General features: G+C 68.6%; 59 protein-coding genes (1 of these 59 running past the window's edge). 32 read left to right on the forward strand and 27 right to left on the reverse strand.

Annotated features, from left to right (window positions below):
• The first annotated feature begins 29 nt into the window (after positions 1-29).
• Both K3G64_RS14480 and K3G64_RS14485 read left to right on the forward strand, forming a co-directional pair.
• Positions 30-566: a DoxX family protein gene (locus tag K3G64_RS14480; protein WP_238885238.1), complete on the forward strand. Its 537-nt coding sequence runs from the start codon at positions 30-32 to the stop codon at positions 564-566.
• 64 nt (positions 567-630) lie between these two features.
• On the forward strand, positions 631-2,373 hold the full coding sequence (locus K3G64_RS14485; protein ID WP_238885239.1) for a DUF3556 domain-containing protein: 1,743 nt from the start codon (positions 631-633) through the stop codon (positions 2,371-2,373).
• A 6-nt stretch (positions 2,374-2,379) separates the two neighbouring features.
• On the opposite strand, the gene K3G64_RS14490 is transcribed toward K3G64_RS14485, so the two are convergent.
• Entirely contained in the window at positions 2,380-3,171 is a 792-nt protein-coding gene (locus K3G64_RS14490; protein ID WP_238885240.1) for a FadR/GntR family transcriptional regulator, read from the reverse strand.
• A gap of 176 nt (positions 3,172-3,347) precedes the next feature.
• Between K3G64_RS14490 and K3G64_RS14495 the strand changes: the two genes are divergently transcribed.
• From K3G64_RS14495 to K3G64_RS14505, 3 genes are read left to right on the forward strand one after another with little or no spacing between them, the layout of a single operon-like run.
• Positions 3,348-4,493: a thiolase family protein gene (locus K3G64_RS14495; RefSeq protein ID WP_238885241.1), complete on the forward strand. Its 1,146-nt coding sequence runs from the start codon at positions 3,348-3,350 to the stop codon at positions 4,491-4,493.
• A 9-nt stretch (positions 4,494-4,502) separates the two neighbouring features.
• Positions 4,503-5,333, forward strand: a complete 831-nt coding sequence (locus tag K3G64_RS14500) for a crotonase/enoyl-CoA hydratase family protein (RefSeq protein ID WP_238885242.1) — start codon at positions 4,503-4,505, stop codon at positions 5,331-5,333.
• Between the two features lie 27 nt (positions 5,334-5,360).
• On the forward strand, positions 5,361-6,503 hold the full coding sequence (locus K3G64_RS14505) for an acyl-CoA dehydrogenase family protein (protein WP_238885243.1): 1,143 nt from the start codon (positions 5,361-5,363) through the stop codon (positions 6,501-6,503).
• Between the two features lie 20 nt (positions 6,504-6,523).
• Here the strand turns inward: K3G64_RS14505 and K3G64_RS14510 are convergent, their stop codons facing one another.
• Positions 6,524-7,258, reverse strand: coding sequence for a fasciclin domain-containing protein (locus K3G64_RS14510; RefSeq protein WP_370646942.1), 735 nt, complete (start codon positions 7,256-7,258; stop codon positions 6,524-6,526).
• A gap of 222 nt (positions 7,259-7,480) precedes the next feature.
• Here K3G64_RS14510 and K3G64_RS14515 point away from each other — a divergent pair, with 222 nt between their 5' ends.
• The 3 genes from K3G64_RS14515 (at position 7,481) to K3G64_RS14525 (ending at position 9,943) form a co-directional block, all read left to right on the forward strand.
• The gene (locus K3G64_RS14515) at positions 7,481-8,014 is read left to right on the forward strand and encodes a gamma carbonic anhydrase family protein (protein WP_238885246.1); all 534 of its coding nucleotides are present in this window, start codon (positions 7,481-7,483) and stop codon (positions 8,012-8,014) included.
• 64 nt (positions 8,015-8,078) lie between these two features.
• A complete protein-coding gene (locus K3G64_RS14520) occupies positions 8,079-9,227 on the forward strand; it encodes an NAD(P)H-binding protein (RefSeq protein ID WP_238885248.1) in 1,149 nt (382 codons plus the stop codon).
• Positions 9,224-9,943 carry a CPBP family intramembrane glutamic endopeptidase gene (locus K3G64_RS14525; protein WP_238885250.1) on the forward strand — a complete coding sequence of 240 codons (720 nt, stop codon included), beginning with the start codon at positions 9,224-9,226 and terminating at the stop codon, positions 9,941-9,943. The genes K3G64_RS14520 and K3G64_RS14525 overlap by 4 nt, the downstream gene beginning before the upstream one ends.
• 8 nt (positions 9,944-9,951) lie before the next feature.
• On the opposite strand, the gene tet(V) is transcribed toward K3G64_RS14525, so the two are convergent.
• Together tet(V) and K3G64_RS14535 are read right to left on the reverse strand one after the other, a co-directional pair.
• A complete protein-coding gene (gene tet(V) / locus K3G64_RS14530; protein ID WP_238885252.1) occupies positions 9,952-11,232 on the reverse strand; it encodes a tetracycline efflux MFS transporter Tet(V) in 1,281 nt (426 codons plus the stop codon).
• Positions 11,233-11,291: 59 nt separating this feature from the next.
• Positions 11,292-12,110: an enoyl-CoA hydratase gene (locus K3G64_RS14535; protein WP_238885254.1), complete on the reverse strand. Its 819-nt coding sequence runs from the start codon at positions 12,108-12,110 to the stop codon at positions 11,292-11,294.
• 88 nt (positions 12,111-12,198) lie between these two features.
• Between K3G64_RS14535 and K3G64_RS14540 the strand changes: the two genes are divergently transcribed.
• The 3 genes from K3G64_RS14540 to K3G64_RS14550 all read left to right on the forward strand — a co-directional run bounded on the left by K3G64_RS14540 (position 12,199) and on the right by K3G64_RS14550 (position 15,174).
• Positions 12,199-13,302 (forward strand): CaiB/BaiF CoA transferase family protein, encoded by a 1,104-nt coding sequence (locus K3G64_RS14540; protein ID WP_238885256.1) that lies wholly within the window; start codon positions 12,199-12,201, stop codon positions 13,300-13,302.
• Between the two features lie 19 nt (positions 13,303-13,321).
• Positions 13,322-14,074 carry a 3-hydroxyacyl-CoA dehydrogenase gene (locus K3G64_RS14545; RefSeq protein ID WP_238885257.1) on the forward strand — a complete coding sequence of 251 codons (753 nt, stop codon included), beginning with the start codon at positions 13,322-13,324 and terminating at the stop codon, positions 14,072-14,074.
• 101 nt (positions 14,075-14,175) lie between these two features.
• The gene (locus K3G64_RS14550) at positions 14,176-15,174 is read left to right on the forward strand and encodes an NAD(P)H-dependent flavin oxidoreductase (protein ID WP_238885258.1); all 999 of its coding nucleotides are present in this window, start codon (positions 14,176-14,178) and stop codon (positions 15,172-15,174) included.
• Between the two features lie 87 nt (positions 15,175-15,261).
• On the opposite strand, the gene K3G64_RS25540 is transcribed toward K3G64_RS14550, so the two are convergent.
• Entirely contained in the window at positions 15,262-15,393 is a 132-nt protein-coding gene (locus K3G64_RS25540; protein WP_255727761.1) for a hypothetical protein, read from the reverse strand.
• A gap of 148 nt (positions 15,394-15,541) precedes the next feature.
• Here K3G64_RS25540 and K3G64_RS14555 point away from each other — a divergent pair, with 148 nt between their 5' ends.
• The gene (locus K3G64_RS14555; protein ID WP_238885259.1) at positions 15,542-16,054 is read left to right on the forward strand and encodes a TetR/AcrR family transcriptional regulator; all 513 of its coding nucleotides are present in this window, start codon (positions 15,542-15,544) and stop codon (positions 16,052-16,054) included.
• 1 nt (position 16,055) lies between these two features.
• Positions 16,056-16,409, forward strand: coding sequence for a hypothetical protein (locus tag K3G64_RS14560; protein ID WP_238885260.1), 354 nt, complete (start codon positions 16,056-16,058; stop codon positions 16,407-16,409).
• A gap of 10 nt (positions 16,410-16,419) precedes the next feature.
• Here K3G64_RS14560 and K3G64_RS14565 read toward each other — a convergent pair whose 3' ends face one another.
• On the reverse strand, positions 16,420-16,959 hold the full coding sequence (locus K3G64_RS14565; protein ID WP_238885262.1) for a DoxX family protein: 540 nt from the start codon (positions 16,957-16,959) through the stop codon (positions 16,420-16,422).
• A 157-nt stretch (positions 16,960-17,116) separates the two neighbouring features.
• Between K3G64_RS14565 and K3G64_RS14570 the strand changes: the two genes are divergently transcribed.
• Genes K3G64_RS14570 through K3G64_RS14580 form a run of 3 tightly spaced genes read left to right on the forward strand, consistent with a single transcriptional unit; the run spans position 17,117 to position 20,704 of the window.
• The gene (locus tag K3G64_RS14570) at positions 17,117-19,402 is read left to right on the forward strand and encodes an MMPL family transporter (RefSeq protein WP_238885264.1); all 2,286 of its coding nucleotides are present in this window, start codon (positions 17,117-17,119) and stop codon (positions 19,400-19,402) included.
• Positions 19,399-20,091 carry a TetR/AcrR family transcriptional regulator gene (locus K3G64_RS14575; RefSeq protein WP_238885266.1) on the forward strand — a complete coding sequence of 231 codons (693 nt, stop codon included), beginning with the start codon at positions 19,399-19,401 and terminating at the stop codon, positions 20,089-20,091. The genes K3G64_RS14570 and K3G64_RS14575 overlap by 4 nt, the downstream gene beginning before the upstream one ends.
• Positions 20,072-20,704 (forward strand): class I SAM-dependent methyltransferase, encoded by a 633-nt coding sequence (locus K3G64_RS14580; protein WP_238885268.1) that lies wholly within the window; start codon positions 20,072-20,074, stop codon positions 20,702-20,704. The genes K3G64_RS14575 and K3G64_RS14580 overlap by 20 nt, the downstream gene beginning before the upstream one ends.
• On the opposite strand, the gene K3G64_RS14585 is transcribed toward K3G64_RS14580, so the two are convergent.
• The gene (locus tag K3G64_RS14585; protein ID WP_238885270.1) at positions 20,701-21,414 is read right to left on the reverse strand and encodes an NAD-dependent deacylase; all 714 of its coding nucleotides are present in this window, start codon (positions 21,412-21,414) and stop codon (positions 20,701-20,703) included. The genes K3G64_RS14580 and K3G64_RS14585 overlap by 4 nt on opposite strands.
• 36 nt (positions 21,415-21,450) lie before the next feature.
• On the opposite strand from K3G64_RS14585, the gene K3G64_RS14590 reads away from it, so the two are divergent.
• On the forward strand, positions 21,451-21,816 hold the full coding sequence (locus K3G64_RS14590; RefSeq protein WP_238885272.1) for a GntR family transcriptional regulator: 366 nt from the start codon (positions 21,451-21,453) through the stop codon (positions 21,814-21,816).
• Positions 21,817-21,821: 5 nt separating this feature from the next.
• Here K3G64_RS14590 and K3G64_RS14595 read toward each other — a convergent pair whose 3' ends face one another.
• The 3 genes from K3G64_RS14595 to K3G64_RS14605 all read right to left on the reverse strand — a co-directional run bounded on the left by K3G64_RS14595 (position 21,822) and on the right by K3G64_RS14605 (position 24,054).
• Positions 21,822-22,598 (reverse strand): class I SAM-dependent methyltransferase, encoded by a 777-nt coding sequence (locus K3G64_RS14595; RefSeq protein WP_238950663.1) that lies wholly within the window; start codon positions 22,596-22,598, stop codon positions 21,822-21,824.
• 98 nt (positions 22,599-22,696) lie between these two features.
• Positions 22,697-23,218, reverse strand: coding sequence for a DUF1697 domain-containing protein (locus K3G64_RS14600; RefSeq protein ID WP_238885274.1), 522 nt, complete (start codon positions 23,216-23,218; stop codon positions 22,697-22,699).
• Positions 23,215-24,054 (reverse strand): class I SAM-dependent methyltransferase, encoded by an 840-nt coding sequence (locus tag K3G64_RS14605; protein ID WP_238885276.1) that lies wholly within the window; start codon positions 24,052-24,054, stop codon positions 23,215-23,217. The genes K3G64_RS14600 and K3G64_RS14605 overlap by 4 nt, the downstream gene beginning before the upstream one ends.
• A 30-nt stretch (positions 24,055-24,084) precedes the next feature.
• On the opposite strand from K3G64_RS14605, the gene K3G64_RS14610 reads away from it, so the two are divergent.
• Both K3G64_RS14610 and K3G64_RS14615 read left to right on the forward strand, forming a co-directional pair.
• On the forward strand, positions 24,085-24,528 hold the full coding sequence (locus tag K3G64_RS14610; RefSeq protein ID WP_238885278.1) for a PPOX class F420-dependent oxidoreductase: 444 nt from the start codon (positions 24,085-24,087) through the stop codon (positions 24,526-24,528).
• Positions 24,529-24,568: 40 nt separating this feature from the next.
• Complete coding sequence (locus K3G64_RS14615) at positions 24,569-24,736, forward strand: DUF5302 domain-containing protein (RefSeq protein WP_238885280.1); 168 nt, start codon at positions 24,569-24,571, stop codon at positions 24,734-24,736.
• Here the strand turns inward: K3G64_RS14615 and K3G64_RS14620 are convergent.
• From K3G64_RS14620 to K3G64_RS14650, 7 genes are all read right to left on the reverse strand, one after another.
• A complete protein-coding gene (locus K3G64_RS14620) occupies positions 24,733-25,857 on the reverse strand; it encodes an MFS transporter (protein ID WP_238950665.1) in 1,125 nt (374 codons plus the stop codon). The two genes, K3G64_RS14615 and K3G64_RS14620, sit on opposite strands and share 4 nt — an antisense overlap.
• Before the next feature lie 135 nt (positions 25,858-25,992).
• A complete protein-coding gene (locus K3G64_RS14625) occupies positions 25,993-27,621 on the reverse strand; it encodes a solute symporter family protein (RefSeq protein ID WP_238885282.1) in 1,629 nt (542 codons plus the stop codon).
• Positions 27,618-27,974, reverse strand: a complete 357-nt coding sequence (locus K3G64_RS14630; RefSeq protein WP_238885284.1) for a DUF485 domain-containing protein — start codon at positions 27,972-27,974, stop codon at positions 27,618-27,620. The genes K3G64_RS14625 and K3G64_RS14630 overlap by 4 nt, the downstream gene beginning before the upstream one ends.
• Before the next feature lie 149 nt (positions 27,975-28,123).
• Complete coding sequence (locus tag K3G64_RS14635; RefSeq protein WP_238885285.1) at positions 28,124-29,878, reverse strand: sodium/solute symporter; 1,755 nt, start codon at positions 29,876-29,878, stop codon at positions 28,124-28,126.
• Positions 29,875-30,249 carry a hypothetical protein gene (locus K3G64_RS14640; protein ID WP_238885287.1) on the reverse strand — a complete coding sequence of 125 codons (375 nt, stop codon included), beginning with the start codon at positions 30,247-30,249 and terminating at the stop codon, positions 29,875-29,877. The genes K3G64_RS14635 and K3G64_RS14640 overlap by 4 nt, the downstream gene beginning before the upstream one ends.
• Complete coding sequence (locus K3G64_RS14645; RefSeq protein ID WP_238885288.1) at positions 30,242-31,063, reverse strand: LytR/AlgR family response regulator transcription factor; 822 nt, start codon at positions 31,061-31,063, stop codon at positions 30,242-30,244. The genes K3G64_RS14640 and K3G64_RS14645 overlap by 8 nt, the downstream gene beginning before the upstream one ends.
• Positions 31,064-31,082: 19 nt before the next feature.
• Positions 31,083-32,300, reverse strand: a complete 1,218-nt coding sequence (locus K3G64_RS14650; protein ID WP_238885290.1) for a sensor histidine kinase — start codon at positions 32,298-32,300, stop codon at positions 31,083-31,085.
• Between the two features lie 26 nt (positions 32,301-32,326).
• On the opposite strand from K3G64_RS14650, the gene K3G64_RS14655 reads away from it, so the two are divergent.
• Positions 32,327-32,905 (forward strand): HhH-GPD-type base excision DNA repair protein, encoded by a 579-nt coding sequence (locus K3G64_RS14655; protein WP_238885292.1) that lies wholly within the window; start codon positions 32,327-32,329, stop codon positions 32,903-32,905.
• 2 nt (positions 32,906-32,907) lie between these two features.
• On the opposite strand, the gene K3G64_RS14660 is transcribed toward K3G64_RS14655, so the two are convergent.
• Complete coding sequence (locus K3G64_RS14660; protein WP_238885294.1) at positions 32,908-33,285, reverse strand: recombinase family protein; 378 nt, start codon at positions 33,283-33,285, stop codon at positions 32,908-32,910.
• A gap of 90 nt (positions 33,286-33,375) precedes the next feature.
• On the reverse strand, positions 33,376-34,035 hold the full coding sequence (locus tag K3G64_RS14665; RefSeq protein WP_238885296.1) for a nitroreductase family protein: 660 nt from the start codon (positions 34,033-34,035) through the stop codon (positions 33,376-33,378).
• A gap of 47 nt (positions 34,036-34,082) precedes the next feature.
• Here K3G64_RS14665 and K3G64_RS14670 point away from each other — a divergent pair, with 47 nt between their 5' ends.
• A complete protein-coding gene (locus K3G64_RS14670) occupies positions 34,083-34,229 on the forward strand; it encodes a DUF1059 domain-containing protein (protein ID WP_238885298.1) in 147 nt (48 codons plus the stop codon).
• A gap of 16 nt (positions 34,230-34,245) precedes the next feature.
• Here the strand turns inward: K3G64_RS14670 and K3G64_RS14675 are convergent, their stop codons facing one another.
• Together K3G64_RS14675 and K3G64_RS14680 are read right to left on the reverse strand one after the other, a co-directional pair.
• A complete protein-coding gene (locus K3G64_RS14675) occupies positions 34,246-35,232 on the reverse strand; it encodes an Rv1157c family protein (RefSeq protein WP_238885300.1) in 987 nt (328 codons plus the stop codon).
• Between the two features lie 53 nt (positions 35,233-35,285).
• Positions 35,286-35,840 (reverse strand): hypothetical protein, encoded by a 555-nt coding sequence (locus K3G64_RS14680; RefSeq protein WP_238885301.1) that lies wholly within the window; start codon positions 35,838-35,840, stop codon positions 35,286-35,288.
• 138 nt (positions 35,841-35,978) lie between these two features.
• Between K3G64_RS14680 and K3G64_RS14685 the strand changes: the two genes are divergently transcribed.
• Positions 35,979-37,187 carry a mannosyltransferase gene (locus K3G64_RS14685; protein ID WP_238950667.1) on the forward strand — a complete coding sequence of 403 codons (1,209 nt, stop codon included), beginning with the start codon at positions 35,979-35,981 and terminating at the stop codon, positions 37,185-37,187.
• Here the strand turns inward: K3G64_RS14685 and K3G64_RS14690 are convergent.
• On the reverse strand, positions 37,165-37,449 hold the full coding sequence (locus K3G64_RS14690) for a 4a-hydroxytetrahydrobiopterin dehydratase (RefSeq protein ID WP_238885302.1): 285 nt from the start codon (positions 37,447-37,449) through the stop codon (positions 37,165-37,167). The two genes, K3G64_RS14685 and K3G64_RS14690, sit on opposite strands and share 23 nt — an antisense overlap.
• 27 nt (positions 37,450-37,476) lie before the next feature.
• Between K3G64_RS14690 and K3G64_RS14695 the strand changes: the two genes are divergently transcribed.
• Complete coding sequence (locus tag K3G64_RS14695; RefSeq protein ID WP_305071258.1) at positions 37,477-37,908, forward strand: (deoxy)nucleoside triphosphate pyrophosphohydrolase; 432 nt, start codon at positions 37,477-37,479, stop codon at positions 37,906-37,908.
• Positions 37,905-38,330 (forward strand): hypothetical protein, encoded by a 426-nt coding sequence (locus K3G64_RS14700; RefSeq protein WP_238885303.1) that lies wholly within the window; start codon positions 37,905-37,907, stop codon positions 38,328-38,330. The genes K3G64_RS14695 and K3G64_RS14700 overlap by 4 nt, the downstream gene beginning before the upstream one ends.
• Positions 38,331-38,335: 5 nt before the next feature.
• Here K3G64_RS14700 and K3G64_RS14705 read toward each other — a convergent pair whose 3' ends face one another.
• Together K3G64_RS14705 and K3G64_RS14710 are read right to left on the reverse strand one after the other, a co-directional pair.
• On the reverse strand, positions 38,336-39,322 hold the full coding sequence (locus K3G64_RS14705) for an L-lactate dehydrogenase (RefSeq protein WP_238885304.1): 987 nt from the start codon (positions 39,320-39,322) through the stop codon (positions 38,336-38,338).
• A gap of 49 nt (positions 39,323-39,371) precedes the next feature.
• Positions 39,372-39,539, reverse strand: coding sequence for a hypothetical protein (locus tag K3G64_RS14710; RefSeq protein ID WP_238885306.1), 168 nt, complete (start codon positions 39,537-39,539; stop codon positions 39,372-39,374).
• Between the two features lie 55 nt (positions 39,540-39,594).
• On the opposite strand from K3G64_RS14710, the gene typA reads away from it, so the two are divergent.
• Both typA and K3G64_RS14720 read left to right on the forward strand, forming a co-directional pair.
• Complete coding sequence (gene typA, locus K3G64_RS14715; RefSeq protein ID WP_238885308.1) at positions 39,595-41,499, forward strand: translational GTPase TypA; 1,905 nt, start codon at positions 39,595-39,597, stop codon at positions 41,497-41,499.
• Positions 41,500-41,591: 92 nt separating this feature from the next.
• A complete protein-coding gene (locus K3G64_RS14720) occupies positions 41,592-43,400 on the forward strand; it encodes an ABC transporter family substrate-binding protein (RefSeq protein ID WP_238950671.1) in 1,809 nt (602 codons plus the stop codon).
• On the opposite strand, the gene K3G64_RS14725 is transcribed toward K3G64_RS14720, so the two are convergent.
• Positions 43,384-44,628, reverse strand: a complete 1,245-nt coding sequence (locus K3G64_RS14725) for a chloride channel protein (protein WP_238885310.1) — start codon at positions 44,626-44,628, stop codon at positions 43,384-43,386. The two genes, K3G64_RS14720 and K3G64_RS14725, sit on opposite strands and share 17 nt — an antisense overlap.
• 39 nt (positions 44,629-44,667) lie before the next feature.
• Here K3G64_RS14725 and mshB point away from each other — a divergent pair, with 39 nt between their 5' ends.
• Both mshB and K3G64_RS14735 read left to right on the forward strand, forming a co-directional pair.
• Complete coding sequence (mshB, locus tag K3G64_RS14730) at positions 44,668-45,561, forward strand: N-acetyl-1-D-myo-inositol-2-amino-2-deoxy-alpha-D-glucopyranoside deacetylase (protein ID WP_238885312.1); 894 nt, start codon at positions 44,668-44,670, stop codon at positions 45,559-45,561.
• 116 nt (positions 45,562-45,677) lie between these two features.
• Complete coding sequence (locus K3G64_RS14735; protein ID WP_370646943.1) at positions 45,678-46,100, forward strand: hypothetical protein; 423 nt, start codon at positions 45,678-45,680, stop codon at positions 46,098-46,100.
• 3 nt (positions 46,101-46,103) lie between these two features.
• Here K3G64_RS14735 and K3G64_RS14740 read toward each other — a convergent pair whose 3' ends face one another.
• Complete coding sequence (locus tag K3G64_RS14740) at positions 46,104-47,147, reverse strand: hypothetical protein (protein ID WP_238885313.1); 1,044 nt, start codon at positions 47,145-47,147, stop codon at positions 46,104-46,106.
• A gap of 219 nt (positions 47,148-47,366) precedes the next feature.
• Between K3G64_RS14740 and K3G64_RS14745 the strand changes: the two genes are divergently transcribed.
• The 3 genes from K3G64_RS14745 (at position 47,367) to dapC (ending at position 51,966) form a co-directional block, all read left to right on the forward strand.
• Complete coding sequence (locus K3G64_RS14745; RefSeq protein WP_238885315.1) at positions 47,367-49,946, forward strand: bifunctional FO biosynthesis protein CofGH; 2,580 nt, start codon at positions 47,367-47,369, stop codon at positions 49,944-49,946.
• A 578-nt stretch (positions 49,947-50,524) separates the two neighbouring features.
• Complete coding sequence (gene fdxA, locus K3G64_RS14750; protein WP_238885317.1) at positions 50,525-50,848, forward strand: ferredoxin; 324 nt, start codon at positions 50,525-50,527, stop codon at positions 50,846-50,848.
• Positions 50,845-51,966 (forward strand): succinyldiaminopimelate transaminase, encoded by a 1,122-nt coding sequence (gene dapC, locus K3G64_RS14755; RefSeq protein ID WP_305071292.1) that lies wholly within the window; start codon positions 50,845-50,847, stop codon positions 51,964-51,966. The genes fdxA and dapC overlap by 4 nt, the downstream gene beginning before the upstream one ends.
• On the opposite strand, the gene K3G64_RS14760 is transcribed toward dapC, so the two are convergent.
• Positions 51,961-53,532 (reverse strand): PucR family transcriptional regulator, encoded by a 1,572-nt coding sequence (locus K3G64_RS14760; protein ID WP_238885319.1) that lies wholly within the window; start codon positions 53,530-53,532, stop codon positions 51,961-51,963. The genes dapC and K3G64_RS14760 overlap by 6 nt on opposite strands.
• A gap of 82 nt (positions 53,533-53,614) precedes the next feature.
• Between K3G64_RS14760 and pruA the strand changes: the two genes are divergently transcribed.
• A protein-coding gene (gene pruA / locus K3G64_RS14765) for an L-glutamate gamma-semialdehyde dehydrogenase (protein ID WP_238885321.1) crosses the window boundary here: on the forward strand, positions 53,615-55,087 show its 5' portion. 150 nt of this gene lie beyond the right edge of the window; the window shows 1,473 of its 1,623 coding nt (coding positions 1-1,473); the start codon lies at positions 53,615-53,617; its stop codon lies beyond the right edge, outside the window.

The raw sequence follows: 55,087 nt of genomic DNA on the forward strand, positions 1-55,087 counted from the left end.
GACTTAACACATGGCCTAAGTTTTGTTGCATGACTGCCTACGGCTCCGCTGCTGACACAGCCCTGCTGATTCTGCGTGTCGTCCTCGGTCTGACCATGGCCGCGCACGGCTACAACAAGTTCTTCGGCGGTGGCCGCATCCCGGGCACCGCGGGGTGGTTCGAGAGCATCGGCATGAAACCCGGCGTGTTCCACGCCCGCGTCGCCGCGACCACCGAGATGGCCGCCGGCATCGGGTTGGCGGTCGGGCTGCTGACACCGGTCCCGGCGGCCGGCTTCGTGGCGCTCATGCTGACGGCGGCATGGACCGTGCACCGAAAGAACGGGTTCTTCATCGTCAAGGAGGGCTGGGAGTACAACCTGGTCCTCGCGGTGGCCGCAGTGGGCATCGCGACCCTGGGAGCGGGCAAGTACAGCCTGGACTACCTCTTCTTCGGTGACACCGGCTTCGCCGACTTCCTGCACGGGTGGTGGGGTCTGCTGATCTCGCTGGGACTCGGCCTCGTCGGCGGCATCGGCCAGCTGCTCATCTTCTACCGTCCGCCCGCCAAGGCCGAGACCTCGTAGTCGAGGTCGCCGGCCGCGCCGAACGGCTTCACGCTAGCTAGAACACGTTCTAGTCTTTGACGTTATGGGGTTTCTGAAGCAAGACGCGCCCGTCGTCGACTTCGAGGAATGGAGCAAGGGCACCCGGGCGGAGAAGATCGTGCCGATGGCGCGGCACTGGGCCGAGGTGGGGTTCGGGACGCCCGTGGTGCTGCACCTGTTCTATGTCGTCAAGATCCTGCTCTACATCCTGGGCGCGTGGCTGGTGGTACTGACCACGACCGGGATCGACGGGTTCACCAACGTCGCCTCCTGGTACAACGAGCCGATCGTGTTCGAGAAGGTCGTGCTCTACACGATGCTCTTCGAGGTCGTCGGGCTCGGCTGCGGCTTCGGCCCGCTGAACAACCGGTTCTTCCCGCCGATGGGTTCGATCCTGTACTGGTTGCGGCCCAAGACGATCCGGCTGCCCCCATGGCCGACGCGCATCCCGCTGACCAAGGGGGACACCCGCACACCGGTTGACGCACTGCTCTACGCCGCGCTGCTGGTGCTGCTGGTCGTCGCGCTGTTCTCCGACGGTACCGGGCCGATCCCCGAACTCGGCACGACGGTGGGGGTGCTGCCGGTCTGGCAGATCGGGGCGATCCTGGGCGTGCTGGCCGTGCTCGGGCTGCGCGACAAGGTGATCTTCCTGGCCGCTCGCGGCGAGGTGTACGCCTCGCTGGCGGCGTGCTTCCTGTTCGCCGGGCCCGACATCGTCGTCGCGGCCAAGCTCGTGTGTCTGGTGATCTGGTTGGGCGCTGCCACCTCGAAGCTCAACAAGCACTTCCCGTTCGTCATCTCCACGATGATGAGCAACAACCCGGTGTTCCGGCCGCGGTGGATCAAACGCAGGTTCTTCGAGCACTTCCCCGACGACCTGCGGCCCGGGCGGCTGTCGCGGTGGCTGGCGCACTTCAGCACCGCGATCGAAGGCCTGGTGCCGCTGGTGCTGTTCTTCTCGGGCGGCGGTTGGCCGACCTACATCGCGGCGTTGGTGATGCTGGTGTTCCACTTCGGGATCCTGTCGTCGATCCCGATGGGTGTGCCGCTGGAGTGGAACGTGTTCATGATGTTCGCGGTGCTGGCGCTGTTCGTCGGGCACGCCGACGTCGGCCTGGCCGAGCTGCAAAGCCCGTGGCCGATCCTGTTGTTCGCCGTCGTCGCGGGCACCGTGGTGATGGGAAACCTGTTCCCGCGTAAGGTGTCGTTCCTGCCTGGAATGCGTTACTACGCGGGCAATTGGGACACCGGCCTGTGGTGCATCAAGCCGTCGGCGTCGGCCAAGATCGAGCAGAACGTCGTCTCGATCGCCAGCATGCCGCAGGCACAGATGGAGCGCTACTACGGCAGCCCGGAGACTGCCCAGATGTATCTCTACATGGGATATGCGTTCCGCGCCTTCAACACCCACGGCCGTGCCATGTTCACCCTCGCCCACCGCGCCATGGCCGGCTGCAACGAGGACGACTATGTGCTCACCGACGGCGAACGCATCTGCAGCACTGCTATCGGCTGGAACTTCGGCGACGGCCACATGCACAACGAACAGCTGATCGAGGCGCTACAGCAGCGCTGCGCGTTCGAACCCGGTGAGGTGCGCGTGGTGCTGATCGACGGGCAGCCCATTCATCGGCAGCGCCAGGAATATCGTCTTGTCGACGCCGCCACCGGCGAATTCGAGAGGGGCTACATCCACGTCGCCGACATGGTCACCCGCCAACCTTGGGACGACACCGTGCCGGTGCACGTGACATGGCAGAAAGACAGCGCCGACGCCCGGTGAGCCCGGTCAGCCCATGACGTCGCGCACTTTGACGTCCTCGAGGCCCTGCAACAACAGGTCGCGCGCCGTGTCGAGGTGTCTGCGCCAGTGCGCTTCGGCCGCCGCGCCGTCGCCGGATCGCAGCAGCTGCATCAGCTTTCGATACGACCGCATCAGCTTGTCGAAATCGGTCTTGGACACCGGGCGCCGTTCCTTGAACAGAAAGGCGTTGTGCCGCACCGTGATCTCTTGGAGCATGCCAGCGATGATGCCGAGGGTGGCATTGCCGGACAGTTCCACGACGCGCAGGTGGAAGCCGCCCGTCGTCTCGGCCAGGGTGTCGTTCTTCCAACCGGAAGGCACATGCTCTTCGAGCATCTTGTCCAGCTCGTCGAACGCCTCGGCCGATCCCGACTCGGCCAGCAGCCGAACCGCCATCGGCTCGATACCGGCCCGCGCGGTCATCAGGTCGGCGATCGTCGCGCCGGACAACTCCAGAAGTAGGCCGGCCGGGCGGGCGACGATCTCCGGGCCGGGTACCCGGACGCGCGCGCCGGTACGCGAACCGCGGCGCACTTCGACCAGGCGTTCGGATTCCAGCACCCGCACCGCCTCGCGCAGTGTCGGTCTGCTGACGCCGAAGTGGGCCATCAGCTCGGCCTCGTTCGGCAGGAAGTCGCCGTCCTTGAGTTGGCCGTCGACCACCATGCGGCGCAAGGTGCCCGCAACCAGCTCGGCGGTCTTCGGTGACCGGACCGCCCTGCTCGCGCCGACGGCATCGGGGCCGATCATCGGCGCCAACGGCGTGCTACGGGTCACCACATCTCCTGCTAGCGTCGGCTGGCCGGGACGGACAGCTGTGCAACTCAGTAAACCATGTGGTGTGCCCGCGCCGCGGCAGCAGCGTCGCCGCCCCGCCTACCAACCAGTAGGTTGACCTAGTAAACTTTGTTCATCTACCTTCGGGAAAACACGACTTTCAAAGGAGAAGCGTCATGGCTGAAGCCGTCATCGTCGAGGCCGTCCGGTCACCGGTCGGCAAGCGCAACGGCGGGTTGTCGGGCGTCCACCCGGCCGAACTGTCCGCGCAGGTGCTCAACGGCCTCGTGCAGCGCGCCGGCGTCGACCCGGTGCTGGTCGACGACGTCATCTGGGGTTGCGTCATGCAGGCCGGCGAGCAGGCCCTCGACATCGGCCGTACCGCCCTGTTGGCGGCAGGCTGGCCGGAGAGCGTGCCGGGTGTGACCGTCGACCGCCAGTGCGGCTCGAGCCAGCAGTCCATCCACTTCGCCGCGGCCGGCGTGGTCGCCGGGCACTACGACGTGGTGGTCGCCGGTGGCGTCGAGTCGATGTCTCGCACGCCGATGGGCGCGTCGCTGGCCAACGGCGGCAACCCTTACCCGGAGAGCTTCAAGCAGCGCTACGACCGGACTCCGAACCAGGGCATCGGCGCGGAGATGATCGCCGAGCAGTGGGGCTTTGACCGCACTATGGTCGACGAGTACTCCCTCGGCTCACACGACAAAGCCGCCGCCGCGCAGGACTCCGGCGCCTTCGACGACCAGATCGTCGCCATCAAGGATCAGGACGGCAATCCGGTTCTCAAGGACGAGGGCATCCGTCGCGGCACCACCATGGAGAAGATGGCCACGCTCAAGCCCGCCTTCCGCGAGGACGGCGTGATCCACGCAGGCAACTCGTCCCAGATCTCCGACGGCTCGGCGGCCATCCTGTTCATGTCCGCCGAGAAGGCCAAGGAACTGGGTCTCAAGCCGATCGCCAAGGTGCACACCGCCACCCTGGCCGGCGCCGACCCGGTGATCATGCTGACCGCCCCGATTCCCGCCACCCAGAAGGCGCTCAAGAAGTCCGGCCTGAAACTCGAGGACATCGGCGTCTTCGAGGTGAACGAGGCCTTCGCGCCGGTGCCGATGGCGTGGCTCAAGGACATCGGCGCCGACGAGAAGAAGCTGAATCCCAACGGCGGCGCCATCGCCCTTGGTCACCCGCTCGGTGGCTCCGGCGCCCGCATCATGACCACGATGCTGCATCATATGCGCGACAAGGGGATTCAGTACGGCCTGCAGACGATGTGTGAGGGTGGCGGCCAGGCGAACGCCACCATCATCGAGCTGCTGTGACGGTCTGAAGTGTCCGACTCCTCATCGATCGTCGTCGGACGTGACGCGAGCGCCCCCGCCGCTCTCACCGAGCGGCGGGGCAGGAATGGTGACGTGCTGCTCATCACCCTCAACCGGCCCGAGGCCCGCAACGCGGTCAATTCCGCGGTGAGCACAGCGGTCGGGGACGCGCTGCAACAGGCGCAGGACGATGCGGATGTGCGCGCCGTCGTGCTCACCGGTGCTGGCGAATCTTTCTGTGCGGGAGCCGACCTCAAGGCCATCTCGCGGCGGGAGAACCTGTTCCACGCCGAACACCGCGAGTGGGGCTTCGCCGGATACGTGCACCACTACATCGACAAGCCGACCATCGCCGCCGTCAACGGCACCGCGTTGGGCGGCGGCACCGAACTGGCGCTGGCCAGCGATCTGGTGGTTGCCGAGGAGCGCGCGAAATTCGGTCTGCCGGAAGTCAAGCGCGGCCTGATCGCGGCCGCCGGCGGCGTCTTCCGCATCGTCGACCACCTGCCCCGCAAGGTCGCGATGGAGATGCTGTTCACCGGGGAGCCGATGCCGGCCGCCGACGCCCTCAAGTGGGGCCTGATCAATCACGTGGTGCCCGACGGCACCGCCGTCGACGCGGCGCTCGCGCTCGCCGAACGGATCACGTGCAATGCCCCGCTGGCCGTCTGGGCGAGCAAGCGGGTCGCCATGGGCGTCGACGAGGGAGTGATCGTCGGGGACGAACCGGGTTGGGCGCGCACCGTGCGCGAGGTCGTCGCCGTCATGCGATCCGAGGACGCCAAGGAAGGGCCGCTGGCCTTCGCCGAGAAGCGTGAGCCGATTTGGCGGGCCAAGTAAGCGAAGTAGGAGAGGCACCGAGAAAATATGAAGCGAACCATCTATGAGGCCGAGCACGAAGCCTTTCGCGACACCGTTCGCGGTTACATCGACAGCGAACTCATCCCCAACGCCGAGAAGTGGGAAGCTGATCGCCTCGTCGACCGGTCGGCCTACGTGGCTGCGGGCAAGCACGGGCTCATCGGGTTCAACATGCCCGAGGAGTTCGGCGGCGGCGGCGTCGACGACTTCCGGTTCAACGCGATCATCGACGAGGAGATCGCCAAGGCCGGCGTCCCGGCCCCCGCGCTGAGCCTGCACAACGACGTCGTCGGCCCGTACTTCAAGGAACTGGCCAACGACGAGCAGCGGCAGCGCTGGCTGCCCGGCATCACCAGCGGTGAGCTCATCATCGCGATCGCGATGACCGAACCCGGCGCCGGTAGCGACCTCGCGGGCATCCGCACCTCCGCGGTCCGCGACGGTGACGACTGGATCGTCAACGGCTCCAAGACATTCATCTCCTCGGGCATCAACTGCGACCTGTGCGTGGTGGTCTGCCGCACCGATCCCGAAGCCGGTCACAAGGGCTTCACGCTGCTCGTGGTGGAGCGCGACATGGCCGGCTTCACCCGGGGGCGCAAGCTCGACAAGATGGGCCTGCACGCCCAGGACACCTCCGAGCTGCACTTCGAGAACGTCCGCGTGCCCAACGCCAACGTCCTGGGCAAGGAGGGCCGCGGCTTCTACCACCTGATGCAGAATCTCCCCTCCGAACGTCTCGGCATCGCCATCTCGGCGATCGCGGGCGCACGCGAAACCTGGCGCCAGACACTGCAGTACGCCAAGGATCGCAAGGCGTTCGGCCAGCCCATCGGCAGCTTCCAGCACAACCGCTTCCTGCTGGCCGAGATGGACACCCAGCTCGAGATCACCGAGACCTACATCGACCGCTGCCTGCAGGGCGTCGTCGATGGTGAGCTGACTGCCGTCGAGGCCGCCAAGGCGAAGTGGTGGGCCACCGAGGTCGCCAAGAAGGTCGTCGACAACTGTGTGCAGCTGCACGGCGGCTACGGCTACATGATGGAGTACCGGGTCGCCCGCGACTACGTCGACGGACGCATCCAGACGATCTTCGGTGGCACGACCGAGATCATGAAGGAGATCATCGGCCGCGACCTCGGCCTGTAGGGCCTATAGAACCGCGCGCCTCAGGCGGGGGCTTCGGCTGGCAGCTCGGCCGGTGCCGGTTCCGTCGTCGCCTCCGTCGTGGTGGTCGTGGTGGTCGTGCTGGTCGAGGTCGCCGACGGGGTGACCGGCGTCGGCGGGGTGCTCGGGTCGAGGACCGTGTCGATCAGGTAGATCCGCGCGTTGGCGGTCTGGATGCCGCCGCACAGCACCTTGGCGGTGTCGTTGACGGTGATGTCGTCGCCCTCACCGGTGACCTTGATGTCGGCGCCCTGCTGCGTGGGTCGCTGGCCCTCGACGTCGTTGGGACCCAGGATGCCGAGGAACACGTGGTAGTAGTCGAGGTCCGTCAGCGCGGCCGGATCGGCCTTCAGCGCGTCGAGTTGGGCGGGCGGCAGCGCGGCGAACGCTTCGTTGGTCGGCGCGAACACCACGTACGGGCCGTTCTCGAGCACCGGAAGCACGTTGACCGCGGGGTTCAGGCCGCCCGAGATCGCCGAGTAGAAGGTGCTCGCCTCGGGGATGGTCTGCAGCGCCTGGCCGAGCGGCATGGTGGCCAGGTTCTTCCAGGTCGGAATCGCCTCCTTGAAGGCGTCGCACTCGGGGCCCTGCGGATCGGGGATCTCGACGGCCTCCTCGGTCGTCGGCTCGGTGGTGGGCTCGGCGGGCTGCGCATAGGCGGTCACGGCGAGCGGGATCGACACGGCGATCGCCGCGGCCCCGGCGAGCGCGCCGATGGCTTTGCTGGTGCGAGTCATCACGTAGGTTCCTCCGCTAGTCAGGTCGCCTGGCATGTTAGAGGCACAGATCGCCGATCGGCAAAGTCACGACCCGTGGACCACCCGCCGCAGCGTCACTGACCTGCACTTTGCGAACCTACGCACACACGTCGGCGCGCAGGCCGACCAGGGCGAACCGCGGCGTCTGGGTCACTCCCGGTCACGTGCCCCTGGGCCGGGCGGCGGCAGCGAGTGAATACGATGTCGCGCATGCCTGAACCGCTGATCCTGTCCATTCGCGGACGCTCCCCGCAGGTGCACGCCGAGGCCTGGGTGGCGCCGAACGCCAGCGTGATCGGCCAGGTGAGGCTCGCCGCGCGGGTCAGCGTCTGGTACAGCGCAACGTTGCGTGCCGAGGCCGAACCGATCGAGATCGGGTACGGCACCAACGTTCAGGACGGCGTCACCATCCACGTCGACCCCGAGTTCCCGATCAGCATCGGCGCGGAGGTCAGCATCGGGCACAACGCAGTGCTGCACGGCTGCACCGTTGAAGACGGGGTCCTAATCGGGATGGGCGCCGTGGTCCTCAACGGCGCGACGATCGGCGAGGGGTCGCTCGTCGCGGCGGGCGCGGTGGTGCCGCAGGGCTTCGTCGTTCCGCCGCGATCCCTGGTCGCCGGGGTGCCCGGCAAGATCCGCCGCGAGCTCAGCGACGCCGAGGTCTCGGGCAACCGGCACAACGCACAGGTCTACCAACACCTCATCGAGCTGCACCGCGACGCCACCGGCTGACGCAAATCCTGCGTATCCGATCACGTTTCGGGTCAACGCGGACCGATCGGGGTACAGCCGTACGGTGGAAAACGTGCGAACCCTGGTCACCGGCGCCACCGGGTATGTCGGTTCGCGACTCGTCACCGCCCTGCTCGACGAGGGGCACGACGTTGTCGCGGCGACCCGTGACGTCGGCAAACTGTCCCGTTTCGGCTGGCACAACCGGATCACCGGCGTCACGTTGGACGCCCACGACGAGTCGTCGGCGCGGGCCGCGTTCGCCGATGCGGGACCCGTCGACGTCGTCTACTACCTGGTGCACGGCATCGGCCAGCCGGACTTCCGCGACGCCGACAACCGCGCCGCGGCCACCGTGGCGAACGCCGCGAAGGAGGCCGGCGTGCGCCGCATCGTCTACCTGGGCGGTTTCGTACCCGACGGTGACGACCTCTCCGAGCACCTGACCAGCCGCGCCGAGGTCGCCGAAGCGCTCAACGTCGGCGGCGGTCCCGACGTGGTGTGGCTCGGTGCCGCGATCATCATCGGCGCGGGTTCGACGTCGTTCGAGATGCTGCGCTACGTGGGGGACCGCTTCCTGGTCATTCCCATGCCGTCGTGGTCGGTCCACCCGCTCGACCCGATCTCCGTCTGCGATGTGCTGCACTACCTCGTCGCCGCCGCCGACGCCGACCGCGTGCCCGCCGGTGCCTACGACATCTCCGGACCCGAGACCACGTCCTACGGTGACCTGCTGCGGACCTACGCGCGCATGTCCGGCAAGTGGCGCGCCGAACTGCCGGTCAACGGGATCGACACCGGGCTGGTGTCGCTGGTGACGGGGGTTGTCCTGCCGGTCCCGGGTGGGCTGGCCGGGGATCTCGTTCGATCGCTTGACCATCCGATGGTGGCGTCGGAGAACCGGCTGCGCGAGCTGGTGCCGGACCCACCGGGCGGCTTGATCGGTGTCGAGGAGGCGATAACCCGGACGCTGTCGAGCCGGCGGCGCCGACCCGTCGACACGCTGGCCGACCCGCACCACCTCGCCGACACCGATCCGGTGTGGGCGGGCGGTGACACCCAACGCATCCAACAGGTGGCAGGCGCCTTCACACCGGCGATCGCCAGGCCCGCACTCGGACTCATCGGTGTGGTGCCGGGACCCGTCGCCGGTGCGGTCCGCACCGGGTTGGACACGCTGATGCACTTCGTGCCCGGGGTGAGCTCGGCATGACGCGGTCCGCGACGCGTCCGGGATGGCTGGCCGAAGCCAAGGACATCGTCAACGCGTGTCCCGTTCCCCACCACGAGGCGCCGAGCGTCATCCGGCGCCGACGCGTCATCGTCGCGGTGGTGCTGGTCATCGGCGCTGCGCTGCTTGGCTATTCGCTGACGCTGGAACCGGGCAACAACCTCTTCTACTGGCTGACGCTGGCGCTGGCGGCGGTGTGGGCCCTCGGCGCGTTCGCTTCGGGCCCACTGCATCTCGGGTGCATCCGGTTCCGCGGTCGCAACCAGCGGCCGGTCATCACGGGCACCGTGGTCGGCCTGCTGCTCGGCGCGGTGTTCATCGTCGGCGGGTTGATCGCCCGCGAGATACCGCCGGTGCGCGACTACATCACCCGGGTGCTCGAATACGCCGACTACGGACCCCTGGGGTTGGTCGTGTTCATCACGGTGATCAACGGACTCGCCGAGGAGATGTTCTTCCGCGGTGCCCTGTACACCGCGCTGGGCACGATGCGGCCGATACTGATCTCGACGGTCTTCTACGTGATCGCGACGGCTGTCACCACGGGCAACCCGATGCTGGGCTTCGCCGCGATCATCCTGGGCACGATCTGCGCGTTCGAGCGCCGGGTGACCGGCGGCGTGCTCGCACCGATGCTCACCCACTTCTTCTGGGGGCTGGTGATGGTGCTTGCGTTGCCGCCGCTCTTCGGGGTGTAGCGCTCGGGCTAGTTCAAGGGGTGGGCGAGTTCGTCGCGACGCATCCCGGCCGCCCACACCGCGACCGCGGCCAGCAAGGCCGGAGCGATGCCGGCCACGAGGAAAATCGTCTGCATCGAAACGACTTTCGACAACGGGCCGACGATCGCGAACGACACCGGCATGAATGCCAGCGACACGAAGAAGTCCAGGCTCGACACCCGGCCCAACATCGCCCTTGGGACCCGACGCTGCAGCAGCGTGCCCCAGATGACCATGCCGGCACCGTCGGTGAACCCGATGACGAGCGTCGCCACCGCCATCAACGTGAACGACGAGGTGAACCCGAACACGATCAGTGGGATCGAGCCCAGGCTCCACATCGCCATCATGACCGTCAGATAGCGGCGCGGCAGCCGGACCGATGACACCGCAAGCGCACCGAGCGCGCTGCCCACACCGAAGAACGCCAGGATGAAGCCGTACGTCCGGGCGCCTTCGGCGAAGCGGTCGTCGGCAATGAACGGCAGCAGCACCTCGATCGGCCCGAGCACCACCAACACGAACATGCTGGCGAAGAGCAACGTCCACAGCAGCCACGGCGTGGCGAGCACGAAGACGAACCCCTCGCGCAGGTCCCGCAACACATTCGGGCGCTGCTGGTCGGGTTGTGGCGCAGCGATTCTCGCCGACCGCGTCGCGACAAGCAGCGTGAGGCCGACCGCGAACAGCGCCGCCACCGTCACCGCGCCGAGCGCGGGAAACGTCGCGCCGATGAGCACGCCTGCCACCGCCGGGCCGATCGCGCGCTGGAACACCGGCCGAACGACACCCTCGACGCCGTTGGCGGCCAACAGTTGTTCGGCGGGAAGGACCCTCGGCAGGATAGCGCTGTAGGCGGGAAAGAAGAACGCCGCGGCGGCGCCGAGCGCCGCGGCCCCCACGGCCAGATGCCAAATTTGCAGCGCGCCAAGCAGTCCGAGAACCGCGATCGCCGAAGCGGCGAGCACGTTGACCGTCTCGACGGCGATGATGATCGTGCGTTGGTCGATCCGGTCGGCGGCGATTCCTCCGACCAGCACGAACGCGACCAGGCCTGCGCCGAAGCAGGTGGTGACCAGCGACAGCGACACCGGATCGTTGTTCAGTTCGATGACCTGCAGGGCCAGCACCACCGCGAACATCCCGTCGGCGAAGATCGACAGCGTGACCGCCGTGATCAGCAGGCGGTACGCACGGATCCGAAACGGTGCGAGCACGCGCCAGCCGCCGGCCTCGCGGGCCGGCTCGGTATCGAAATGCGTACTCACTCAACGATGGTCGCCGACGGGTGGTCGGCGAGTCCACCGATTTTCGCGCGGAGAGAACGTCAGTCGGTGAATTTCGCGGGGCGCCGCTGCTGAAAGGCCTTGGCGCCCTCGCGGAAGTCGTCGGCGGCGAGCAGTTCCAACTGGCCCTGCGTCTCGCGCCCGATCGCAGGTTCGAACTCGGTGAGGGTGGCGGCATTGATGGCGTGCTTGGTCTTGCGCAAGGCGACGGCGGGCCCCGACTTGAGCGTGTCGATCACCTTGTCGATCTCGGCGTCGAACTCGTCGGCCGGATACACCGCCGTCACCAGGCCCCAGTCGTAGGCCTCGGCGGCCGGGATGCGCTCGGCGAGCAACGCCATACGTGTCGCACGGATCCGGCCGACCGCGGCGGCGATCAACGCCGAGGCCCCGCCGTCGGGCATCAACCCGATCTTGGTGAACGCCAGCATGAAGAACGCCTTGTCCGAGGCCAGTACGACGTCGGAGGCCAACGCCAGCGACACCCCCACGCCCGCAGCGGGGCCGTGCACGACGGCGACCACGGGCTGCGGCAGGTTCACGATCGCGCGCACCGCGCGGTTGGCGGCGTCGAGCACGTCAGCCGGTGTGCCGTTCGCACCGGGGTTGGCATGGTCCTCCTCGCTGATGCCGGCGCCGGAGGAGAAGCCGCGGCCCGCACCGCCCAACCGCACCACCTTGACCCGTGGGTCGGAGGCCGCCCGGGTGAGCGTCTCGGCAAGCGTCACGAGCATCGGGTACGACAGCGAGTTGAGGCTGTCGGGCCGGTTCAGCGTGATCGAGAGCACGGCGTCGGCGAGGTCGACCGACAGGCTGTCGATGCCGGCGTAGGCGGGTGCACCCGAGTCAAGGGAAGTCATGATCGCACCCTAAAGCGAGTCCACCTGGTTATACAAGTAAGCTATGTCGGCGATCGACAGCGACAGTCGGATGAAGGGCGGAACGACCATGGCGGGACCACTTCACGGACTGCGAGTCATCGAACTCGCCAGCATCGGGCCCGGCCCGCACGCCGCGATGATCCTCGGTGACCTCGGGGCCGACGTCGTTCGCGTCGATCGCCCCGGCAAGCTGGGCGGCATCCCCACCAGCAAGCGGGAGGCCACGCTCCGCAACCGCCGATCGGTCACGGCCGACCTCAAATCCGACGAGGGGCGTGAGCTCGTGCTGCGCCTGGTCGCCAAGGCCGACGTGTTGATCGAAGGCCTGCGGCCCGGGGTGACCGAGCGTCTCGGCCTCGGTCCGGAGGACTGCGCCAAGGTCAACGACCGCCTCATCTACGGCCGTATGACCGGTTGGGGCCAGACCGGCCCAAGACGCCTGCAGGCAGGCCACGACATCAACTACATCTCGCTCAACGGCGTTCTGCATTCGATCGGGCGGGCAGGGGAACGGCCGGTGCCGCCGCTGAACCTCACCGGCGACTTCGGCGGCGGGTCGATGTTCCTGCTCGTCGGCATCCTCTCGGCGCTGTGGGAGCGCCACAGTTCGGGCAAGGGTCAGGTCGTCGACGCCGCGATGGTCGACGGGTCCAGCGTGCTGGCCCAGATGATCTGGGGCTTCCGGCAGGACGGGATGTGGTCCGACGAGCGCGGCGTCAACATCCTCGACGGTGGTGCGCCGTATTACGACACCTACACGTGCTCCGACGGCCGCCACATCGCAGTGGGTTGCATCGAACCGCAGTTCTACGCCGAGTTCCTCAAGGGGCTGGGCCTCGAGGGTGAGGACCTGCCCGACCAGAACGACATGAGCCGCTGGCCCCAACTGCGGGCCCGGCTGGCCGAGGTGATCGCGTCCAAGGACCGCGACCACTGGGCCAAGGTGTTCGAGACCAGCGACGCCTGCGTGACGCCGGTGCTGAGCTTCGGTGAGGTGCAGACCGAACCTCACATCACCGAGCGCGACACCTTCTACCGCGATGAATCGACTGACGGGGACTACCTGCAGCCGATGCCGGCGCCGCGGTTCTCGCGAAGCGAGCCGCCACAGCCGACACCGCCCGGTCAAGCCGGCGCCGACACCGAAGCCGTCCTACGAGACTGGTCCTAGAGAAAGGAACACCTGCAAAGTGGAGATCAAAGACGCCGTAGCCGTCGTCACCGGGGGCGCGTCGGGCCTGGGCCTGGCGACCACCAAGCGACTGCTCGACAGGGGCGCATCCGTCGTCGTCATCGACCTCAAGGGGGAAGACGCCGTCAAAGAACTCGGCGAGCGCGCCCAGTTCGTCGAGGCCAACGTGACCGATCCCGATGCGGTGAGCGCCGCGCTGGACGCGGCCGAGAAGATGGGCCCGTTGCGCATCAACGTCAACTGCGCGGGCATCGGCAACGCAATCAAGACGCTCTCGAAGGACGGGCCGTTCCCCCTCGACGGATTCCGCAAGGTCATCGAGGTCAACCTGGTCGGCACCTTCAACGTGCTGCGGCTGTCGGCGGAGCGGATCGCGCGGCAAGAGCCCCTCGCCGGCGAGCGCGGCGTCATCGTCAACACCGCCTCGGTGGCGGCGTTCGAGGGTCAGATCGGTCAGGCCGCGTACTCGGCGTCCAAGGGCGGCGTGGTCGGCATGACGCTGCCGATCGCGCGCGACCTGAGCCGCGAGTTCATCCGCGTGGTGACCATCGCGCCCGGTCTGTTCAAGACGCCGCTGCTAGGGTCGCTGCCCGAGGAGGCGCAGGCTTCGCTGGGCAAGCAGGTGCCGCACCCGGCGCGACTCGGCGATCCCGACGAATACGGCGCGCTGGCCGTGCACATCGTGGAGAACCCGATGCTCAACGGTGAGGTCATCCGCTTGGACGGCGCGATCCGGATGGCGCCCCGATGAGCGCTTGCGCGAAGAGAAGAGGGCCCCGATGAGCGCTTGCGCGAAGAGAAGAGGGCCCCGATGAGCGCTTGCGCGAAGAGAAGAGGGCGGAGGTAAGCGCCATGACGATCACCACGAAGTTCACCGAGACGTTCGGGGTCGAGCACCCCGTCGTGCAGGGCGGTATGCAGTGGGTGGGTCGCGCGGAACTCGTCGCGGCGGTCGCCAACGCGGGCGCGCTCGGCTTCATCACCGCACTCACCCAGCCGACGCCTGCCGACCTGGCCAGGGAGATAGCCAAGTGCCGCGAGCTCACGGACAGGCCCTTCGGCGTCAACCTGACGATCCTGCCGACCATCAACCCGCCGCCCTATGACGAGTACCGCCAGGTGATCGTCGACTCCGGGGTCAAGATCGTGGAGACCGCGGGCTCGAACCCGGCGCCGCACCTGCCGATGTTCCACGACAACGGCATCAAGGTGCTGCACAAGTGCACCTCGGTGCGCCACGCGGTCAAGGCGCAGAGCCTCGGTGTCGACGGCATCAGCATCGACGGGTTCGAGTGCGCGGGACACCCAGGGGAGGACGACATCCCCGGTCTGGTGCTGATCCCGGCGGCGTCGGCCAAGATCGACATCCCGATGATCGCCTCCGGAGGGTTCGCCGACGCGCGCGGACTGGTGGCGGCGCTGGCGCTGGGCGCCGACGGCATAAACATGGGCAGCCGCTTCATGTGCACCGTGGAATCGGCCATCCACCAGAACGTCAAGGAAGCGATCGTGGCGGGCAGCGAACTCGACACCGAACTGATCTTCCGTCCGCTGCGCAACACCGCCCGGGTGGCGAGCAACGCTGTCTCGCGGGAGGTGGTGGAAATCCTGAACCGTGGCGGTCAATTCGAGGACGTCAAGGACCTGGTGGCCGGTAAGCGCGGCGTGAAGGTCTACGAGGTCGGTGATCTCGACGCGGGCATCTGGAGTGTCGGGACCGCGATGGGCCTGATCAACGACATCCCGACCTGTGGCGAGTTGGTGGCGCGAATCGTCGAGGAAGCCGAGGAGATCATCACCGGGCGGCTCGGCGACATGGTGGTCGCCGACCAGGAAGAGAACGTGGCGTAGGGGACTTCAGGCCAGCGGAGCATCAACGGGTGCCCGTTGTCGGGCAAACCTCTCGGTCGAACGCGCGGCCCCTGGGCGCGCGTTCGGTCACACCGCCGTGGGCAGCGTGTGGTCGTCGTCGAGCTGCTCCGAGGTGTCGCCCTCTACCAGGACATCGCCGTGGTAAAGCGCGTCGAAGTCAACCTTGATGACATCGGCACTGGTGTCGTCGATCCACATGTACTGAAAAGTAACCACCGCCTTTAAGGATTCCGTGAGTCGGGGTTCGGAAATTGGTGGCAATTCTTACTCCCGAGTAGAACCGGCGAGTAGCTATTGGGAATGCTTGTTCTTGACCGTTCGTTCCTATTTGCGTATTTTGGGACGCATGGGAAGGCCCCGGGGTTTCGACGAGCCGGCGGTGATCAATGCGGCTGCACGGCTGTTCGCCCGCCGAGGCTTCAGTGGGGTCTCGGTGGACGACCTCGTGCGGGACCTGGGAGTGCATCGCAACAGCCTCTATCGCACTTTCGGAAGCAAACGCGGGCTGTACCTGGCCGCATTGCGGACGATCCGCTCAGGGTGCCTGGCGGCGATCGCCGCCGCCGCCGACCCCGTCGCGGCGGCCGGTGACGCCGCGCTGTCGACTGATATCGGTGGGCTGGATCTGCTACTGATGGCGGCGGCGGAGCAGGCGGCGCAGGACGAGGAGGTGGCCGCCGAGGTCTCGGCGGCGCTGGCCGAACTCGATGCCATCACCGCGCCGATGGGCGACGGTCCGCTCGCGACGGCCACCCTGCTCGGGCTGCGCATTCGGGTTCGCTCGGGTGGCGACTGCGCCGGACTGGTGTCCACCTGGTCACAACAAGCAGCGACGACGCGCTGGAACGAAGGAGGATGAGGTGGCCGAAGTCACGGTCGAAGGTGATCGGTTGGTCGTCCGCATCACCGGACTCAACAAGCTGTGGGCGCTCAAGAGCCGGCTGCGGATACCGCTCGACCATGTCCGCGGCGCCACCGCGGATTCTGGAATAGCCAAGGAGCACAAGGGTATTCGAGCCCCCGGTACGCACCTTCCGCGCGTCATCACCGCCGGAACGTATTACCGCGACGGCGAACGGGTGTTCTGGGACGTACGGGATCCGGCGCGGGTCGTCGTGATCGAACTCGTCGAAGAGCGGTACGCGCGGCTGGTGCTTCAGGTCGGCGATCCCGAAGCGGTGGCCATGCTGGTCGAGCGGTCCAAAGCCGCCTGAGCCGCCCGGCTCAGCCGGCCGGCGCGATGAGGTGGACCGGGTTGGTGCCGTTGAGCGCGACCCACGTCAGGATCGCCGCCGCGACGGCCACGATCAGCAGGCCGACGAGGAAACGGGTCTGCCAGGCGGTCCGGCCCAGAACGCGCGCGTCGACCGAGTAGCTGCCCGCGCCGGCGAACAGGAGCGCGGTGGCTCCGATCCCGATCAGGAACGGTGCGTTGAACGGGTCGGACCAGAACGCCGCGGCCGAGACATTGACCGCCCACGCGTCGATCATCGCCGCGATCACCGCGCACGCCGCCAGCGGCGTCAAGACGCCGAGCAGCAGGCCGATGCCACCCAGCGTCTCGGCGGCCGTCACCATGAACGCCGCGAGCTTGGGCAGCCGCCAGCCGCCCTGCTCCATGAAGCCGGCGGTGGTGGTGAAGTCGAAGGCCTTCATCAGGCCGGCCTGCAGCATTGCCGCGCCCACGCCGATGCGCAGGATGAGCAGACCGATGTCTGCGGTGGTGCGGGTGCTCTCGGGTGCGGTCACGTCGATCGTCGTCATGTCAGATACGACTACCAGACGACGACGAAGTCATCGATGCAATAACAGTGAACGAAACCGGGCACCGCGCCGTAGTCCTGAGGGAAGCGTTGACGGCTGTAAGTTACCGATGATAACTTATCGGCGATACTGGATCGTGTCGGCGGAAGGACGCGACGTGCTACAACGAATCGCCCACCTCGCTCTTACGGCGCCCCGCCGCATCCTCGCCGTCGCGTTGCTGGTGATGGTGGCGTGCGCAGTGTTCGGCATCCCCGTCGCCAAGCACCTGTCTGCGGGCGGCTTCCAGGATCCGACGTCGGAGTCCGCACAGGCCAATCAGCTGCTGGTGGACAAGTTCGGCCAGGGCGACATGGAACTGCTGATCACCGTCCACTCCGAGGACGGTGCGCAGAGTGCCGCGGCGCGGGCGGTCGGTACCGACATCGCCACCCAGTTGCGGCGAGAGCCCTCCGTCGCCGAGGTCACCTCGGCATGGACCGCACCGGCGACTGCGGCGCCCGCCCTGATCAGCGAGGACGGCAAGACCGGTCTGATCGTCGCCGGCATCACCGGCGGCGAGAGCGGAGCGCAGAAGCACACCAAGGACCTGACCGAGCGGCTGGTGTACGACCGCGACGGCGTCACCGTGCGCGCGGGTGGCGAGGCGATGACCTACGTGCAGATCAATGGGCAGAGCGAGAAGGACCTGTTGAGGATGGAGGCCATCGCCATTCCGCTGGTCTTCGTGGTGCTGGTGTGGGTGTTCGGTGGGTTGCTGGCCGCCGCGCTGCCGCTGGCGGTCGGCACCTTCGCGATCCTCGGCTCGATGGCGGTGCTGCGCACGATCACGTTCTTCACCGAGGTGTCGATCTTCGCGCTCAACCTGTCGGTCGCCCTGGGCCTGGCGCTGGCGATCGATTACACGCTGCTGATCATCAGCCGCTACCGTGACGAACTCGCCGACGGCGTGGACCGCGAAAGGGCGCTGGTGCGCACGATGGCGACCGCCGGCCGGACCGTGTTGTTCTCGGCGCTGACGGTCGCGCTGTCGATGGTGGCGATGGCGCTGTTCCCGATGTACTTCCTGCAGTCCTTCGCCTATGCAGGGGTCGCGGTGGTGACGTTCGCGGCCATCGCGGCCATTGTGGTGGCGCCCGCCGCGATCGTGCTGCTCGGCGACCGGATGGATGCCCTCGACGTGCGGCGGCTCGCCCGCCGGATCCTGCGCCGGCCCGATCCGGTGCGCAAGCCCGTCGAGCAGACATTCTGGTACCGGTCGACGAAATACGTGTCGCGTCGGTCGATCCCGATCGGCCTGGCGATCGTGGTGCTGCTGCTGGTGCTCGGTGCGCCGTTCCTCGGCGCCAAGTGGGGCTTCCCGGACGACCGGGTGCTACCGGAGTCGGCCTCGGCGCGTCAGGTGGGCGACGAGTTGCGGACGAACTTCGCCGTCGACTCCGCCGCCAACGTCACCGTCGTGCTGCCCGACACCGCCGGTGTCACGCCCGCCGAACTCAGCCGATATGCCGCCGACCTGTCCACCGTCGCCGACGTGTCCTCGGTGTCGGCACCCGGCGGCACGTTCGTCGACGGCAGGCCTGCCGGACCGCCCTCGGCTGCTACCGGATTCGACGACGGCAGTGCGTTTCTGACGGTGGCCAGCGCCGCCCCGTTGTTCAGCGACGCCTCCGAGGCACAGCTCGACGCGCTGCGTGCGGTGCCCCGACCCGCCGAGGCACCCGTGCAACTCACCGGCGTCGCCCAGATCAACCGGGACAGCTCATCGGCGATCACGTCGCGACTGCCGATCGTGCTGGGGGTGATCGCGGCCATCACGTTCGTGCTGCTCTTCCTGTTGACCGGCAGCGTGGTGCTGCCCCTGAAAGCGGTGCTGCTCAACATCCTGTCGCTGACGGCGGCCTTCGGCGCGCTGGTGTGGATCTTCCAGGACGGGCACCTGGGTGCGTTCGGCACCACCCCGACGGGGACGCTGGTGGCGAACATGCCGGTGTTGTTGTTCTGCATCGCGTTCGGGCTGTCGATGGACTACGAGGTGTTCCTGCTCTCGCGCATCCGCGAGTTCTGGCTGAGGTCCGGCAAGACGCGGGCAGACAATGACGAGAGCGTGGCCCTCGGTCTCGCCAAGACCGGCCGAGTCATCACCGCGGCGGCCCTGGTGATGTCGATCTCCTTCGCGGCGCTGATCGCCGCGCAGGTCTCCTTCATGCGGATGTTCGGGGTGGGGCTCACTCTCGCGATCCTGGTCGACGCCACGCTGGTGCGCATGGCGCTGGTGCCGGCGTTCATGCACCTGCTCGGGCGGTGGAACTGGTGGGCGCCGGGACCGCTGGCGAGGTTGCACGAGCGGATCGGGATCAGCGAATCCGCCGACGACGTCGAACCCGCGTTCGAGAAACGGGAACCTGCCGCGGCATCGGTTGCGGATGCGCCGCCGACATGACCGCAGAACCGGTGAAGAGACGTCGCGCACCACGTGGATCGGGTGAGCAACTGCGCGAGGAGATCCTCGATGCTACGACGGACCAACTGCTGAGCACGGGGCACGCCAAAGAGGTGTCGATCCGGTCGGTTGCACAGCAGGTCGGGGTGACTCCGCCGTCGATCTACCTGCATTTCGCCGACAAGGACGCGTTGCTCGACGCGGTGTGCGCCCGATATTTCGAAAAGCTCGACGAGGAGATGCAGGCGGTCTCGGCCGGCGCCGGGTCGGCGATCGAGGTGCTGCGTGCCCAAGGCCTGGCCTACATCCAATTCGCATTGAAAACGCCTGAGCTGTACCGCATCGCGACCATGGGGGAGGGCAGGCCTGGTAGCGATGTCGATTTGATGCTCAACAATTCAGCGTTCGTGCATCTGCGCAATTCGGTCGAGCAGTTGATGGCCGAGGGGACCTTTCCGCCCGGTGACTCGACCGCGACGGCGCTGGGATTGTGGACCGTGGCGCACGGGGTGGCCGCGATGATGATCTCGCGGCCGTATCTACCCTGGGGAGACGTCGAGGAGTTCGCGGACCGGATGCTGCGGTCCGTGGTGACCGGGCAGATCATGTCGGGCGCGATCGGTTCCGCCGCCCCGCGGGATGCCGTCGTCAAACTGAAGGGACTGCTCGATGAGCAACGAGATCGATAACCCATTGTTCGCCCGGCTCTGGACGGTGATTTCCGGCCACGAACCGGAGGCATTGAAACGGCTGCGGCGCGAGAACCTGGCAGGTCTCACCGGGCGGGTGCTCGAAGTCGGGGCAGGAACCGGAACCAACTTCGAGTTCTATCCGGACACGGTGACCGAGGTGGTCGCCGTCGAACCCGAGCGACGACTCGCCGAGCGCGCCGAGCAGGCGGCGGCGTCCGCGCGGGTCCCCGTCACCGTGAGCACCGACCCGGTGGAGCGGTTCGTCGCAGGCGAACCGTTCGACGCGGTGGTCTGCTCGCTGGTGCTGTGCTCAGTCGAACACCCCGACGCTGTTCTGCGCCAACTGCATTCGATGCTGCGGCCCGGTGGCGAACTGCGTTACCTCGAGCATGTCGCGAGCAGTGGGGCGGCGCGGGCGCGGATGCAGAAATTCGCCGACGCGACGGTGTGGCCGCGCCTGCTCGGCAACTGCCACACGCACCGCCACACCGAGGAGGCGATCGTCGGCGCCGGGTTCCGGGTGGCAGGCGCCCGTCGTGAGTGGGCCATGCCGTCGTGGGTGCCGATGCCGGTGGCCGAGTTCGCGATCGGCCGCGCCGAGCGGCGCTAGTCGAGCAGGGTGGGGAGGCGCTGCAGCAGGTTCGGCAGCGCTCCGGCGGCCGTCTCGCGCAGCGACACCGTGGCGGCCTCCGAGAGCGGTGTGGGCTCGGGGTTGACCTCGATGACGACGGTGCCGGCGGCCAGCGCCAACTCGGGCAGCCCGGCCGCGGGGTAGACGATCGACGAGGTGCCGACGACGATCACGACGTCGGCCGTGGTGACCGCCTCCACCGAGCGCTGCCATGCGTCCTCGGGCAACGCTTCGCCGAACCACACGACGTCCGGACGGATCATGCCGCCGCACCCGCAGCGCGGCGGGTCGACCGTTTCGACCGGCTCCGGCATCGCCGGCAACTCCCCGGTGTACACGGACTGGCAGTGATCGCAACGGAATTCGAACAGGCTACCGTGCAAGTGGTAGACGTTGCGGCTGCCCGCGCGTTCATGGAGGTTGTCCACGTTCTGGGTGACGACGTGGACCTCGGCGTAGTCCTGCCACGCCGCAACGGCCAGGTGACCGTTGTTCGGCTGCACCGAACCCATCATGTAGTGGCGCCACAGATACCAGGCCCACACCTTGTCCGGGTTTGCCCGCCAACCCTGCGAACTGGAGATCTCGTAGGGATCGACCTTCGCCCACAGCCCGGTCTCGGCGTCCCTGAACGTGGGCACCCCGCTCTCGGCCGAGATCCCTGCACCGCTGAGGACTGTCACCTGCACATGACCAAACTAGCGGCTGTGGGCGATACTGGGCACGTGGCCGATCTGGGGGACTGGGTGCGCATCGATCAGCGTGCCCCGGGAGCCCTGTTCGACCAGCTCAGGACCCAGATCATCGACGGTGTGCGGGACGGCAGGCTGCCGCCGGGCACTCGGCTGCCGACGGTGCGGGAACTGGCCGGGCGGCTCGGGCTGGCGGTGAACACCGTCGCACGTGCCTACCGTGAACTGGAGGCGGCGGGCATCCTCGAGACGCGGGGCCGCTTCGGCACGTTCGTAGCCCGCGCCGACCCCGCCGACGCCGCGATGGCCTCGGCCGCGCACAACTTCGTCTCGGCGGCCAAGGCGCTGGGCGTCGGCAAGACCGAGGCCCTGCGCTACATCGATACGGCGTTCGGCTGACCTGGTCAGCCGAATTCGAGCATCGTCAGCACCGGGCGCACGGGGTCGAAGACGGGCAGGCGCTGCACCGCCCACATCACCGCGTTGAACACCCGGCCGCGCCCGGGCGGCAAGGGGATGTCGTGCACGGCGCGGACACCCGGCACGTCGTTGCGCAGGTGGGCCAGCTGCGAGGGCGTCATGCTGAACGGCATGGGCGGCACCCGGTAGCCCAACGACGGCCGCAACAGACCGCGGGTGATGCCCTTGGCGAACCACGCGGGCGGCAGGTCGAACATCATCCGGCCGCCGGGGAAGCGCTTGGCGCATTGCGCGATCAGTCCCAGCGCGTCGGCCGGTGGCAGGTACATCAGCAGCCCCTCGGCGGTGATGAACACACCGTGTTCGGTGTCGACGCGGTCCATCCAGGTGAAGTCCAGCGCCGACTGGGCCAACAGTGTCACCCGCTCGGATGCGGGCAGCAGCTTGCGGCGCAGCTCGACCATCGGCGGCAGATCCACCGTCAGCCAACGGAACTGATGGCCCACGGTGGAGTCGTCGAGCCGGTGGAAGCTGGTCTGCAGGCCCTCGGCCAGTGCGACGACGGTGGCTTCCGGGTGATCACCGAGATAGCGGCGGGCTTCGCGGTCGAAGGCCAGCGCACGCACCGCCATGTCCTGGCGGCGGGTGAAGCCGAACTTGGCGTAGTCGAACTCGATGGAGTCGGCCAGTTGGACCGCCATCGGATCGTCGATGATGGCGTCCGGCCGACGGGCCTCGTTGGCCCGTACCTGCAGGGTCATCAACGCGGTCTCGGAGACGCCGGTCAGCACGGTGCCGTCGACCTTCGGCAAGCGAGCCTTCGGGGTGCTCGGTGTGGAACTCACGTCACCGAATCTACCTAGCGCAGCACTTTGTCGAGCGTGCGCAGGTTTCGGGTGGTGGTAGACGACTTGTAGCGCTTCTTGCCCATGGTCTTGCCGATGGTGGAGTCCAGCGTGGCGGACCTGGGCACCTGCCAGTAGACGACCCCCTCGCCGCGGGCGATCTTCTCGTGGGGTTGGGCCCGGGCGGCGAGGTCGGCGAGTTCGTCGAGGACCGCCTCGTCGGCCACGAAGGTGACGTAGGAGTGGTGCCCGTCGACCTCGCGCTCGAACGGGAAGGCCGCCGAGATGGCCGCCACCGTGTCGACCGGGTACGCCAGCACCCATGCCTCGTATCCGAACGCATCGCGCAGCGCCGTCTCGGCGGTGGTGCGCACCACGTCGACGTCGTCGCGGCTCTCCAACAGGACGTTGCCGCTGGCGAGAACCGTTCGCACGGCGGTGAATCCGGCGTTCTCCAGGGCGTGGGCGACATCGGCCATCTTGAGGTTGACCCCGCCGACGTTGACGCCCCGGAGGAACACGGCGTAACGCGTCATCGGCCGAACTCCAGCAGCGTCATGCTGGGCCGGCCGCGGCGGTGGACCGCCAACCGGTCCAGCGGCGGCCAGAACAGCAGGTTGAACGGCCCCCGACCGGACGGATACGGCACATCATGGGCGGCCCGCACGCCGGGAATCCGGCCCGCCAACGCCACGGCCTCGTCCGCGCTGAGCGAGAACGGCATCGGGGGAGCGACGTAGCGGTCGGAGAGCTTGAGCTTGCCCTGGACTGTGCGTCTGCTGAGCCACTGCGGGATGTTGTCGAACATCATCTGGCCGCCGGGAAACCGCTTCGCGCAGTCGGCGATCAGGCTCAGCGCCTCGTCGGGATCGAGGTACATCAACAGGCCCTCGGCGGTGATGAACACGCCCTCCGACGCGTCGACGCGATCCATCCAGCTGCGGTCCAAGGCGGACTGCGCCAGCGCGACGATGCGGTCGTCGTGCGGCAACAGCGCGTCGCGCAGCGCCATCACCGGCGGGAGATCGACGGAATACCAGGTGACTTCGCTGCCGATGCCGCGCCGTTGCAGTCGCCAGAAACTCGTCTGCAGGCCCTCGGCCAACGCCACCACCGACGCCTTCGGGTGGGCGGACAGGTACCGGCTGCCTGCGTTGTCGAATGCCACCGCGCGCAGACCGTGCGACTGATTGGGCCTGCCGAACCTGCGGTAGTCGTAGTCGATCGCGTCGAACAGCGTGACGGCCCACGGGTCGCGGATCACCCCGTCTGATCGCTTGGCCTCACCGGCCCGGTTGTGCAGCGTCCACAGCGTCGTGGCCGAGACGCCGTCGAGCACATTGCCGTCGATTCGGAGAGCAGGACCGGTCACATCTCGATGGTAGAGACGTAGGCTCGCGGTATGGGACGTCAGGTGTTCGACGACAAGCTGCTGGCACTGATCGGCGGTAACTCGCTGGGGGTGCTGGCGACCATCAAGCGCGACGGACGGCCGCAGTTGTCGAACGTCTCATACCACTTCGATCCGCGCGCGCTGGCGATTCAGGTGTCGATCACCGAGCCGCGGGCCAAAACCCGCAATCTGCGCCGCGATCCCCGCGCATCCATTCACGTCAGCTCGGACGACGGCTGGTCCTACGCGGTGGCCGAAGGCGACGCGTTGCTCACCCCGCCGGCCGCCTCCGCTGACGACGACACCGTCGAGGCCCTGATCGCCTTGTATCGCAACATCGCCGGCGAACATCCGGACTGGGACGACTACCGGCGGTCGATGGTCGACGACCGGCGCGTGGTGATGACGCTGCCGATCTCTCACGTCTACGGAATGCCGCCCGGCAAGCGGTAAAGCAGGCGACGGTTGTAACGCAGGCGCTAGGCTGCCGGGCATGGCAGATGCACCGGAGGACGACACCAAGCGCAGATTCGCCGAAGCGCTGGCGCGCAAGAACGCCAAGTCGGCCGGCGGGTCGGGGCACAAGGACGGCGGCGCCAAGCAACCGAAGGCGCACGGCCCGGTCGAGCACCGTCGCGAGTTCCGCCGCAAGAGCGGCTAACCGGCGGGCGCGGCCCGCTTCGCGCGCGCCAGGATCGCCACCAGGCAACCGGCCGCCAGCACGGCGACGGCCACCGCGAAAGTGACGCCGGCCGTGCGCAATCCCCAGTGTTCGGCAGCAAGGCCCTCGCCGATCACGGGTAGCGAGATCGCCACATAGACGATGACGAAGTAGGTCGAGTTCACCTCGGCACGACGGTCGGCGGGGGTGCGCTCGGAGACCGCGGCCAGCCCGCGACTGAAGGTCAAGCCCTGGCCGACGCCGGCCACCACGGCGGCGGCGATGAGCCCCGCGAGCGACGAGAGTTGCAGCGCCGCAGCGAGAATCACCATGCCGACCACCAGGATCGCGCACCCGATCGCGACGGCATTCTGTGCCGCCATCCGGTTGGCGGCGACCTGTGTGACGGCCGATGCGAGGAAGATCGAACCCGCGATCGCCCCTGCGAGGGCCTGGTTGTCGATGCCCACCACGTCGACCACGAACGAGGGTGCGACCGCCGCGAACAGTCCCGTCACCGCGAAGCCGGCGAACCCGGCGAGGCTGGCCACGACGAACACCGAGCGCACCTGTGCGGGCACCGACAGCCGCTGCACGCTGATCCGGCCGGCCCGCGGCGAGGTCTCGGGCACCAGCAGCACCGCCGCCCCGGCGAATGCCGCCAGCGCGATGTGCACGATGAAGCTCAGGTGCAGCGGATGCGGTGCGTACTGCACCAGGATGCCCGCCAGCACCGGACCGGCGCCCAGGCCACCGATGTTGGCGACCGTCGCCACCGCGGCCGCGCGTCCGCGCCAGTGCTCCGGCGCGGACTCGATCACCGCGGCGGTGGCCGTCCCGGTGAACACACCCGCCGACAACCCGCTGAGCACGCGTGCGACGAGCAGCAGTGGCACCGAGTCGGCCGCAAGGAACACGCCGGCACTGACCAGCGCGGCCACCACGCCGCCCAGCAGCAACGGGCGCCTGCCGATCGCGTCCGACCACCTGCCGAACGCCAACAGCGCTACCAGCACACCGCCGGCGTAGGCCGCATAGATGACGGTGGTCGTCAGCACCGAGAAGTTCATCTGCTCGCCATAGATCGCATACATCGGCGTCGGCATCGTGGTGCCGAGCATGATGGCCGCGAAGGCGTAAGCGAGCAGTGGGAACGCGAGTCGGGCGGTCACGCGCGAACCCGCCGAGGGGACATCAAGCACGCTTGTTGATAACCACCTCGGCGGGTCCGCTAATCCCCCAGATCCCCCGACCTTCTAGTGGCCGATCGCTTTCTCGGCACCGACGCCGGTGAGCGAGCGCACCTCCATCTCGGCGTTGCGCGGGACTTCGCCGCGATCACCCGGCGAGGTCAGCGTGCCGATGATGCCCAACAGGAAGGCCAGCGGGATCGAGATGATGCCGGGATTGGCCAGCGGGAACCAGGAGAAGTCGGCGTTCTTGATCATCGCGGTCGGCGTGCCCGACACCGCGGGGGAGAAGACGATCAGCACGATCGTCGAGATCAGGCCGCCGTACATGCTCCACAGCGCGCCGCGGGTGTTGAACCGGCGCCAGTACAGCGAGTACAGGATGGTCGGCAGGTTGGCCGAGGCCGCCACCGCGAACGCCAGCGCCACCAGGAAGGCCACGTTCTGCTCGCGGGCCAGGATGCCCAACCCGATGGCCATTGTTCCCAACACCACTGCGGTGATGCGCGAGACCTTGACCTGCTCGTCCTCGGTGACGGTGTGCCGCTTGGTCACCGTGGCATAGATGTCGTGGGCGAACGACGCCGACGCGGTGATCGTCAGTCCGGCAACCACCGCGAGGATCGTCGCGAACGCCACCGCCGAGATGACACCGAGCAATATCACCCCGCCGAGTTCGAACGCCAGCAACGGCGCCGCGGAGTTCACTCCGCCTGGCGCGCCGAGGATGCGGTCGGGCCCGACCAGCGCCGCCGCTCCGTAGCCGAGCACCAGGGTGAACAGGTAGAAGGCGCCGATCAGCACGATCGCCCACACCACCGAGCGGCGCGCCTCCTTGGCGGTCGGCACGGTGTAGAACCGCATCAGCACGTGCGGCAGGCCCGCGGTGCCCAGCACCAGCGCCAGCGCCAGCGAGATGAAGTTCAGCTGGGTGGTCAGCGAGACGCCGTACTGTGCGCCCGGGGCGAGCACGTCGCGGGCGGCGACCTTGGGGTCGCTGCTGTCGCTGACCATCGACTGTGCGGCGCCGAGCATCTCGGAGAAGTTGAAGTTGAACTTGAACAGGACCAGCACGGTCATGATCGCGGCGCCGCCGATGAGCAGCACCGCCTTGATGATCTGCACCCATGTGGTGCCCTTCATGCCACCGATCAGCACGTAGACGATCATCAGCACGCCCACCACGGCGATGACGATGGACTGCCCGAGGCCACTCTCGATGTTCAGCAGCAGCGCCACCAGCACGCCGGCGCCGGCCATCTGGGCCAGCAGATAGAACAGCGACACCGCGAGGGTGTTGGTGGCCGCGGCCAACCGGACCGGTCGCTGCTTGAGCCGGAAGCTGAGCACGTCGGCCATGGTGAATTTGCCGGTGTTGCGCAGCAGTTCGGCCACCAGCAGCAGCGCGACCAGCCATGCCACCAGGAACCCGATGGAGTACAGGAAGCCGTCGTATCCGTAGACGGCCACGGCTCCCGCGATGCCCAGGAAGCTGGCGGCCGAGAGGTAGTCACCGGATATCGCGATGCCGTTCTGCGGTCCGGTGAATGCCCGCCCCGCGGTAAAGAATTCGGTGGCGGTTGCGTTCTTCTTGCTCGCTTTGATGACGACGTAGAGCGTCACCAGCACGAAGACGGCGAAGATCGCGATGTTGGCCGTGGGATTGCCGACGGCCTCGGCGGCGAGGATGGTCATGCCTTGCCCCCGACTTCGTCGCCCTCGAGCTCGGCACGGATGGCCTCGGCGCGCGGGTCGATCTCCTTGTTGGCGAACCGGACATACAGCGCGGTGATCAGGAACGTGGTGACGAACTGACCCAGGCCGATCAGCAGACCGACGTTGATGTTGCCCCACACCCGGATCGCCATGAAGTCGGTGGCAAAGGCGCCGAGCAGCACATAAGTGGCGTACCAGATGAGAAACGCCGCACTCATCGGGAACACGAAGCGGCGCAATTTGCTTCGTAGCTCCTGGAATTCAGGGGTGGCCAGCATGGCCACGTATTCGTCGCCGCTGATCTCTCGATGCGGCAGGTCCGTCTGGGCCATCGCGTGCTCCTGGAACGTCGGATGTGAATCGTCTCGTCTGCGAAGTTAGATGAGATGTGGGTCACATACCCAGTGCTTTCGCGGCCGACACGGTGAAGCCCGAAGCCTGTGCGGTGAGCGGTCGATCGCCGACGACAAGCGGTGCGGGCTCAGCGCACTGCCTGGTCTTCGCGCGGTACGCGCTCGACCCCCATGCCCAACCGCTCCGGCACATGCATACGCGCGAAGATCTGCGCGATGTCGCCGGCCGCGGACCGGTGTGTCAGCTTGCTGACCAGAATCATCGTCGCGAACGCGACCGGGACGCTGACCGCCGCGGGATAGCCGATGATCACCGCGGGCCATCCGCCGAGCGCGGCCTCGTCGACGGCGCCCGTCACCAACAGCGTCACCGCGCCGCCGGAGAGCACTCCGCCCACCACAAGACCACAACCCGCGCCGACAGCCGTCAGACCGCGCCACCAGATGCCCAGCACCAGCAGCGGGCACAACGTGGAGGCGGCGACGGCGAACGCCAGTCCGACGCTGCGCGACAACTCCAGGCCGCCGGACGTCGCCAGCGACAGCGGAATCGGGATCAACCCGCCGACGAGTGCGGCGATACGGAAGTCGCGCACCCGGCCGCGCAGCACGTCCGTCGACAAGGCACCGGCGATGCTGACCAGCAACCCCGACGACGTGGCAAGGAACGCCGCGATCGCGCCTGCGGCCACCAGCGCGCCGAGCAACTGCCCGGCAACGCCACCGATCGCCGCCCCGGGAGCCAGCAGCACCGCGGCATCGGAGTTGCCCGTGATCAACAGCCGCGGCACGTAAAGCCTCGAGAACACCCCGAGCAGCGTCGGAAACAGATAGAACAGCGACAGCAGCGCGATGACCGCAAGCGCGGTGCGGCGGGCCGCGCGACCGTCGGGATTGGTATAGAACCGCACCAGGACATGCGGCAGGCCGATGGTGCCCAGGAACGTCGCGACGATGATCGACAAGACCTGGTACATCGGATGACCGCCGCCCAGGCCACCGCCGGAGGCGATCCAGTCTGCACCCTCGCTGGGTGCGCCGGCCACCACCGGCGTGGCGGCGCCCGCTTCCAGGGACAACTCGGAGCCCGCGCCCAGCGTGTGCACCCCGGCCGACGGTATCGGCTGTGCGGCAACGGGTTGCCCGTCGAGCGTGCCGGTCACCAGGATGCCTGTGGGCCGGTCCACCTGCACGACGACGTCGGTCTCGATCGCCACGGTGGTGGGCTGGTCGACGCTGGGTGGCAGCGGCCCGCCGAGCTCGCCCCGGTCGGTCAGGAACAGCCCGAGCAGGGCCAGCGCCGGGATCGCGACGGCGGTGAGCTTGAGCCAGTATTGGAAGGCCTGCACGAAGGTGATCGAGCGCATGCCGCCCGCGACGACGTTGGTGATGACGATCCCCCCGACCACCAGCGGGCCCAGCCAGACCGGTACGCCGAGAAGGGTTTTCAACGCCAGGCCGGCACCCTGGTACTGGGGTACCAGATAGAACACACAGATGACGACGACCACGAGCATCGCGACCTTGCGCAGGCGGGCCGAGCCGAGGCGGAACTCGGCGAAGTCGGGCACGGTGTAGGCACCGGAGCGGCGCAGGGGCGCAGCTACGAACAGCAGCAGTCCGAGATAGCCCGCGGTGAAGCCGACTGGATACCACAGCGCGTCGGCACCGTACTTGGCGATCAGCCCGGCCACCCCGAGAAACGAGGCCGCCGAGAGGTATTCGCCGGAGATCGCGGCGGCATTCCACTGGGGTCCGACGCTGCGCGAGGCGACGAGGAAGTCGGAAGTGGTGCGGGAGAACCGGACCCCGTAGGCGCCGATGGCCACGGTGGCAACCGCGGCGGCGATCAGCGCGGCGGCCGTCAGCGGTGAGCCGGTCATGGCTCGCTGTCGACGACGCCGACGAAGTCGCGCTCGCCCTGTTCGGCCAGGCGGATGTACAACCGCCCCACCCCGTAGAGCAGCGGGTAGACCAGTAGGCCGAGCACCAGCCAGTTGAGCCGGATCCCGACGACCGTGACGGCCGCCAGATCCGGAAACGCCGCATTGAGCAACGGAATCGCCACGACGGCGCAGATCACCACAGCGGCCAACCGCAACGCCAGGCCGAGCTGGGCCCGGACCAGCCCGCGCACCAGCGCGTCGCCGACCTGCGTCTGCTCCTGCACCTCGACCCGGGTGCGCACCATGCGGGCCCCGCGGCGTTGGCCGAGCACGACGCGTTGGCGGTTCGGCCGTTCGCTGCTAGTCATCGGGTCTCAGTTGGCGCATCGGGTCGCGCACGACGCGGTCGCGCAGTTCACGCGCCTGACGTCGGCTCACCGGCAACTCCACGGCCGGCGAACTGCCGTTGGCGCGCAGCCGCACCAGCACCGCACCGTCGGCGCTGCGAAGTCCGATGACCATTCGCAGCGCCACCAGATAGCTGCGGTGTACTCGCTGGAAACCCTTTTCGCGCCAACGGGTTTCGAGGGTGCTCAGCGGGATGCGCACCAGGTGTGAGCCGGACGTCGAGTGCAGGCGCGCGTAGTCACCTTCGGCCTCGACCCAGCCGATGCTGTCGCGGGGCACCAGATGGGTGACGCCGCCGAGTTCGGCGGGGATGACGTCGTCACCACGGATGTCGAGAGCAGAACTGGCACCGGCTTCCTCGGGTGCGGGCTCGGCGGCGCGGCCGGCCAGCACCCGGCGCACCGCCTCGTCCAGCCGATCTTGGCGGATGGGCTTGAGCAGATAGTCGATCGCGCCGACGTCGAAGGCCGCGACGGCCTTGTCGTCGTGTGCGGTGACGAACACGACTGCGGGCCGATGCGAGAAGTTGGCGAGCACACCGGCCAGCTCGATGCCGGAGAGCCCGGGCATGTTGATGTCGAGGAAGATCGCGTCGAACGGCTTTCGCGCACGCGAGGAGCCGGAATTGCTGGAGCTCAGTTCACGCAGTGCGGAAGTGGCGTCGCCGCAGCGGTGCACCTCACCGATGTCGTCGTGGCACTGGAGGAGGTAGGCCAGCTCGTCGAGTGCGGGCGCCTCGTCGTCGACGGCCAGCACGGTCAGGCCCGTCTTCATCTGCCGTTCACATGATCGCTCACACGATCCCTCCGTCGGCCCGCACGCCCGACCGGAACTTGGGGACGCGCATCAGAACTCGCGTGCCCGCACCGATCGCGGTCTCAACGACCAGACCGTAGTCGTTGCCGAACGCCGCGCGCAGCCGATGGTCCACATTGGTCAGCCCGACGTGCGCGGAGTGGCCATTGCCTGCGCGTGAGCCTGCGGGTGAGCCGGCCGCCAGCGCGTCACCCGGTCCGGCGCGCAGCGTGTCGGGATCCATTCCGGCGCCGTCGTCCTCGACGGTGATCACACAGTCGGTGCCCTCGTCGCGGGCGATGATCTCGATCGCGCCGCCACCCTGGCCCGCGAGCCCATGCCGCACCGCGTTCTCCACCAGCGGCTGCAACGCCAGGAACGGCACGACGACATTGAGCACCTCGGGCGCCACTTGCAGCGTGACCTTCAGCGCATCGCCGAACCGGGCGCGCTCCAGGGTGAGATAGCGGTCGATGTTGCGCAGTTCGTCGGCCAGCGTCGTGTACTGGCCCGCGGCGCGGAACGAGTAGCGGGTGAAGTCGGCGAACTCCAGGATCAGCTCGCGGGCGCGGTCCGGATCGGTGCGCACGAACGAGGCGATGGTGCCCAGGGCGTTGTAGATGAAATGCGGGCTGATCTGTGCCCGCAGAGCCAGCACCTCGGCGCGGTCCAGGCGGGCGCGGGAGGCGTCGAGCTCGGCGAGTTCGATCTGGCTGGCCGCGTATCTGGCCACCTCGCCGACGGCCCCGAGCAGTCCGGGTGCGGGGGAGTGGTCCGTCACCACGACCAGCACCCCGAGCACGGCACCGTCCTCGGCCAGCAGCGGCTGCGCCACCACCGCCGAGGTGCGGGCGCGGGTGAGCACGCGTCGCTCGCCGGCGATCGACTGTTCGGCAGCACCGCCGCAGGCGTCGAGGACCTCGTCGGCCCAGCCGTCGGGCGGATCGTTGGCGAGCATGCGTCCGTCGGCGTCGAAGACCGCCACGCCCCGCGTTCCGGTCAGACCCCGCAGGAACGGCGCGGCGGTCTTGGCCGAGTCGGTGTCGAGTCCCTGCCGCAGCGCCCTGGCCGCCAGCGACGCGGTGTGCAGCGCGGCGTGCACGGCCCGTTCGGTCGGGGTGGCCACGACCCGGCGGGTGCGCACCGTGAAGACCGCGGCCGCCACCGCGGCGGCGATGAGCACCGCCGCAAGTGCTAGAGCCAGCTCGCCGGACATGGTTGACGCCAATTTAAACTGGCGCCGTGGCGAAACTGCAGCTAGTTCAGGATCCCGCGGCGGACGCGCTGTTGGAGTCGAACCCGTTCGCGTTGTTGGTCGGCATGCTGCTCGATCAGCAGTACCCGATGGAGGCGGCATTCGCCGGGCCGAAGAAGATCGCCGACCGCATCGGCGGGGTGGATGCGCGCGAGATCGCCGACTACGACCCCGAGCGGTTCGCCCAGCTCTGTTCGCAAACGCCTGCCGTGCACCGGTATCCGGGCTCCATGGCCAAGCGCATCCAGGCGCTCGCGCAGTTGATCGTCGATCGCTACGACGGGGACGCGACCGCGCTGTGGACACACGGCGACCCGGACGGCGCCGAAGTGCTGCGCCGGCTCAAGGCGCTGCCCGGGTTCGGTGAGCAGAAGGCCAAGATCTTCCTGGCACTGCTGGGCAAACAGTACGGGGTCACGCCGCCGGGATGGCGCAAGGCCGCCGGCGACTACGGCAAGGCCGGGTCGTTCCTGTCGGTGGCCGACGTCGTCGATTCCGGCTCGCTGGAGAAGGTGCGGTCATACAAGAAGCAGGCCAAGGCGGCCGCGAAGGCAGCCAAGGCCTGACGTCATTGCGCCGCGGTCTCGGCGTCCAAGTGGGCGAGCGTCGTGATGATGCCGGCGACCACGCGCCCGGTCGACGTGCCGGTGTCGAGGCCCTCGCGCAGGGTGCGTAACCGCAGGCCCCGGTCGGAGAGTTCGGCGATCGTCCTGGTCACTTCGGCGCCGGTGCGGCCCAACCGGTCCAGTGCCACGACCACGACTGTGTCGCCGGAGCGGGCGTAGCTCAGCATGGCGTGCAGTCCCGCGCGCACGCGGTCGGCCGAGACGAGGCGGTCGGTGAAGACCCGCCTCGAGTCGACGCCCGCCTCTGCGAGCGCCGCAAGCTGACCGTCGAGGGTGTGCTCGACGGCGCGTGCTGTGGCGTAGCCCAGCGTGCAGCTCACTCTGTCAAGGTCTCATGGGTCCGGCTGCCATGGGAGCGATGGCGTCCGGTCAAGGCCGAACCGTTATCGGACTTCTACCTGGTCGACTCGTCAGGCACCCAGGGGGTAACCGTCGAAGCGCTCCCTTGTGGCGATGTCGCGCACCGGTCGGCGGGTGAGCCTCAAGAGTTGGCGCTTCGGCCTGCCGAGCGGCAGCAGCGCGGCGACGGCGTAGTCGGCCGGTATACCGAGCAGGTCCCGCACGCGCGGTTCCTCGGCGATCGCCGCGGTCGTCAGTACGCCGCCATAGCCCTCGTTGCGGGCGGCCAGCAGGATGTTCCAGACGAAGGGATACACCGAGGCGCCCGCGATCAGGCCGACCCGCTCGAGGTGTTGGTCGAACGCCGCCACCACTCCCAGATCCACGCAGACCACCAGCACCACGGACGCAGTGCGCAGCGGCGACTGCGGCGGGACCTCGACGGAGTCGATGCTCTGCGCATCAACGCCACACGGGTGCAACGGGTTCCACGGGCTCTCGCCGTTGCGCAGCTGAGCGATGTAGCGCTTGGTGCCCGGGATGGCGCATTCGATGAGTGCCTCGCGGGTGCCCGCATCGCGGACGGCGATGACGCGGTTGCCCTGGCGGTTGCCGCCGCTGGGCGCGAAGCGCGCGTTGTCGAGGATGCGCTCGAGGACGTCGTCGGGTAACTCCTCGTCGGTGTATTCGCGGACAGCGGCCGTCGTGCGCATGACGTCGTAAAGATCCATGACCACATCTTTGCGACGATCGCTGCGACCTATGCAAAGGTTGTCATATGAAGACGCACCTGAACTGCCCCTGCGGCGAAGCCATCGTCGGCAAGGACGAGGACGACCTGGTCGAGAAGGCGCAAGAGCACCTGTCCGAGTCGCATCCCGGCCGCGACTACGACCGGGACGCCATCCTCTTCATGGCCTACTGACCTTCCTCGCGACGACTCACGGCACCACCGTCGAGCCGATCGTCGGCATGAACTGGCACTGCTTCTCGGTGGTGGTGACCTGTCCGAAGATCGTCGAGATGATGCTGCCCGAGCCGGTGTCGGCGATCGCGGTCAACGTCGTCGGGCCCTCGGGGTTGATGTCGGAGCGCGGCTTGAGCGTGGCGCTGCCCGACTTGCCCGTCGTCAGGTTGACCCAGGTGACGTTGAGCGGCAGCTGCTGCTCGGCGGCCGGTCCGGGCGTACCGATCGCGGTGAACACGTAGGCGGTCTGACCGGGACGGGGTCCCGGCGTCGGGATGCTCGCCGGGCCGGCCACCGAGATCGCCGTGGCCAGCACGTTGCCGCCATCCTTCAGGCAGCCGTTGCTGATCGACGGGTACATGAAGTCCTGCGTCGGCGGGGTGTCCGGGCCGAACGCCGGGCCGGGTGCGGCCGCGGGCGCCGGGGCTGCCGCGGGTGCCGGGGCCGGTGCGACGGCCGCTGCCGGCGCGGCCTCGGGCGCTGGAGCCGGTGCTGGGGCAGGCGGCGGTACCGGCGCGACGGCCGCCTCTGGCGCCGGACCCGGCAGCGTTTCGGGAACGGGGCCGACGGCGTGCGCCGGGTTGACGCCCGCGGGCAGGTGGGCCTGCGCCCCGGGTACCGCGCCCGGTGCGGGCACATGCGCGGCGGGATGGGCGACGAACTGGTTGACCGCCGACGCGACATTGCGCGAATCGGGGGGTGCCACCGCGTCCCCGGCGAACACCGCGGCGGCGGCCATCAATGTCGATGCCGCGTTCGTCGGATCGGCCGCGGCCTGCTGAATCGCGGGGCTGATTCCTTGCACCGCTTCGAGCCCCGGCGCCTGCAGGCCGTTGATGGGTAGCGGCGGAGCGGGTGGAACAGCGGGTTCGGCGGTGGCCACACCGGCCACGCCGAACAGCAGCGTGACCGATGTGCCGACCGCAGTGGCGACGGTGGTGAACATTCTTCGAGCTGACATGGCTCCCCCTAGGTGGTCGTCGTGGGTGGTTTGTTCGGCCGTCGCCTTGCCGGTCAGGGCAGCGCCGACAGCGGCATCATCAGCGGCGCCACACTCGCGCTCGGCAGAGCCGGAGCGGCTGCCGCCGGCGCGACCGGTGCCACGGGTGCAGTGGGCAGGGCGGCATTCGCCGCGACCGGGAGCAGGCCCGTCAACGGGTTGCCCTCAGGCATCAGCGACGCCAGGCCCGTCGGCAGACCCGAAAGGAGGTCCTGCGGCTGAGCCGCTGCGGGTGCGGCGGCGGTGGCCGGGGCGGTGGCGCCCGGCATACCCGGCAGCGTCGACGGCGTCTGGGGGAGGGTGATCGAAGCCGTTGCCCCCGGCGGGGTGGCCGCCGGTGCGGCCGGGGCCTGGGTGCCGCTCAGCAGCGACGTGAAGCCCTGCATCAACTGCGATGCGGCCGCGGGATTGGACGCGAGCTGCTGGATGAACGGCAGTCCGGGCACACCGGGCGCGGGCGCCGGTGCGGCGGGCTGGGCTGCGGCGGTGGCGCTGAGAGCCAGCGCGGCCGAAGCCGCTCCGGCGGCGGCGAAGATGGTGGTTGCGAGCAGTTTTCTGGTGCGGGGCATGATTCTCCGATCGATTGTTTAGGCACGCCTGAGCCCGAAGCTACGGAGTTACTGGTGTTACTCAAGTGACACGTGTGGCGGTTATTCAACCGTTACGGGAGCGAAGGGTTTCGGTTACCGGTCGATAGAGTCGGTCGGATAGAGACCTCGACCGCCGCCGACTCGACCGCCCCGCGAACGCCCACCCGATTGGCCGCCGCGGCGCCGGTGCTTCTTGTGCTGAGCGTCGTTGCGCGCCTGGCGTGGACATACCTGCTGCCCACCGGCGCAAACTTCGTCGACCTGCACGTCTATGTCGGCGGAGCGGACACGCTGGGGCAGCCGGGCGAACTGTATGACTACGTCTACGCCGAGCAGACGCCGGACTTCCCGCTGCCCTTCACCTATCCACCGTTCGCCGCCGTCGCGTTCTATCCGCTGACCCTGCTGCCGTTCTGGCTGGTCGCGCTGCTGTGGCAGGTCGGGATCATCGCAGCGCTGTACGGCGTTGTGCGGGTCAGTCAGCGGCTGCTGGGCGGCGGTGATCGCCGCCTCGCCATGCTGTGGACCGCGGTGGGCATCTGGCTGGAGCCGTTGCGCAGCACGTTCGACTACGGGCAGATCAACGTGCTGTTGGTGTTCGCGGTGCTGTGCGCGGTGGCCAGCACACGTTGGTGGCTATCGGGTCTGCTGGTCGGGTTGGCGGCAGGAGTCAAGCTGACGCCCGCGGTGTCGGGGCTCTACTTCGCCGGCGCGCGGCGCTGGGCGACGGTGGTGTTCTCGGCCATCGTTTTCTCCGCCACCGTTGGCTTTTCGGCTCTGGTGATCGGTGACCAGGCGCGGCGCTACTTCTTCGAGCTGTTCGGCGACGCGTCCCGCGTGGGACCGATCGGCACCTCGTTCAACCAGTCGTGGCGCGGCGGGATCTCCCGCATCCTGGGCCACGACGCCGGTTACGGACCCGCGGTGGTGGGCGGCATTGTGCTGACCGCCGTGCTGGCGGTGCTGGCGTGGCACGCGATCGGTGGCGCGTCCGACCGGCTCGGCGCGATCGTCGTGGTGCAGTTGTTCGGGCTGCTGCTGTCACCGATCTCGTGGACGCACCACTGGGTGTGGCTGATCCCGCTGATGATGTGGCTGCTGCACGGGCCGCTGCGCGATCGGCTGGGCGCGCGTGTGCTGGGCTGGGGCTGGTTGGCACTCACCGCCGTCGGGGTGCCGTGGTTGCTCAGCTTCGCCCAGCCGACCATCTGGACGATTCCGCGCCCCTGGTACCTGGCGTGGGCGGGACTGGTCTACGTCGTTGCGGCGCTGGCGACGCTGGCGTGGGTGGCAGTGTCAGGATTCACTGCCCGACGATCCCGTTGATGTCGCGGGCCATCTCGACGTCCTTGTCGGTGATACTGCCCTCGGAGTGGGTTACCAGCGCGAATGTCACGGTGCGCCAACGAATGTCGATGTCGGGATGGTGGTCCTTCGCCTCGGCGTGTTCGCCGACGCGACGTACCGCTTCGATGCCGTCGAGAAACGCCGGGAATTTGATCGAGCGGCGTAGGGCGCCGTCGGCGCGCTCCCAGCCGGGAAGGTCGGGCAGTGCGGCGTCTACTTGGTCGTCCGTTAACACAGCCATGGGATCGACGGTATACCGTCAGCCACAGTGCTGAACCAGAAGCCGAACCAGAAGCCGAACCAGAAGCCCAACCAGATCGTCGTGGCCGGAGCGCTGATCTCGGGCGCCGCGCTGCTGGTGGCTCAACGCGACCGCCCCGCCGAGTTGGCCGGCCTGTGGGAACTGCCCGGCGGCAAGGTCGCGGCGGGTGAGAGCGACGCGGCGGCCCTGGCGCGGGAACTGCACGAGGAGTTGGGCGTCGAGGTGAATGTCGGAGAGCGCCTTGGCGCCGACGTCGCCCTGAACGCGACCACGGCGCTGCGCGCCTATCTGGTCACCCAGACCGGCGGCACGCTTCACCCCAACGACCATCGCGCGCTGCGCTGGGTCACCGTCGGCGAACTCGACGCGCTGGCCTGGGTGCCTGCCGACCGCGCGTGGCTCGCGGAACTCCGACACGCGCTCAGCGAGGTTCCATGAGCGCCGCTCCCGCGGTCGCCGTCGCAGCCACGTTCGTGTGGCTCGGCATGGTGCTGGCGATCTCCTTCCTCGAAGCGCCGCTGAAATTCCGGGCGCCCGGGGTGACGCTGCCGATCGGGCTCGGCATCGGCCGGTTGGTGTTTCGCGCGTTGAACGGCGCTGAAATCGCACTCGCGGCAACCATTCTGGTGGCGATGGTGCTCAGCGCACCCCCGGCCGGTGCGGTTGTCGCGTTCGGCAGCGCCGGTCTCGCGCTGGTCGCCCAGCTGGCCGGTGTGCGCCCGCGGCTGACGCGCCGCTCCGATGCGGTGCTGGCGGGTCACCACGGTCCGCGCTCACGGGCGCACTACGTGTACGTCGCGCTGGAAGTCGTCAAGGTGGTCGCGCTGGCGGCGCTGGGAATCGTTCTGCTGAGTTCCTGAGGCCCTCAGGACAGGCCCAACGATTCGGCCACCGCGCGCAACGCCGTGGCCGATTCCCGCAGTCCGTCGAGTTCGGCGGTGGACAACGGTACTTCGAGCACCTGGCCCGCGCCGCCGGCGGACACCACCGTGGGCAGCGAAAGAGCTACGCCACTGATGCCGTAGGCGCCCCGCTGAACCGTCGACACCGGCATGATCCGGTGCTGATCGCCGAGGACCGCTTCGACGATGCGGGCCGCGGACAGCCCGATCGCCAGGTTGGTGGCGCCCTTTCCGGCGATGATCTGGTAGGCGGCGTTGACCACGTCGGCCGAGATCTCTTGGCGGGTCGCGGGGTCGAAGACGGCTGTGCCGTCAGCCGTGCGGAACCGGTCGGCCGGTAGCCCCCCGATCGACACGCTGGACCACAGCGGAATCTCCGAGTCGCCGTGTTCGCCGACGATCACCGCGTGCACGTTGCCCACGTTCACGTTCGCCCGTTCGGCGATGAGGAACCGGAAGCGGCCCGAGTCGAGAACGGTTCCCGAACCGAACACCCGCGCCGGGGCGCCGTCGGCGGTTCGCGCGACCGCGTAGGTGACGACGTCGACCGGGTTGGTCACCACCACGATGACCGCGTCAGGGGCGTGCTCGAGGACCTGCGGCGTCAAATCGCGCGCCATCGCGACGTTGTTGCCCGCCAGATCCAGCCGGCTCTGACCGGGATGCTGCTTGGCCCCGGCGGTGACCACCACGACCGCCGAACCTGCGATCACGGCGATGTCGTCGGAGCCCTCGACGGTGCAGTGCGGAACGAACTGCCTGCCGTGGTTCAGGTCGAGCACCTCGGAGCGCACTTTGTCGGCGTTGACGTCGTAAAGCGCCAGCGCACCGGCGGACCCGCGGATCAGGCACGCGTAGGCGACCGCGGTTCCGACACTGCCCGCTCCGATGACCGCGACCCTCCTGCGCTCTGTGGCGGTCGCGGAAAACCGTTGCGGCGCAGTTGACATGGCCCCAGACTACCGCCGCCCCCGGGCGGCGGGACTGCGCCGTGTCCGGCTATGTGCGCCGCGCCCGCTTGAACACCTTGGTCAGCTCTTTGCCGCGCTTGCCGTTGAGCTCCGCCTTGCGGACCTGATGGAGGACCACCGGGCATCGCTTGCAGCGTGGCTTGCTGCGACAACACTTCTTCTTCGCCTTGAGCTCGGCAAGCTTGCTGGGCTTCAAGTGACGGGCGTCTCTCGTTTTCGTGTTCAGCCGACTGCACTGGGATGATTCGGGCGTGGAATTCGCGCCCGATTTTAGAAACGTCGCCATCGTGGCACACGTCGACCATGGGAAGACGACCCTGGTCGACGCGATGCTGCGCCAATCAGGCGCCCTCACGCACCGTGGTGACGACACCACCGAGCGCATCATGGACTCCGGTGATCTCGAGCGCGAGAAGGGCATCACCATTCTCGCCAAGAACACCGCGGTGCACCGCCACCACGCCGATGGCCGCGTGACGGTCATCAATGTCATCGACACCCCCGGCCACGCCGACTTCGGCGGCGAGGTCGAGCGCGGGCTGTCCATGGTCGACGGCGTGCTGCTGCTGGTGGACGCATCCGAAGGGCCGCTGCCGCAGACCCGCTTCGTGTTGCGCAAGGCGCTCGCGGCGCATCTGCCCGTCATCCTGGTGGTCAACAAGACCGACCGGCCCGACGCCCGGATCGGCGAGGTGGTCTCCGACAGCCATGACCTGCTGCTGGACGTCGCCTCCGACCTCGACCCGGAGGCACAGCAGGCCGCCGAGCATGCGCTGGGGTTGCCGACGCTGTTCGCCTCGGGACGCGCCGGTGTCGCCACCACCACTGCGCCCGGCGACGGCGAGGTCCCCGAGGGCGACAACCTCGACCCGCTGTTCGACGTGCTGCTCGACCACATCCCACCACCGAGCGGCGACCCGGAAGCGCCCCTGCAGGCGCTGGTCACCAACCTCGATGCATCCGCGTTCCTGGGCCGTCTGGCGCTGATCCGCATCTACAACGGGAGGCTGCGCAAGGGTCAGCAGGTGGCATGGATGCGGGAGGTCGACGGGCTTCCCGTCGTCACCAGCGCCAAGATCACCGAACTGCTGGCCACCGAGGGCGTCGACCGTAAGCCCACGCAGGAGGCGATCGCCGGCGACATCGTCGCCGTTGCCGGCATGCCCGACATCATGATCGGTGACACGCTCGCCGACCCGGATCATGCGCACGCGCTGCCTCGCATCACCGTCGACGAGCCGGCGATCTCGGTGACGATCGGCACCAACACCTCGCCGCTTGCCGGCAAGGTCTCCGGCCACAAACTGACCGCGCGAATGGTGAAGTCCCGGCTGGAGCAGGAGTTGGTCGGCAATGTCTCCATCCGCGTCATCGACATCGGCAGGCCCGACGCCTGGGAGGTGCAGGGCCGTGGTGAGCTGGCGCTGGCCGTGCTCGTCGAGCAGATGCGCCGCGAGGGGTTCGAGCTGACCGTCGGCAAGCCACAAGTGGTCACGCGCACCATCGACGGCAAGTTGCACGAGCCGTTCGAGGCGATGACCATCGACTGCCCCGAGGAGTACGTCGGCGCCATCACCCAGCTGATGGCCGCGCGCAAGGGGCGGATGGAGGAGATGGCCAACCACGCCGCCGGCTGGGTGCGGATGGACTTCATCGTGCCCAGCCGCGGGCTCATCGGCTTCCGCACGGATTTTCTGACGTTGACCCGCGGCACCGGCATCGCCAACGCGGTGTTCGACGGTTACCGGCCGTGGGCGGGTGAGATCCGCGCCCGGCACACCGGCTCGCTGGTCTCCGACCGCTCGGGTTCGATCACCCCGTTCGCGATGATCCAACTCGCCGACCGCGGCCAGTTCTTCGTCGAACCGGGCCAGGACACCTACGAGGGGCAGGTCGTCGGCATCAACCCGCGCGCCGAGGACCTCGACGTCAACGTCACTCGGGAGAAGAAGCTCACGAACATGCGGTCGTCGACCGCCGATGTGATCGAGACGTTGGCTCGGCCGCTCCAGCTCGACCTCGAGCAGGCGATGGAGTTCTGCGCGGTCGACGAATGTGTCGAGGTCACGCCGGAAGTTGTGCGGGTCCGCAAGGTGGAGTTGACGGCCAGTCTGCGGGCCCGGGCCAAGGCTCGCGCCAAGGCGCAGAGCTCATAGGGCCAACTGTTGCCGCCGGGGCGGGTCCGGCGGCCGATACCCTGAATGGCGTGTCCGGGCCCCTTCGCATCGTCGCTGCGCTGTTTGCGCTGATGACCCTGTTGACGGCGTGCACGGTCAGCCCGCCGCCCGCCCCGCAGAGCACGGACACCTCGGAGTCCCCGCCGCCCCCTCCGATGAAGCCCACGCAGATCATCATGGCCATCGACTGGATCGGTCCGGGGTTCAACCCGCACCTGCTATCGGACCAGTCGCCGGTCAACGCGGCGATCAGCTCGCTGGTGCTGCCCAGTTCGTTTCGGCCGATACCGGATCCGAACACCCCGACGGGGTCGCGCTGGGAGATCGACACGACGCTGCTGGAGTCGGCGGAGGTGACCGACACCGACCCATTCACGGTCACCTACCGGATCCGGCCCGAGGCGTCCTGGACCGACAACGCGCCCATCGGCGCCGACGACTTCTGGTACCTCTGGCAGCAGATGGTGAGCCAGCCCGGCGTCGTCGACCCGGCCGGGTACGACCTGATCACCGGCGTGCAGTCGGTGGAGGGCGGCAAGACCGCGGTGGTGACCTTCTCTCAGCCCTACCCGGCCTGGCGCCAGCTGTTCAACGACATCCTGCCCGCTCACATCGTCAAGGACGTGCCCGGCGGGTTCGCCGCGGGGCTGGCGCGGGCGCTGCCGGTGACCGGCGGCCAGTTCCGGGTGGAGAACATCGACCCGCAGCGTGACGAGATCCTGCTGGCCCGCAACGACCGCTACTGGGGAGCGCCCGCCAAGCCCGATCTGGTGTTGCTGCGGCGCGGCGGGGATTCCGCGGCGCTGGCCGACTCCATCCGCAACGGAGACACCCAGGTGGCCCAGGTGCACGGCGGGGCGGCGGCCTTCGCCCAGCTGTCGGCCATTCCCGACGTGCGGACCGCGCGGATCGTCACCCCCCGCGTCATGCGGCTGACCCTGCGCGCGCGGCAGCCTGCGCTGGCCGACACCGCGGTGCGCAAGGCCATCCTGGGCCTGCTCGACGTCGATCTGCTCGCCGCGGTTGGCGCTGGTGACGACAACACCGTCACGCTGGCGCAGGCCCAGGTGCGCTCGCCGTCGGATCCGGGCTATGTGCCGACGGCGCCGCCCGCGATGGCCAAGGAGGACGCCCTCGGCCTGCTGGCCGAAAGCGGTTACGTGTTCGAACCGGTGACTGCTGCGCCGCCGACGCCGGGCCTCCCGCCGGCGCAAGGCGATCGCGGCCGCATCACCAAGGACGGCATGCCCCTGACGTTGCGGATCGGCGTGGCGGCCAACGACCCCACGTCGGTGGCGGTGGCCAACACCGCAGCAGATCAACTCCGCAACGTCGGCATCACCGCGTCGGTGGTGGCCCTCGACCCGGTGGTCCTCTACGGCGAGGCGCTGGCCAACAACCAGGTCGACGCCGTGGTCGGCTGGAACCAGGCGGGTGGCGACCTGGCCACCGCGCTGGCGTCGCGCTACGGCTGCCGGGCACTGGAGGCGACGCCTGTGCCGACGGCCACACCGGGAACCCCCGCGCCGACCACGCCGCGCCCGGGTCCACGGCCGACCCCGCTGCTCACGCCGACCGCCACCACGCCGAGTCCGGCCACCGACGGCGACCAACTGGTGCAGGCGCCGAGCAACATCACCGGGATCTGCGACCGCAGCATCCAGCCCAAAATCGATGCGGCTCTGGACGGTTCGCAGGACATCGCCGACGTCATCACCGCCGTCGAACCGCGGCTGTGGAACATGGCCACCGTGCTGCCGATCCTGCAGGACACCACAATCGTGGCCGCCGGCCCGAGTGTGCAGAACGTGAGCCTGTCGGGCGCGGTGCCGGTCGGCATCGTCGGTGACGCGGGCCGGTGGGTCAAGACTCGGCAGTAGACCGCAGCGGGGCGTTGCGTTCGCGCGCCACCCGAAGAGCGTGCGCCGCGTATGCGGCGACCGCGAACACGATCAGCAGCCAGTACGGCGGGTGGGCCAGTTCCCAGACGAACAGTGCCGCGAACGCCGGCGCTCGCTGCGTGATGGCCAGCACGCCGGCCGCGCACGTCAGCGACACCGCCGACACGTCGAGGTCCGTGCCGGCCCAGTGATTGAGGGTCAGCGCCACGACCGAACCCGCCGCCGCCCCCGTCGCCAGCGCAGGGGTCAGCAAACCGCCGACCGCGCCCGCGCGCAGGAACAGCGCGGTCAGCAGCGGTTTGAGCAGCAGGATCATCGCCGCCGCGCCCAGGGTCAGCTCGCTGTTGACGCTCACAGTCAGGATGCTGCGTCCGTTGCCGGGCAGTTCCGGCCACCAGATCGAGCAGATCCCCGTCGCCAGGCCGGCCGTCGCGATGGCCGGGACCAGGAGCCCCGAGCGAAGCTGCACGTGCGGTCGGGCCGCCGCCGTCAGCCGGTCGAACACCAGACCGACGGCCGCGGCCAACGGGGCGAGTGCGAGCGCCAGGAACACGAACAGATACGACAGCCGGGCCTCGGGCCAGGTCAGCGCATGCTCGAGGTGGGTGACGGGCGACGCGACGGCGACCGCGAGGCTCGACGTGATCAATGCGGCGCCGACCACACGCGGATGCCAGGTGCGCAGCAGGATCTGGACGGTGAACAAGGCGCCGCCGAGCGGCACGCTGTAGACCGCGCCCAGGCCGGCGCCCGCCGCGCAGGCCAGCAGGATCTCGCGGTCCCGTGGCGTCAGCGCCAGACGCGACGTGCCGAAGTCGCTCATGGCCGCGGCGAGTTGGCGGGGCGCTCCCTCCCGGCCCAGCGATGCGCCCGCCCCCACGAGCAGCACCTGCAGCGCGGCGTCGATGGACAGCGGAATCCGCGGCAGCGGTCGCGGGTCCGCGATCGCCGATGACAGCTGCGGCACCTCGCTGCGCCGCCGCAGCAGCCACCACCCGAGACCGGCCAGAGCCCCGCCGGTCATCGGCCCGAGCGCCCGGCGGACCGGACTGCTGGCTCCGACACCGTCCAGCAGCGTGCCGAACGAGTAGTGGTACGTGAGGTGTTCGACGGCGTGAAGCAGCAGCGTCGTGGCGGCACCCGCCACACCGGCGAGCAGGCCGATGATGACGATCGCACTGCCGAATTCGACGGTGCGCCGGGACACCAGGTGAATCTATGTCAGGCAACCGGCAAGCTGGTGGGAATGGACACCCCTGAGATTGACGGCGCCGCCGTCGGCCGGCTGTTGTTCGTGCACGCCCATCCCGACGACGAGACGCTGACGACCGGCGCGACGATCGCGCACTACGCCGCACGCGGAGCGCAGGTGTGCGTCGTGACGTGCACCCTCGGCGAGGAGGGCGAGGTGATCGGGCAGCGGTGGGCGCATCTGGCTGTCGGCGCGGCCGACCAGCTCGGCGGTTACCGCATCGCCGAGCTGACCGCCGCGCTCGACGCGCTGGGCGTCGACGAGCCGCTGTACCTCGGCGGCGCAGGCCGGTGGCGCGACTCAGGCATGGCGGGGACGCCGCCACGGCACCACCTGCGATTCATCGATGCCGACCCCGAGGAGGCGGTCGGCGCGCTCGTGGCGGTCATCCGTCGGCTGCGCCCCCACGTCGTGGTCACCTATGACCCCGACGGTGGCTACGGGCACCCCGACCACATCCACGCTCACCGGGTGACGATGGCCGCTGTCGAGGCCGCGGCCACCGAACCGGGCGACCCATGGGCGGTGCCGAAGGTGTACTGGACGGTGATGTCGAAGTCGGCGATGGCCGGCGGGTTCGAGGCCATGGGGGACGTGCCCGCCGAATGGACGAGGGTGAGCGCCGACGACCTGCCGTTCGGTTATCCCGATGACAAGATCGATGCGGTCGTCGACGCGCCGGATCAGTTGTCCGCCAAGGTCGCCGCGCTGCGGGCGCACGCCACCCAGGTCAGCGTCGCGCCGGACGGACGGTCCTGCGCGCTGTCGAACAACATCGCGCTGCCGATCGGCGCGGTCGAGCACTACATTCTGGTGTCCGGCGCTGCGGGCGCCCGCGACGCCCGCGGCTGGGAAACGGATCTGCTGGCCGGCCTGAACCTCGATTAGCGCCTGTGCCGCGGGGTAAGCTTCCGTGCAGTCGGCGGCAAGCGGAAGGGACGGCACATGGACCCGGATCTCGATCCCAACCTGCAGCACTGGCAGGACCGGCTCGACAGCCTGCAGTGGGTGATCGGTTCGATCACCGGATTGCTCGACAGCATCCCGACCTGAACCGGCCCGCGACCGACGGTCGGCGGGTGGCGGTATTGGCGCTACTCACGCTCGACGGTGTGCTCTGCGCGATCGCGACCGCGCTCTTCCTGCCTTTGCGTATCGGAACGATTCCCTTTCCCATCTCTGCGCTGATCGCGGGCCTGGTCAATGCGGCGCTGGTGTGGGCCGCGCTGCACTGGACGTCGGCGCCGCGGGTGGCGTCGCTGCCGCTGTGGTCGTGGTTGCTGACCGTTGCGGTGCTGTCGCTCGCCGGCCCCGGAGACGACGTGGTCTTCGGCGGCAGCGGCGTCATGGCCTACGCCGCGTTCCTGCTCATCGGACTCGGTGCGCTACCGCCGGCGCTTGTCTTGTACCGGTACGCCAACGCCTGAGCGCTACTCGACTCCCGACTCGCCGTCCACCTCGGACGGTGTGCTGCCCGAAGCGTCATCAACCGACGACGGTGCCTCGGCGAACTCGGTAGGGTTCCCCACCTCTTCCTCGAGTTCCTCGACCTGCGTGGTGTCGTTTTCGGTCGACAGCGCGGTATCGGCCGGATCCTCCTCCGGCGCGGTCACCGGCGCACGGACCTCGCCCTGTGCGGACACCGCACCCAAAGTGTCCGTCGTCGGCTCCTCGGTCGACGGTTCCTCGCCATCGGTGACCGTTTGCTCCACCGCGGGCTCGTCGACCATCAATCGCTGAACGGGTGGTTCCTGGGGCGGAGTCTCGGTCGACTCACTCTCCTTGGAGTCCACCGCCGGAAATTCCTCGGCTCCCTCTTCCGCGGACATCGCGGTCGTCTCCGCGGTTCCGGGTTCGGCAGCCAGGGGGAAAGGCGGCAGCGGAGGCAGCGGCGGCAGCCAGAAGTTCCACTGGTCGATGCCGAGCTGGATGAAGGAGTTGATGGTGTCGATGGCGACGTTGATGAGGCCCTGACCGAAGCTGATGTTCCCGTCGAGCCAGTAAGCGACGTTGTAGGCGATGCTGCGGGTGATCCGCTCGCCGAAGAAGTAGAAGATCATGATCTGGCCGGACAGCCAGCCGACGTAGGGCACCCAGCCGACCGCGTAGGTGGCGAGCTCGAATCCGTACTGCACCCACGGCTCGATGGCGTTGTAGGTGTTGATGATCGCGCTGCCGATCGAGGTACCGCCGACGACCGGCGGGAAGTCCGGCTGCGGGATCGGCTGGCCCGCGCTGGGCGGAATGACGATGCGCTCGAACCAGTCGACGAGAAGGTTGGGAAGCGCCGTCGGCTGCGCGGCTTGTTCGACGGCGGCGGTGAGCTGAACGGGCGTCGAGAGAACCCGCACGGATGCCGTCGGCGTGGCCGCCGGTCCGGATCGCCGGTCGGACTGGGGAGGCAGCACCGCAACCGCGACGGCCGTCGCCATCGCGACGCCGACCACCAGGCACGAGCGGATGCGGTTACCCATGACAATGCACCTCCGGTAGCCGCGTCTCGGCCGTGTCCGCAAACGTACTCGCAGGTCAGGCGTCGCGGTGCGATTTACTCGACCGATCGATGAACGGGCTCGCACAGGCCAGGCCTGCTGGGACTAGGGTGACGCGTATGGCAGGCGCATGGCGCGCGCAGTTCGTTTCAGGATGTGAGACGCGCGGATGAATCCGGAGTACCTCGGGGTTACACGGGAGTGGCTCTGAACCCCCGGCGCGACGCCGACCTGCCCAGCCCGGTGGTCCCACGGAAAGCTCCGGCGGGGTCCCCTTCCGGGCTGCGGCGCGTGCTGCGCCGAGCGCGCGACGGGGTCGCCCTCAACGTCGAGGAAGCCGCGCTCGCGATGACGGCCCGCGGCGACGACCTCGCCGACCTGTGTGCCAGCGCGGCGCGGGTCCGCGACGCGGGTCTGCAGGCCGCCGGGCGCCGCGGGGCCGCCGGCCGATTGCCGATCAGCTATTCGCGAAAGGTGTTCATCCCCGTCACGCACCTGTGCCGCGACAAGTGCCACTACTGCACGTTCGTCACCGTTCCCGGGCGGCTGCGCGCCGAGGGTCGCGGCATGTACCTCGAGCCCGACGAGATACTCGACGTCGCACGCCGAGGCGCCGAAATGGGTTGCAAGGAAGCCTTGTTCACGCTCGGTGACCGGCCCGAGGCCCGCTGGGACGAGGCGCGGCAGTGGCTCGACGAGCGCGGCTACGACTCGACGCTTGACTACGTGCGGGCCATGGCCATCCGCGTGCTCGAGGAGACGGGTCTGCTGCCGCACCTGAATCCGGGTGTGATGAGCTGGTCGGAGCTGTCGCGGCTCAAGCCGGTCGCACCGTCGATGGGCATGATGCTCGAGACCACGTCGCGGCGGCTGTTCGAGACCAGGGGACTGGTGCACCACGGCAGCCCGGACAAGGATCCGGCGGTCCGGCTGCGCACCCTGGCCGACGCGGGCCGGCTGTCGATCCCGTTCACCACCGGCCTGCTGGTCGGGATCGGCGAGACGCTGCCCGAACGCGCCGAGACCATCCACGCGATCCGCCGGTCACACAAGGAGTTCGGGCATGTCCAGGAAGTGATCGTGCAGAACTTTCGCGCCAAGGATCACACCGCGATGGCCGCGACGCCGGATGCGGGCTTCGAGGACTTCCTGGCGACGGTGGCGGTCACCCGGCTGGTGATGGGGCCGAAGATGCGGATCCAGGCGCCGCCGAACCTGGTCTCACGCTCCGAATGTCTCGCCCTGATCGGCGCGGGCGTCGACGACTGGGGTGGCGTCTCGCCGCTGACGCCCGACCACGTCAACCCCGAGCGGCCGTGGCCCGCCCTCGACGAGTTGTCGGCGGTCACCGCCGAGGCCGGCTACGACCTGGTCCAACGACTGACGGCGCAGCCACAGTACGTGCAGGCGGGAGCGGCCTGGATCGATCCGCGGGTGCGCGGCCACGTCGACGCGCTGGCCGACCCCGACACCGGATACGCGGTCGACGTCAACCCCGTGGGCCGGCCGTGGCAGGAGCCGGATGAAGCGTGGGAGTCGTTGGGGCGCACTGACTTACATTCGGCGATCGACGCAGAGGGTCGGCTGACCGAGACCCGCAGCGACCTCGGCAGCGCCTTCGGCGACTGGGAGTCGATCCGCGAGAAGGTCGGTGAGTTGGCGGCACGGGCACCCGAACGCGTCGACACCGATGTGCTGGCGGCGTTGCGCGCGGCCGAAGCCGACCCGGCGGGGCTGACCGACGACGAGTACCTGGCGCTGGCCGCTGCCGACGGGCCGGCGCTGGACGCCGTTGCCGCGCTGGCCGACTCGTTGCGCCGCGATACCGTCGGCGATGACGTCACCTACGTGGTCAACCGCAACATCAACTTCACCAACATCTGCTACACCGGCTGCCGGTTCTGTGCGTTCGCGCAACGCAAGGGTGACGCGGACGCCTATTCGCTGTCGGTCGACGACGTCGCCGACCGGGCGTGGGAGGCGCACGTGTCGGGGGCGACCGAGGTGTGCATGCAGGGCGGCATCGATCCCGAACTGCCCGTCACCGGCTACGCCGACCTGGTTCGGGCGGTCAAGGCCCGCGTGCCGTCGATGCACGTGCACGCCTTCTCGCCGATGGAGATCGCCAACGGTGTCACCCGCAGCGGCCTGTCGATCCGCGAGTGGCTGATCAGCCTGCGTGAAGCCGGGCTGGACTCCATCCCCGGCACCGCAGCGGAGATCCTCGACGACGAGGTGCGTTGGGTGCTGACCAAGGGCAAGCTGCCCACGTCGATGTGGATCGACGTGGTGACGACCGCGCACGACGTCGGCCTGCGGTCGAGCTCGACGATGATGTACGGGCATGTCGACCACCCGCGCCACTGGGTCGGCCATCTGCGGGTGCTGCGCGAGATCCAAGACCGCACAGGCGGATTCACTGAGTTCGTGCCGCTGCCGTTCGTGCATCAGAGCTCGCCGCTGTACCTGGCCGGGGGCGCCAGGCCCGGCCCGACGCACCGCGACAACCGCGCCGTGCATGCCCTCGCGCGCATCATGCTGCACGACAGGATCGCCAACATCCAGACCAGCTGGGTCAAGCTCGGCGTCGAGCGCACCCAGGTGATGCTCAACGGCGGCGCCAACGACCTCGGCGGCACGCTGATGGAGGAGACCATCTCGCGGATGGCCGGCTCGGAGAACGGCTCGGCCAAGAGCGTCGAGGAACTGACGGCGATCGCCGAGGGCATCGGCCGCCCGGCGCGCCAGCGCTCCACGACCTACGCGCCGCTGGCCGCCTAGCCCCCTCTTGCGCGAGCGTGCGAGTTTGCAGACGACACGCGCGATTCATGCAGCACTTTGCGCACGGTCGTCGCATCCGGCAGCGTGTCGGCCGGAGTCTGGAACGGAAGTGACTGCATGGCTCCGCCGGCTGAGGAGGCTGAGTGGGCGCCGGGATCGGGCGGGCGGTTCCGTTGCCACAGACCGGGGCCACTTTGTGGCGGCCGCCGCCATCACCGCCGCCAACGGGTGTGCTTCTGCGCCCACGCCTCCTCCGATGTCGGCGGGATAGCCCCTGTCGACACCTGTCGCACGCTCGGACCGGTTGAAGGTGCGGGAACTGCTGATTTCGAGCGGCGTGTCGTGTACAGACGCGCACGCTCGCGCAAGAGGGGGTTGCACGCTCGCGCGCAGGGGTGTCCCTGGTGGTGCTGTATGTGCGACGTTTAGTATCTGTAACCACGCGCCACCCTTAACCGGGCGGCGTGGAGTTAGGGCACACTGAGACGGCCGTCCAGGTATCGACAACGGATACTGGCCGACGGGCTCAGCGGCCCTGCCGGACGGCAGCCCACCGGACAGGAGATAAGGGAGACCTTGTGACGTACACGATTGCCGAACCCTGCGTCGACATCAAAGACAAGGCGTGTATCGAAGAGTGCCCTGTCGACTGCATCTACGAGGGCGCACGCATGCTGTACATCCACCCGGACGAATGCGTGGACTGCGGTGCCTGCGAACCGGTGTGCCCGGTCGAAGCCATCTACTACGAGGACGACGTTCCCGACCAGTGGAGCGGCTACACGCAGATCAACGCCGACTTCTTCGCCGAACTCGGCTCGCCCGGCGGCGCGTCGAAGGTGGGCCAGACCGACAACGACCCCGAGCCGGTCAAGAGCATGCCGCCGCAAGGTGAGGACTGACGACGGCTCGTCAAGAGCTTCGGCAGCCACGTAGCGCTTCGCTGCCGGTGTTCCCGTGGGACACCCTGGCCGAGGTGACCGCGCTCGCCCGAGCGCACCCCGACGGCATCGTCGACCTGTCCGTGGGCACCCCCGTGGACCCGGTCGCGCCGGTGATCCGCGACGCTCTCGCGGCGGCCAGCGGGTCGCCGGGTTACCCGGCGACAGCCGGCACCCCCGCGTTGCGGGAGTCGGCCGTGACCGCTTTGGCCAGGCGCTACGGCGTCACCGGCGTGCCGAATGAGGCTGTGCTGCCCGTCATCGGCACCAAGGAGCTCATCGCGTGGCTGCCGACGCTGCTCGGACTGGGCGCCGAGGACGTCGTCGTGGTGCCCGAACTCGCCTACCCGACATACGAAGTGGGCGCGCAGCTGGCCGGTGCGCAGGTGGTCCGGGCCGACTCGCTGACCCAACTCGGTCCGCAGACACCGGCGCTGGTCTACCTCAACTCGCCCAGCAACCCGACCGGCAAGGTGCTCGGCGTCGACCATCTGCGCAAGGTCGTCGGCTGGGCCCGCGATCGAGGTGTCGTGGTGGCCTCCGACGAGTGCTATCTGGGCCTGGGCTGGGACGCCGACCCGCTGTCGGTGCTGCACCCCACGGTCTGCGACGGTGACCACACCGGCCTGTTGGCCGTGCACTCACTGTCGAAGACGTCGTCGCTGGCGGGCTACCGGGCGGGTTTCGTGGCCGGCGACGCGGCCGTGATCGCCGAGTTGCTGGCCGTGCGCAAGCACGCGGGGATGATGGTGCCGACGCCCGTGCAGGCCGCGATGGTCGCCGCGCTGGACGACGACGAACACGAACGCCGCCAGCGCGCCCGCTATGCGCGGCGACGCGATGCGCTGCTGCCCGCCCTGCGTTCGGTCGGCCTGACGGTCGACGACTCCGAGGCCGGGCTGTATGTCTGGGCGACGCGCGGTGAGCCGTGCCGGGAGACGGTGGCCTGGCTGGCCAGCTTCGGGATCCTGGTCGCGCCCGGCGACTTCTACGGACCCCGGGGCGGCGAGCATGTTCGTGTCGCGCTGACCGCGAACGACGAGCGGATCGCCGCTGCGGCGCAACGCTTGTCGTCATGACGTCGCGCGCAAGCTCAACGACAGCAGCAGCCGCACGTCGGGGTCTGTGAGCGAGGTCGACAACAGCTGTTCGGCGCGGCGCACGCGATAGCGAACGGTGTTGGGGTGCACATGCAGTCGGCCCGCCACGGCGGCGACGTCACCGAACCCGTCGAGGTAGGCCTGCAATGTATCGGCCAGTGTCGGTTCATGGTCCCGCAATTCGCGCACCCTCGGGTCCAACAGCCGTTCGTTGGCGCTCATCATTGTCACGATCTCGTCGATCAGCACCGCGGTTCGGGCTTCGGCCACCGACGTCACCTCGCCGAACGCGACGGGGTGGCGCTCGGCACTGTCCAGCACCCGGTCCACCTCCACGCGGGCGGATGCCGCAGCGCCCAGACCCGCCACCGGCGCCGCGATCACGGCCCGCAGCGCCACGCCGAGTTCGGCGTGCAGGGTAGCGACCGTACCGCGCAACCACGAAGTCACTGAGGCGGTGCGGTTGGTCTGGGGCAGCAGCACATACACCCGCGATCCGTCGGAGACGACCGAGGCGTCGCTGCGAAAAGCGCTGGCGCTCAGGGCCAGGACGTCGGCGAGACGGCCATGCTCGGCGGGGGTGTCGAATCCGATCACCGCGGCCCTGCCGTCGGCGACGACACCGAGTTCGCGAGCGGCCGCCGCGACATCGACTTCTCCGTCGGTCAGGCCCAGCACCTCCTGTGCCCGCAACGTGTGAGTGGAGGGGGCCGTCGCCAGTCGCGACATGATCCGCGCCGCCAGTACCGCGGCGCCGCGCAGGATCTCACCGGCATCGTCGGACAGTGGCCGAGAGCCCTGCTGCAGCCAGATGGTCCCCACGAACTCCGGTGGCCGACGTCGATCGACGGCAGCCCGATGTATTCCGATGGCGAGCCGGGGCTGTAGCCCGAGTTCGGGGCGGGCGGCCACCGGGACGACCTCGTCGCTGCTGCGCAAAGCGTCGAAAATGCCCCACTGGCTGAGCCATTCGAGATGCTCGGGCGGTCCGGCCCGACCCAGAATCGAGAGCCGTCGCAGTTCGTCGGCCTCGTCGTTGGAGGGAGAGTACGCCAGTACGTGAGACTGGGCGTCCTCGATGCTGACCATGCCGCGCACCCGGTCGGCGATCGACTGCGCCAACGCGAACAGGTCTGTGCCGGAGTCCTGCCACGAGTCGACGCGGTCGCGGTGGTGCTCGAAGACGTGGTTGACCAATCGGTACAGCCGCTCCCAGCGAGCCCGCGGATCCACCGAGACGACCGCGATGCCCGCCGCAGTCGCCCGCGCGATCACCGCATCGGAAGGCCCTTTGGCGAAGATGGCCGCGGGCGTGCCGGCATGCCGGTCAAGCCAGCGCAGCGCCTCGGCATCGGTGAGACCCAGCAGGAAGAACGCATCGGCCGACCCGGCCGCGGGCGCCAGGCCCAGTCGGACATCGTCGGAGTCGATCAGCGCGGCGGAGGCGACCGGAACATCCAGGCCGCGCGGCGCCCGCACCAACCCGACCAGCGTCGCGTCCAGCGCCAGCAGCAGCCGACCCAGGGTGACGCCGCCACCTCGCATTCGGCCGATTCTACTAACACCTGCCGAGCGGTTTGTCCGAACGGCCAAAGTCCTGGCGATCGGGTCCGGTCATCCTGGGTGGATGGATGCCATCACCGCGGTACCGATGCCGGTCAACGAGCCGGTTCGTGACTACGCGCCCGGTTCGGGTGAGCGAGCCCGGCTCATCGCGGCCCTGAACTCGGTCGAAGCAACCGATCTGCCGCACGTGATCGGCGGCAGGCACCGCATGGGTGACGGCGCCCGTGTCGCGGTGGTTGCGCCGCACCGCCACACCGCGCGACTCGGCACCCTCGCCAACGCCACGCACGCCGATGCTTCGGCCGCGATCGAGGCCGCGGTCGCCGCGAAGGCGGATTGGGAGAACACCCCGTTCGACGAGCGCGCCGCGGTGTTCCTGCGCGCCGCCGACCTGCTGGCCGGACCCTGGCGGGAGAGACTGTGCGCGGCGACCATGCTCGGTCAGTCGAAGTCGGCGTACCAGGCCGAGATCGACGCGGCATGCGAACTCATCGACTTCTGGCGGTTCAACGTCGCCTTCGCCCGCGTCCTGCTGGCCCAGCAGCCGATCAGCGTGCCCGGCGTCTGGAACCGGACCGACTACCGGCCCCTCGAAGGCTTCGTCTACGCCATCACGCCGTTCAACTTCACCGCGATCGCCGGCAACCTGCCGACTGCGCCCGCGCTCATGGGCAACACCGTGGTGTGGAAACCGTCGCCGACGCAGACGTTCGCCGCATACCTCACCATGCAACTGCTCGAGGCGGCGGGCCTGCCGCCGGGCGTCATCAACCTGCTGACCGGTGACGGGATCGCCGTATCGGAGGTGGCGCTGGCCGATCCGCGGCTGGCCGGCATCCACTTCACCGGATCGACGACGACCTTCCAGCACCTGTGGCGAGAGGTCGGCACCCGCATCGACCGCTATCGCACATACCCGCGACTCGTAGGGGAGACGGGCGGCAAGGACTTCGTCGTGGCGCACCGCAGCGCGCGTCCGGAAGTGTTGTCCACTGCGCTGATTCGGGGCGCATTCGACTACCAGGGCCAGAAGTGCTCGGCCGCCTCGCGGGCCTTCGTCCCGCGCTCGGTGTGGCAGCAGATGGGCGACGACTTCCTGTCGGCCACCGAATCGCTGCGGTACGGCGACGTGGCCGACCTCACCAACTTCGGTGGCGCCCTCATCGACCAGCGCGCATTTGCGAAGAACGTCACGGCCATCGAACGGGCGAAGAGCGCGTCGCACGTGACGATCGCGGTCGGCGGTGAGTACGACGACAGCGAAGGCTATTTCGTTCGGCCAACGGTCCTGCTGTCCGACGACCCGACCGACGAGGCGTTCGGCACCGAATACTTCGGCCCGATCCTCGCGGTGCACGTCTACCCCGATGACGACTACGACCGCGTCCTGGACCTCGTCGACAGCGGGGCGGCGTACGCGCTGACCGGCGCGGTGATCGCCGACGACCGCGCCGCCGTGCTGGCCGCCCAGCGGCGCCTGCGCCACGCCGCGGGCAACTTCTACGTCAACGACAAGCCCACCGGCGCCGTGGTG

Origin of the sequence: Mycobacterium sp. IDR2000157661, assembly GCF_022317005.1 — a bacterium.
In the GTDB taxonomy this organism is placed as follows: Bacteria; Actinomycetota; Actinomycetes; order Mycobacteriales; family Mycobacteriaceae; genus Mycobacterium.

Excerpts from the sequence above, each read along its gene's own strand:
- K3G64_RS14620 (WP_238950665.1), bottom strand. The coding sequence starts at position 25,857 with ATGCTCGGCACCACGATGCCGACGCCGATGTATGCGATCTATGGCGAG.
- K3G64_RS14635 (WP_238885285.1), bottom strand. The coding sequence starts at position 29,878 with ATGACCGGCTCACCGCTGACGGCCGCCGCGCTGATCGCCGCCGCGGTT.
- K3G64_RS14650 (WP_238885290.1), bottom strand. The coding sequence starts at position 32,300 with ATGTCCGGCGAGCTGGCTCTAGCACTTGCGGCGGTGCTCATCGCCGCC.
- K3G64_RS14480 (WP_238885238.1), top strand. The coding sequence starts at position 30 with ATGACTGCCTACGGCTCCGCTGCTGACACAGCCCTGCTGATTCTGCGT.
- K3G64_RS14680 (WP_238885301.1), bottom strand. The coding sequence starts at position 35,840 with ATGCCCCGCACCAGAAAACTGCTCGCAACCACCATCTTCGCCGCCGCC.
- K3G64_RS14760 (WP_238885319.1), bottom strand. The coding sequence starts at position 53,532 with ATGCGAGGTGGCGGCGTCACCCTGGGTCGGCTGCTGCTGGCGCTGGAC.
- K3G64_RS14705 (WP_238885304.1), bottom strand. The coding sequence starts at position 39,322 with ATGTCAACTGCGCCGCAACGGTTTTCCGCGACCGCCACAGAGCGCAGG.
- K3G64_RS14600 (WP_238885274.1), bottom strand. The coding sequence starts at position 23,218 with ATGACGCGTTACGCCGTGTTCCTCCGGGGCGTCAACGTCGGCGGGGTC.
- K3G64_RS14675 (WP_238885300.1), bottom strand. The coding sequence starts at position 35,232 with ATGTCAGCTCGAAGAATGTTCACCACCGTCGCCACTGCGGTCGGCACA.
- K3G64_RS14550 (WP_238885258.1), top strand. The coding sequence starts at position 14,176 with ATGACGATCACCACGAAGTTCACCGAGACGTTCGGGGTCGAGCACCCC.
- K3G64_RS14575 (WP_238885266.1), top strand. The coding sequence starts at position 19,399 with ATGACCGCAGAACCGGTGAAGAGACGTCGCGCACCACGTGGATCGGGT.
- K3G64_RS14580 (WP_238885268.1), top strand. The coding sequence starts at position 20,072 with ATGAGCAACGAGATCGATAACCCATTGTTCGCCCGGCTCTGGACGGTG.
- K3G64_RS14640 (WP_238885287.1), bottom strand. The coding sequence starts at position 30,249 with ATGACTAGCAGCGAACGGCCGAACCGCCAACGCGTCGTGCTCGGCCAA.
- K3G64_RS14630 (WP_238885284.1), bottom strand. The coding sequence starts at position 27,974 with ATGGCCCAGACGGACCTGCCGCATCGAGAGATCAGCGGCGACGAATAC.
- K3G64_RS14525 (WP_238885250.1), top strand. The coding sequence starts at position 9,224 with ATGACGCGGTCCGCGACGCGTCCGGGATGGCTGGCCGAAGCCAAGGAC.
- K3G64_RS14495 (WP_238885241.1), top strand. The coding sequence starts at position 3,348 with ATGGCTGAAGCCGTCATCGTCGAGGCCGTCCGGTCACCGGTCGGCAAG.
- K3G64_RS14510 (WP_370646942.1), bottom strand. The coding sequence starts at position 7,258 with ATGACTCGCACCAGCAAAGCCATCGGCGCGCTCGCCGGGGCCGCGGCG.
- K3G64_RS14555 (WP_238885259.1), top strand. The coding sequence starts at position 15,542 with ATGGGAAGGCCCCGGGGTTTCGACGAGCCGGCGGTGATCAATGCGGCT.
- K3G64_RS14625 (WP_238885282.1), bottom strand. The coding sequence starts at position 27,621 with ATGACCATCCTCGCCGCCGAGGCCGTCGGCAATCCCACGGCCAACATC.
- K3G64_RS14535 (WP_238885254.1), bottom strand. The coding sequence starts at position 12,110 with ATGACTTCCCTTGACTCGGGTGCACCCGCCTACGCCGGCATCGACAGC.
- K3G64_RS14540 (WP_238885256.1), top strand. The coding sequence starts at position 12,199 with ATGGCGGGACCACTTCACGGACTGCGAGTCATCGAACTCGCCAGCATC.
- K3G64_RS14485 (WP_238885239.1), top strand. The coding sequence starts at position 631 with ATGGGGTTTCTGAAGCAAGACGCGCCCGTCGTCGACTTCGAGGAATGG.
- K3G64_RS14700 (WP_238885303.1), top strand. The coding sequence starts at position 37,905 with ATGAGCGCCGCTCCCGCGGTCGCCGTCGCAGCCACGTTCGTGTGGCTC.
- K3G64_RS14670 (WP_238885298.1), top strand. The coding sequence starts at position 34,083 with ATGAAGACGCACCTGAACTGCCCCTGCGGCGAAGCCATCGTCGGCAAG.
- K3G64_RS14515 (WP_238885246.1), top strand. The coding sequence starts at position 7,481 with ATGTCGCGCATGCCTGAACCGCTGATCCTGTCCATTCGCGGACGCTCC.
- K3G64_RS14505 (WP_238885243.1), top strand. The coding sequence starts at position 5,361 with ATGAAGCGAACCATCTATGAGGCCGAGCACGAAGCCTTTCGCGACACC.
- K3G64_RS14595 (WP_238950663.1), bottom strand. The coding sequence starts at position 22,598 with ATGACCCTGCAGGTACGGGCCAACGAGGCCCGTCGGCCGGACGCCATC.
- K3G64_RS14665 (WP_238885296.1), bottom strand. The coding sequence starts at position 34,035 with ATGGATCTTTACGACGTCATGCGCACGACGGCCGCTGTCCGCGAATAC.
- K3G64_RS14720 (WP_238950671.1), top strand. The coding sequence starts at position 41,592 with ATGACCCTGTTGACGGCGTGCACGGTCAGCCCGCCGCCCGCCCCGCAG.
- K3G64_RS14740 (WP_238885313.1), bottom strand. The coding sequence starts at position 47,147 with ATGGGTAACCGCATCCGCTCGTGCCTGGTGGTCGGCGTCGCGATGGCG.
- K3G64_RS14565 (WP_238885262.1), bottom strand. The coding sequence starts at position 16,959 with ATGACGACGATCGACGTGACCGCACCCGAGAGCACCCGCACCACCGCA.
- mshB (WP_238885312.1), top strand. The coding sequence starts at position 44,668 with ATGGACACCCCTGAGATTGACGGCGCCGCCGTCGGCCGGCTGTTGTTC.
- K3G64_RS25540 (WP_255727761.1), bottom strand. The coding sequence starts at position 15,393 with ATGTGGATCGACGACACCAGTGCCGATGTCATCAAGGTTGACTTCGAC.
- K3G64_RS14610 (WP_238885278.1), top strand. The coding sequence starts at position 24,085 with ATGGGACGTCAGGTGTTCGACGACAAGCTGCTGGCACTGATCGGCGGT.
- K3G64_RS14615 (WP_238885280.1), top strand. The coding sequence starts at position 24,569 with ATGGCAGATGCACCGGAGGACGACACCAAGCGCAGATTCGCCGAAGCG.
- K3G64_RS14645 (WP_238885288.1), bottom strand. The coding sequence starts at position 31,063 with ATGAAGACGGGCCTGACCGTGCTGGCCGTCGACGACGAGGCGCCCGCA.
- K3G64_RS14690 (WP_238885302.1), bottom strand. The coding sequence starts at position 37,449 with ATGGCTGTGTTAACGGACGACCAAGTAGACGCCGCACTGCCCGACCTT.